The sequence below is a fragment of the Ruegeria denitrificans genome, from assembly GCF_001458295.1.
In the GTDB taxonomy this organism is placed as follows: domain Bacteria; phylum Pseudomonadota; class Alphaproteobacteria; order Rhodobacterales; family Rhodobacteraceae; genus Ruegeria; species Ruegeria denitrificans.
In genome coordinates, this window is the sequence record NZ_CYUD01000012.1 from 1 (window position 1) to 57,671 (window position 57,671).

Genomic DNA, 57,671 nt, shown 5'->3' on the forward strand with positions numbered 1-57,671 from the left:
CGGCTTCTTGTTCGCCTCACGGGCGATTTCAATGTCGGATTTGTAGCTCATTGGGCAGGGTCCCTGATTGAATGCCATGCAAAACCGACGCGATGCGTCGGTGCTGTTTAATCCATACCGTTGTGTACAATGCGGATGGCTATAGATTCCGACATATTTATGCCGCGAAACGGCGTTGGTGTATTCTGTCGTATCGAATTAGAAACTGAGGTGGCTTATGGTGCCCAGTCCGGTTGATCCGGCACAAACAATGTCACCTGGTCACCGAGCTTAAGCACGCCCGGTCTCTCGACCCAGGCGGTGACACCACGCCGGCCCTTCGCAGCTGGTTTGAACGCCGCGCCATAGCCAGGCAAATCCGCTTCAATCTCGCGCCCAGGAAGCACACAGGGGCGGTTCTCCATATCTACCGTCATGGTGACGCCGCTCGGGGCCTGCAGGCGTGAAGACGGCGGGATATGGGTGAAATCCGGGATGCCGCGAAGCACAATGCTGGCTCCCAGAAAAGACGGGTCCAGCCGGTCCAGACCCATCTCTTGTGCAGTCGCTTCGATCTCTTCGGCGGACAGCACTGACAATTGCCGGACATTGCGGATTTCCGTGCCCTCCGGGTAAAGGTTCTTGACCCGTATGCATGAATTTCGGTTCACGCCTTCATGCCGTGCGCCCTGCTCACCCGAAAACCCCAGATCAAGCGTTTCGACAGCATTGCCTCGAATGGTGGCGGCAGCAGGAACATGGCCCAGCCAGACCACCCTGCCCTTGTATTCAGTTTCGCGCAGGACGGGCATTTCCGTTCCTCTTCAATGCTAGTCAACGGGTCGGACTAAAAAGTAGTTCACTCTGATTGAACAGACAAAAAAGACCCGGGACAATGCCCGGGCCTGGTATTCTTATGCCGAAGGTTCCGGCTCCATCCCGCCATCGGGCGGGGATTTCTTGACCTTGGTCTTCGGAATGGCAGTCACGCTGGGCGCGCTGCCTTCGTCGGGCTTGTCGCCATCGTCATCACCTTCAGTAGGCGATTCACCGTTCATGACACGCTTGATCTCGTCCCCGGTCAGGGTCTCATACTCCAGAAGCCCCTGCGCCAGACGCTCCCATTCCTCGTTTTTCTCGGTCAGGATGCTGTGCGCGCGCTCATAACCCTGCTGGATCAAGCGCTTGACTTCTTCCTCGATCATTTCCTTGGTATTGGCCGAAACCGAGAAACCGGCGGTGTTGCCCGAATACCCCTCATGCGCCTCGGCATAGTCGATATTGCCGACCTTGTCTGACATACCCCAGCGCATCACCATGGCGCGCGCCAGTTGGCTGGCCTGCATGATGTCACCGGCGGGACCGTTCGAGACGTGATCCTCACCATACTTGATGACCTCGGCCGCCTTGCCCGCCATTGTCATGGCCAGCTTCTGCTCACACTCGTCCCGGTGATAATTCAGCTGATCCATCTCTGGCAGACTGACAACCATACCCAACGCACCACCGCGCGGAATGATTGTCGCCTTGTAGACCGGATCGCACAGCGGCAGGGTCATGCCAACAACGGCGTGGCCCGACTCGTGATAGGCAGTTTTTTCCTTCTGGTCTTGCGTCAACACCATCGAGCGGCGCTCGGCCCCCATCATCACCTTGTCTTTGGCGTTCTCAAAGTCTTCCATGGTGACAAACCGGCGACCCACACGGGCCGCCATCAAGGCGGCCTCGTTCACAAGGTTTGCCAGATCAGCACCCGAGAAACCCGGCGTACCTCGTGCAATGATGCGCAGATCGACATCCGGGCCCAGAGGTGTTTTGCGCGCGTGTACGCCCAGAATCTTTTCGCGACCTTTGATGTCGGGGTTGCCAACGGTCACGTTGCGATCGAAGCGGCCCGGACGCAGCAGCGCGGGGTCCAGAACGTCTTTACGGTTGGTCGCCGCCAAAATGATCACGCCTTCGTTGGCCTCGAACCCGTCCATCTCGACCAGCAACTGGTTGAGGGTCTGTTCGCGCTCGTCGTTGCCGCCGCCGTAACCGGCACCGCGATGACGGCCCACAGCGTCAATCTCGTCGATAAAGACGATACAGGGCGCGTTTTTCTTGGCCTGTTCGAACATGTCGCGCACACGGGATGCACCAACACCAACGAACATCTCGACAAAGTCGGAACCTGAAATGGTAAAGAACGGCACACCCGCCTCACCCGCGATGGCACGGGCCAGCAGCGTTTTACCGGTACCCGGAGGGCCAACCAACAGCGCGCCTTTCGGAATCTTGCCGCCCAGACGGCTGAATTTCTGCGGGTTACGCAGGAATTCCACGATCTCTTCCAGCTCTTCCTTGGCCTCATCGATGCCCGCGACGTCGTCAAAGGTCACACGGCCATGCTTTTCGGTAAGCATCTTGGCCTTGGACTTGCCAAAGCCCATGGCACCGCCTTTGCCACCACCCTGCATCCGGTTCATGAAATAGATCCAGACACCGATCAGCAACAGGAAGGGCAGCAGCGTGATCAGGAAGGACTGAAATCCGGATTGCTGCTGTTTCACGGCTTGAACGGGAATGTTTTCGTCGATCAGCAGCTTGGTGACTTCGGCGTCGGCGGGTTTGATGGTGACATAGGTCGCGCCGCTTTGCGTGGAATAGCGAATCTGTTCACCGTCCAGTGTCACGTTTTTGACTTCGCCGCTTTCAACTGCACTGACAAAATCGGAATAGGTTCTTTCATTGCTCTGAAGCGTTCCGCCCTGACCACTGAAGAAATTGAACAGTGCAAGGATCAGCAGAAACAGAACGACCCAGAAGGCGATGTTACGAGCGTTGCCCAAGGAATATCTCCCAAAAGATTTCGGCAGGTGGGGGTCTGCCGGTTTGTCCTATAAAATAGAGATGATTCAAGCAGGTTCAATGCGATAAAAGCGAAGAGTAAAACTCGGGCCTTTGTGGGGCAATTTTGGCCGTCCAACCATTGGAATAGTCAACCAGGGGAGCGGCAAGCAGGTTTTCCCCGTTCCAAACGGCAGGCGAGGCCAAAAGCGCCTTGCGGGGTTTGCCCAAAACCCGCCAGTCTGGCACCTGCGGCAAACCAGCCTCACCCAGCGCACGTACTTCGGCGTCCGGGGTCCGGGGACCAGACAGAATCCAGCGGTTGTCCCAGATTTCTTGCGGCGCTGCGATTTCCGTCGCTACTGCGTTTAGCTCCCTGCAAAACCACATTTTATCGCCTTGCGGGATTAACAGGCAGCCCGCCAGCGTCAAGGTCTGCCCATCCTGAATGGTCGTCACGGCCTGATCCACCGATGACGCGCGCGGCGGATAGCCCGGCCCCGCAATCCACGCGATGATTCCAACAACCAACCGCCTTTGGATTTCCGCCGGAAGCAGTTCAAAGCCGTTGCAGTCAACGCAAATGTCCCCGCCATACACCGCGGCGACTCGGCGTGCGGATTCCTGCGTATAGCGCGCCAGAGCTTCACGCGCTTGTGCTAGATTTTCGGCGACACGCGACAGCGATCGCACGGAAATCCCCAACGGTTCCAGCCCCGACAGTGCTTCACGCGCCCTGATCCGGTCGAATTTCAGGTCGTGATTCGACGGGTCCTCGATCCAACTTGCGCCAATCGCCGACAAATAATCCCGCAGAGTTTGCCGAGTGATTCCCAGCATCGGACGTAGCAGCGCCACACCGTCGTGTTCCCGCGCGTAGGACATGCCCGACAGGCCGGTTACCCCTGCCGCCCTGCCCAGCCGCATCAACACAGTCTCAGCCTGATCGTCCGCAGTGTGACCCAAAGCGATAGCCGGAATGTCATTGCGATTCGCCCAGTCAACCAACAACCGGTATCGCGCCTGACGGGCCTGATCCTGTAAGTTGCCAGTACCATCCCAACCCTGCCACAGCAGCGTTTCATGGGGGATACCCAGACCTGCCGCCTGCTCGGCCACGCGAACGGCCTCAGCCGCCGACTCGCGGCGCAATCCGTGATCCACGGTCGCCACGAACAGATCGACCTGCACTGCCTGCGCGATTTCATGCAACAAATGCATCAGCGCAACAGAATCCCCGCCGCCGGACGCGGCTATACCCAAACGCGGCGGCAGCTTGTCTGGCAGCCGCGTGCGGAGTATGGATCGAAGCGTATCGGCCTGGTCGGTCAAGAACAGCCCAGCGACGCCATTTCTTGTGTCGCGGCGGAAACTGTGGCCGAGGCCGGAAAGCGCACGCCAACTTCTAGTAGAGTAATACAAGCCTGTTCAGTCTGGCCCAGACGGCCCAGTGCAGCTCCCAACTCAAAGAGGGCCTCGGGGGCAAACGCGCCTTCGGAATCGCCGGTAAAGCTGGCCAGAAACGCTCGCGCGGCCTCACGCGTGTCGCCTAAGCCTTCCAACGCCTGCCCACGTTTCAAATGCGCTTCGGGGGCGAGCGGGCTGCCGGGATACGAAGTATCGAACTGCGCGAACTGGTCGGCGGCGGCCTGAAAATCCCCCTCTGACAGCGCCAGTGAGGCAGCTTCGAAGTCGGATTGTTCACCGATTGCCAGTTCCCCCTGCTCAATAACCGAAGGGGTCGCTGGCGATATGGGCGCCACAGGTCCGGCCGTAGCGCCTGTATCACCACCCAGGGTCGAGGTTTCACCAAGCGTGCTCAGATCACCACCTTCCAGTTCGACCAGGCGGAACTCTAAGTCGCCGATCCGATTGGTGCCGTCGGTCACGATGTTCTGTACCCGCTGATTTAGCTGCTCGGTCTGGCGCGTCAGGCGCTGAAGTTCAGCCTCGATCGCATCGACTCGTTCCAGAATAGAACTGCCGGACAGATTCGGAGCCGGAGAGCCAGTCGTCGAAAACTCACGCTTCAGGCGTTGAATTTCCACATGTAGCACCGTCAGTTCCTGCCGGATATCCGCCAGAGTCTGCTGATCCTGCGCTTGTGCCACACCGGCGGTCGCCATGACCGCGGCCAGAACCCATCCTGCAAATCTCATCATTTTACCCCAAGGTTGAACCGGTCAGCACCGTAACCGCGCGGCGGTTTTTGGAATAGCAATCCTCGGTGCTGCAAATCTCAATCGGGCGTTCCTTGCCATAGCTGACGGTCGTCAGGCGGTTGCCTGCCACCCCGCGCGAGATCAGGTATTCGCGGGCCGCATTCGCCCGGCGCGCGCCCAAAGCAAGGTTATACTCGCGCGTGCCCTGTTCATCCGCGTGACCTTCGATGGTGGCCACGAAATCCGGGTTGGCCAGCAGCCAATCGGCTTGCCCTTGCAGAACCGCTTGTGCCTGCGGTGTCAGAGTGGATTGATCCACTGAAAACAACACCCGGTCGCCGACCGTTTGCTGGAAATAAGCGGGCGAACGGGGATCGCTGGGTGAACCCGGCGCAATGGCACTATTCGCGCCACTTCCGAAACCGCCACCCAGTGCTGATGGATCGTTGTTGGTACAGGCGGCGATTACACTCAGCGCGCCCAAAGCCAGAACTTTGCCCAATACGTTCATTTCAAGTGCCTCGTTGTTTTATAGGTTTATTGCCGTCTCTGTATCACAGTGCAGGATTTTTGTGAACTTTTCCAACCGCCTGCCCTGATCAATTCTGCAATGGCCCCCAGGACGGATCGCTGCCACCGTCCGGAGTGCGTACCGGCCGCAAGTTTCGGCCCGAGATATCCACCGAATATAGCGTCGCCCGGCCGCTGGCACCCTGCGTTTCGCGGGTGAACATGATGACCCGCCCATTGGGCGACCATGTCGGCCCTTCATCAAGGAAGGACGACGTAAGCAGGCGTTCCTCGCTTCCATCCGTGCGCATGACACCGATATGGAAGCGGCCCTTGTTTTGCTTGGTGAACGCGATCAGATCGCCACGCGGCGACCAGACCGGGGTGCCATAGCGGCCCTGGCCAAAGCTGATCCGGGTCGCCTCACCTCCATTTGCGGGCATGATATACAGCTGCGGCGTACCCGAGCGGTCGCTTTCAAACACGATCTGCGAACCATCAGGCGAATAGCTGGGCGCGGTTTCAATCGCAGGCGTGTTGGTCAAACGTACGCTTTGACCCGAAGCCAGATCCATCTTCCACAGATCGGTATTGCCACCTTGAATCAGCGAATACACAATCGACCGTCCATCGGGTGAGAAGCGCGGCGAAAAGCTCATCGTGCCGCCCGGAGTGTTCAGTTCGGTTCGTCTGACGCGGTCGACATCTAGAACATAGATGCGCGGCTGGCCGGTTTCATAGCTGGTATAGAGCAACCGGTCGCCCGTGGGTGAAAACCGCGGGGCCAGAACAATGGCGGCGCTGTCGGTCAGATACTGCACATTGGCACCGTCGTAATCCATGATCGCCAGTCGTTTCAGACGCTGATCCTTGGGCCCGCTTTCCGAAACAAAGGCCACGCGGCTGTCGAAATAACCACCTTCGCCCGTAATCCGGCTGTAAACCTGATCGGACACTTTATGCGCCATGCGCCGCCAGCCCTCGGTGGTACCCGCAAACTGCAGGCCATTACCTAATTCCTGGCCCGAGAACACATCCCACACTCGGAACCGTACAGTCAGACGATTGCCCGAAACATTTACCGCGCCGGTCACGAGCGCATCGGCGTTGATGGCTTTCCAGTCTGCAAACTGGACCGGTGCGTCAAAACTGCTGACCCGGCTGATGAAAGCGTCTGATGAGATTTCACGAAACAGCCCGGTGCCTGTTAAGTCAGCAGCGACAACACGAGAGATGTCGTTGGCATATTGCGCCGCCGCTGCGCTGTCGGGCACAAAATTCGGTACCGCGAAGGGCAAGGGTTCGATGATACCCTGATCCAGTTCCAGACGCAGCGGTCCGTCCTGAGCGTTCACCGGCGCCGTCAAAATCGTCAGGCCAAGTAACAGGCTGGTCAGAAATCTCATCATTTGATCCGCATCCTCTCGGGATTGAATGTAATCTCAATATCTTTCCACTGCGCGTATTTGTCAGCAGGCAGGGTGTATCCTTTGGCGCCGCAGCGTAAAATTGCCCGCCGGGCAGCCTCATAGGCTTGTTTTGCAGACGCATCCGTTCCGCCAGAGCTGTCAATCATGCGTAGGGTGCCGCCAACAACCTTGCCGTCCGGGGTAAGCGAAAACCCCACCACCACGACTGTTTGCAGCGCATCCGTGGACAAAGACCCCACATTCCAACACTGCGACACGGCCAGGCGCATTGCATCTTTCTCACCGCTTGTCAGTGGAGGACCAGAGGGCTCGCTGCTCTCTTGCAAAGCCTCGGCCAAAGCATCTTCAACCGCGCTTTCGTCAACTTGTGTTGGTGGCGTCGACTCCTGCTCCTCGGCCACTTCTGTTTGTGCCGGAGGCGCGGGTCGGTTGGGCCGCTCCCTTGGGCGCGGAGACGTACGCGGTGCGTTCTCTTTGGTTTCCTCGGCCTCGGTCACGATCTCATCCGTAGCCTCGTCCGGGGCGGTCTGATCTTGTTGTTCCTGCTGCGTCTCGGCACCTTCATCCAGCGACACGGCAGGTGTTTCAACTTCGTTCGGCTCTGCCTCGGGTGGCGGTGGTGCGATGGGTTCCGGCGCGACCTTGTCGGCGGGACGTGGCTGTGCTTCGGGGCCCGGAGCTACAGGCAACACTTCAGTCACAGGTTCGGGCGGATCCAGCGTTGGTGCTTCGTCGACCACTTCGGGTTCGGGCGGGGCCTCGACCGGATCGGGCACAAGATCGGGCTCGGGCTCGGGCGGGGTTACAACCTCGGGTGGGGTCTGTTCTTCCTCAACCGGTGCGGGCGGGGTCACTTCTTCGGTTGGCACTTCGGGGGGTTGCAGGGCAACAGGCGTCGGCACTTCGGGCGCCGTGCGCTGTGCGGTCATTGCGTCGAACTGATCAACTGAAACCACCGACACCTCCTGCACTGCCATAGGCAGGGGTTCGGACCGGAACGTACCGCCGAGCAAGGCCCATCCAATCAAGGAAACGTGGGCAATAGCCGAGATCTTGGTGCCGGTATCCACCGCGCGGCCTCACTCTCCACCTTCGTCCAGGGCTGGCCCACCGCTATCGGTCACAAGGCCCACATTGGAAAACCCACCCGCATTCAGCGCGCCCATGATCTGCATGACCTGCGCATAGGGAATTGCCCCATCAGCCCGCAGAAACACACGGTCACTGCTGCGTTCTGACGCAATGGCGCGCAGTTTACCAATCAACTCTTCGCGCGCCACGTCGGTCGTCTGAATCTGCACCCGCCCATCGGCTGTCAGCGTCACGGTCAGGGGTTCTTCGTTATCGCCAGGCAAGGCGCTGGCAGCGGTCTTGGGCAAGTCTACAGGCACCCCCACGGTCAACAACGGGGCCGCGACCATGAAAATGATCAGCAACACCAGCATGACGTCGACAAAGGGCGTCACGTTGATTTCGGCCATCGGCTGCGCCCGACCGCGGCGTCGTCCGCGTCTGCGTCCGTTCCCACCCCCGTTTTGTTGAACCGCCGCGCCCATCGTCAGCTGTCCAATTGCCGCGACAGGATGGTGGCAAACTCGTCGGCAAAGGCTTCGTAGCCGCCGACGATGCGGTCACTATCCGCGCTGAGCTTGTTGTAGAAAATCACCGCCGGAATCGCCGCCAGCAGGCCCAGACCTGTGGCCAGCAACGCCTCGGCAATACCCGGTGCCACAACGGCAAGGTTGGTGTTCTGTTGCTCGGCAATCTCGATAAAGGCGTTCATGATGCCCCAGACGGTGCCGAACAGACCGATAAAAGGCGCGGTCGAACCAACTGTGGCCAGAATCGGCAGGCCCTTTTGCAGCGTCTCAGCCTCTTTCGCGATGGCAACGTCCATGGATCGGTCGATCCGCGCCGTGGCCCCCGCAATCAGCCCGCCATCGGTGCGATGAGAGCGCCGCCATTCGATCATACCAGAGGCAAATATCTTTTCCGAACTGCCATCCGGCTGCGTTCCGATCTGTTCGAACAATTCATCCAGAGGGTTCCCCGACCAGAAGCTTTCATCAAACACCTGCGCTTCGCGTCGGGCCGCGCGGTAGTTGATCAGCTTTTGAATGATAATGCCCCAAGACCAAACAGATGCGCCAATCAGCATCAGCATCACCAATTTGACGATAAAGGTCGCGCGGGCATACAGCCCCCACATGGAGAAATCGATCTCCTGCGCCAGCGCCAGCGTTTCAGCTTCCATGAACCTGCTCTTTGTTTTGCCTGTTGGCCGTTCGTTTGGCCTTGTTTTGCCAAACGCTAACCCAGATGGTCCTCAAAAGCCAACAGAACCACCCCGGCGCAGCAATTTATTACAGCAATGCGCGAATCTCTGCCGGAAGCCGCACTGGTTTGCCCTGCGCATTCATGCAAACGGCGGTGACGGTGGCACGGAAAATCTCGGTCTCGCCGCGTTTTACCAACTGCCCCATCGTAAGCCGAACGCCCGAACGTGAAATGAAATGAGTTTCAATGGTCAACTCATCGTCGAACCTCGCTGGCGCCAGATAATCAGCTTCAATCCGACGGATCACCCAGACAATCCCGTCGTCACGCATAGCATTTTGGTCGTTCCCCAACCCGCGCACATAGTCAGACCGAGCACGCTCGATGAATTTCAAGTAATTCGCGTGATAAACCACGCCGCCCATATCGGTGTCTTCATAATAGACCCGTACCGAATAAATGTGTTTTGGCTGTTCGGCGTTGGGGTCGGTCATACGTGCATTCAATCCTGTTTAAATCTTTTGGCAGGGGCAAGATATGCCTCACACAGATACAGGTCATCGTGCAATCCCCGCAGGACCACATAATTCTGACCACCTGACTGGGCCGCCATCGGGCTATTGATCAAATGCGCTCAACAGCAGGTTTCCTACTGCGGAGCTTGCAACCGTGCAAACAGCCGCAGCGCGTGCGATGCATCTTGCGCCGCGCCGGGCAAGACCGGATCATAGGCACCCCGGATCAATTCGGCGATGTCCGGGCGCAGAACGGTTGTTTCCCCGGCCATGGCCAAGGGAGATTTTTCCCGAAAAGCGGTGTCCGACCACAACAAGATAGTCTGCACCACCTGGCTGAGCGCCAAAGCTTCCGCCGGAACTTTCAACAACTCTTTATCCATCCTCAGAAAAACAAAGGCGGCGCGGATTGCCCCGTCTTCTTCAAACCGGAAAATCCGGTATTGGTTGGCATCCGCCGTGACCAGCCGATCCACCAAAGGCGCCAGATCGGGGATCAAACGACCCAGATCAGGTACCTCCAACAACTCCTGCCAGTCGCGGAAAAAGAATACCATGCAATTGGCACCCAGTTCCGGATCGGTTTCGGCCATCTTATGCCCGGCCAATGTCACCACGGCTTCGAATGCGCCTTTGACGGTGGACAGAGTCTCGTCCTCAACGCCGAAGACGATGGGCACAATTGGTCGCCCCCAGCGGGCAAACAGAAACTCACCACTTTCGCGCGTAAACAGCGCCTCGATCTGATCGGGTGTCACGCCCAGCCCCTTTCTGAGTCAAATACGGACGCCAGTGGCATAAAATCTAATAGCGAGTACTTCAACCGAACAGATCGCTCTGTCCTTTCGGCGCAGCCATGCCCAGATGCGTCCACGCCTTTTGCGCCAACATCCGGCCGCGCGGGGTGCGTTGGATCAGACCTTGTTGCAACAAGAAGGGCTCGATCACTTCTTCCAGCGAGTCCCGACTTTCCGACAGTGCCGCCGACAGAGTCTCAATCCCTACCGGACCGCCAGCGTAATTCTCGGCAATCAGCTTCAGATAGCGCCGGTCCGCGCCGTCTAGCCCTAGATGATCCACACCCAGTCGCGTCAAGGCCCCGTCGGCCAGTTCGCGCGTGATCCGACCGTCGCCTTCGACAATGGCGAAATCGACGACCCGCCGCAGCAGCCGCCCAGCAATCCGTGGTGTCCCGCGTGAGCGGCGCGCAATTTCGCGCGCACCATCGTCATCCGCAGGTGCCCCCAGCTTGCGTGCATTGCGGGTGACGATCTCATGCAATTCGTCAACCGTGTAGAACTGCAGTCGTGTTGGTATCCCAAACCGGTCGCGTAGGGGGGTGGTCAGCAGACCCATCCGCGTGGTTGCGCCGACCAGAGTAAACGGCTGCAACTCGATCCGAACAGTCCGGGCAGCGGGGCCTTCGCCGATCACCAGATCCAGTTCGAAATCCTCCATCGCCGGATACAGCACTTCTTCGACCGCCGGGTTCAGCCGGTGGATTTCGTCAATAAACAGCACGTCCCGCGATTCCAGATTTGTCAGGATCGCAGCCAGATCCCCCGCCTTGGCCAGCACCGGCCCCGAGGTCATGCGAAAGTTCACCCCAAGCTCACGCGCCATGATCTGCGCCAGCGTGGTTTTCCCTAGGCCGGGCGGACCATGAAACAGCGTGTGATCCATCGCCTCGCCTCGCTGACGGGCTGATTGGATAAAGATACGCAGGTTCGCGCGCGCCTCGGCCTGACCGATGAATTCGTCCAGACCCTGTGGACGCAGGGCGCGGTCATTGTCCTCGGGCATGGGCTCGGGCCGCAGGGTGGGGTCAGCGTCTACCATTCAATCACCCCTTCGGAGCAAGCAGTTTCAGCGCCGCGCGGATCAGATCAGCCTCGCCCGCATCAGGCAGGCTGACCGCCGCCTCGGCCACGGCGGATGCCGCGTCAGATGGCCCATATCCCAGATTGGACAACGCCGACAACGCCCCCGCCGAGGCCGCTGCCGACCCCGAAGACTGTTTCACCGCCCGCTTTGGCATGGGCACCGGTTCAGCCGGTTCGACAACCTCTAACTCGGGGCCGTCCATTGCTTCGGTTATGGTTCCACCCATAGCCATCACGCTCGGTGCTTTGTCCTTAAGGTCCAGCACAATCCGCTGCGCGGTCTTGGGACCAACCCCCTTAGCCGCCTTGACTGCGCCCCAGTCGCCCAGAGCAATCGCGCGGCTCACTCCATCCGGCCCCAGCGCCGACAGAATGGCCAGTGAGACCTTTGCCCCAACCCCCTGAACCGAACACAGCAGGCGATGCCATTCCTTCTCGACCAGCGACAAGAAACCGTAAAGCTGCATCAAATCTTCGCGCACGACCATGTCAGTGTAGATCGAGATCGCCTCGCCCACACCCGGAAGTGCCGCCATTGTCCGGTCCGAGCAATAGACGATGTAGCCAACACCACCCACATCGATCAGCACGTGATCTAACGCGCGATAATCCAACCGCCCTGTTAGTTTTCCAATCATGCCCGTACCTCTTTCATCCGCGCCTGTGGCGCAGCGCCGTAAAACGAGTGACAGATGGCAATCGCCAGCGCATCCGCCGCATCCGCCCCTTTGGGCTGACAGCCCGGCAATTGCAGTTTGACCATATGAAGGACTTGCTCTTTCTCGGCGTGACCTACACCCACAACCGTTTTCTTGACCCGGTTAGGTGCATACTCCCCCACCGGCAACCCGGCCTGCGCCAGTGTTAGCAGGGCCACCCCACGCGCTTGACCCAGTTTCAGTGTCCCGGCCCCGTCCTTGTTGACAAAGGTCTGTTCGATAGCGGCCTGATTGGGCTGATATTCGGCGATGACTTCGACGATTTGGTTGTGCAGTGACAACAACCGTTCCCCCAGATCGTCCCCGTCCGACTTGCACAAGCCGTTGGCAACATGGCTCAACCGGCTGCCATTCGATTCGATGACGCCCCATCCCAGGGTCCTAAGCCCCGGATCAATGCCCAGAATTCGCATGTCTTGCCTCGGCCTGCTCGGGTTTTTTGTGATCTTTGTTTCGGATTAGCACGAAGCGTGAACATTTTCCAAGCGAATTGACACGAAGCCTGAAAACGACACACCTGCTTCACCGGCGACAGAACGGCCTGTTTGCGACAGCGAAATGCCTGAATTCGACACGTTTCATGACCATCAAATGGTCAATAAATTAAGGGTTTTTTAGAGAATTCGACCCTTGCAAAAATTGCATAGGACACATGCAATTTCTGCTCTTGCACGGCCAAATAGCCGTCACTAGATGCCCGCTTAGTAACAAAACAGTAACACCAACCAGAAGGAAACAGGATATGGCTGCATTGGACACCACCCGCACCACCACTGGCTCATTCGGCCTCGTCGGCCGTATCGGCGCAACTTTCGCATCGGTCGTGAACACCGTTGCGGAATGGAATGACGCCCGTGTAACCCGCAACACGCTGAGCGGTCTGACAGATCGCGAACTGGAAGATATCGGCCTGTGCCGCGGCGATATTGACGTCGTGGTGGAAGGTCGTCGGTAAGGCACAACCATCACTCACTCGCCCCGTTCTTCCTCAGGGGCATAAAAGAACGCCGTGCATCTCGCGATGCGCGGCGTTTTCTGTTACGGCGGGCTAATCTCAGTGGATGAGGTTGTTGATATAACTTGCCAGGAACTCTGACACCGGGTCGATCTGCATAAGCCATGCTCCGGCCTGTTCGACCGACGTCCCCTGCGCCAGGCTGTCAACGCGGTACTGATAGGCCGATGCGCCGAGGCTGGTCAGCAAAAATACCTTGAACGCGAACAAACCGGCAAGGCATATCAACAGCAATTTGGCCGGAACCGCAGATTTGACCCGCTGCGGTTTCATTACCACAAGCCCATCCTTGCGCATCGTAGCGCGATAGCCCCGGCTAAGTTTAGCGTGTTTCTTGTTCAGGCGATGAACGCGCTGATCAAATTCCAATTGTTTTCCCGTCATGGCAGCCTCCTCAAGAACCGCCCCCGTAACCACGTACTGACGGTAGTTACAGATTGCGACAAAAAAGAGGCGAGAATCCATGAAACTCCTGCAAATGGTCTAAATTACGCCCTGTTTGCTTAAGATTAGCGTACTCCACTCACCAATCTCGTCTCTTTTCATAAGATTGAACCCATTCTGGCGATAAACTGAAATCACATCGTCGGCCTGTTCGTTGAGGATTCCCGACAGGATCGCATAACCTCCGGTTCGCAGATTCGCTCCGATTTCAGGGGACAGAGCGACCAGCGGGCCTTTGAGAATATTGGCAAAAATCAGATCGTATGGGGCGTGTGACTTCAGGTCCGGGTGATCAAACCCGGCGGCCTCGACACAGTGAACCCGACCGCCCATTTCGTTGGCTTTCAGGTTGGCGTCGGCCACGTCCACCGCAACCTGATCAATATCGCTGGCGATGATATCGCCATCCCAGACCCGCGCGGCAGCCATAGCCAGAACCGCAGTGCCGCATCCTATGTCGGCCACTTTGGACGCCGAAAACCCGTCGTCCAGCAGGTGATCCAGCGCCTTGAGGCAGCCCAAGGTCGTGCCATGGTGACCGGTGCCAAAGGCCATCGCGGCCTCGATCAGCAACGGAATGCGCCCTTCGGGCAGCTTGTCGGCATCGTGGCTGCCATAGACAAAGAACCGCCCTGCCTCGACCGGGGCGAGTTCGCGGCGCACATGGGCGACCCAGTCGGTTTCGGGCAGTTCCGAGACCACAAACGGCTTGGCCTCGAAGGCTGCGGCCAAAACAGCCAATGCGGTTTCATCGGGGGCCTCGGTGAAGTAACCGCCGACTTCCCACAGGCCCGAGCCGTCCTCGACCTCGAACACGCCGACGCCGGTGGGCTCCGGGTCCAGGCGCTCCATCGCTTCGCCCAGACCTTCGGCGGCCTTTTTGCCGGTCAGAGTGGTAAGCGCGGTGAATGTGGGCATGGGGGCCTCCTGTCTCGGTTGAGACAGCGCCTAGGGTGTGGGCCCGCCAAGGTCAAGCAATTGCGCCTATTCGGCGGCGGCCGGGGCGTATTTCGACAGAATAGTTTCGTTGCCCGCTTCCGGGTGACGCGGGATCAGCAGCGACAGGCCAAGTGACACCATTGCCATCGCAGCGGCCAGTCCAAAGACCGCACCGGGCGAAACCACCCAGAGCAGACCCAACAGCGCGGGCAGGAACACGGCCGCGATGTGGTTGATGGTAAAAGCCACGGCTGCAGTGGGCGCGATGTCGGCCGGATCAGCGATCTTTTGGAAATAGGTCTTCAGCGCCAGTGCCAACGCGAAAAGCACATGGTCGATCACATACAGGATCGCGGCAAGAAGGACGCCCCAGCCGAACCAGTAGATGCCGCCATATGCAGCGAACACGATGGCCAGGCCGGTATATTCAAAGATCAGGGTGCGCCGTTCACCAAACCGTGCCACCGCCTTGCCCAGCAAGGGGGCGGCCATCATGTTGATCATCAGATTGATCAGATAGAGGCTGGTCAGTTCATGTACTTCAAAACCAAACTTCTCCACCATCATAAAGCCCGCGAAGACGACGAAAATCTGCCGCCGAGCGCCGGCCATGAACTGCAAGGCATAATACAACCAATACCTACGACGCAGGACGAGTTTCTTAGTCTGCGGCGTGGGTGCATCAAATTGCGGGAAGGCGAACAAGCAAAACAGCGCCAACAGGGCTGTTGCTCCACCTGCCGCCATGAACACGAAGTTATAGGACAGATCGAACCGTTCCCAGGTCAACACGATCAGGCCATACACAACAGCCGTAGCTGCCGAACCCATCGCAACCAGCCAGCCCAGCACCTGCGGTGCGCGGTCCTTGGGCAACCATTGCAGTTGTAGCGACTGGTTGACGGTTTCGTAGTAGTGAAAACCTATCGAGCTGAACAGTGTTACGAACAGCAGCCCACCCAAACTTGGGAACCACGCGGTCACCGCCGTTGCAACACCCAGCATCATCAGCGATATCATCGCCAGCACCTGTTCGCGGATGAAGATGATCACCGCGATCACACCGATGGCCAGAAAGCCCGGAATCTCACGCACCGTGTGCAAGAGGCCGATATCGGCACCATCGAAATTGGCAACCTCGATCACGAAGTTGTTCAACAATGCGCTCCATGCGTTGAAGGCGATGGGCATGGTCAGCGCCATCACGAACAAGAGCGTGATAGGGCGGCGCCAGAACGGCAGGCTCTGCGCCTCGGAAAGCGGCATGGGTTTCAGCATCGGACTTCCTCTACGCCCATTCTCTTGGTTTGGCGAGGGCCAAGAACGCCGCGCACAATGGCTCTGCGCTGGCGCAGGGTCAGTAAAAATTTTGCGGGTCAATATCAACGGTCAGGCGGAGGTCACCTTTCAGACGCAAGGGGGCGATCCAGCGGGCGATTGCGTCTTGAATAGGTGCACCTTTTGGGGCCTTGACCAGCAAACGCACGCGGTGCCTGCCCCGGATACGCGCGATTGGCGCGGGGGCCGGACCGAACACCTGCGCTCCGATCTCGCGCAGCGGCGCATCGTTGCGGGCCATGGCATTGCCGATATCAAAGACAGGGCCGACCTCCGGCCCGGACAAAACAATCCCGGCCATCCGCCCGTAAGGCGGCACGCCAGCCGCCTGCCGCCCGGCGGCTTCGGCCTTCCAGAAACCTTCCTCGTCCCCCGACAAGATCGCACGGATCACCGGATGTTCCGGCTGAAAGGTCTGCAACAACGCCTGCCCCGGCTTGTCCGCCCGTCCAGCCCGCCCTGCAACCTGCCGCATCAACTGGAACGTGCGCTCAGCGGCACGCAGGTCCGCGCCATGCAGGCTGAGATCGGCGTCAATCACGCCCACTAGCGTCAGCTTTGGAAAGTTGTGCCCTTTGGCCACCAACTGCGTGCCGATGACGATATCGGCATCCCCGTCCGCGATCTCTTCGATCTTGGCCTTCAGGGCGCGCGCCGAGCCGAATAGATCAGAGCTGAGCATCGCAATCTTTGCCTCAGGGAATGTCGCCTCGGCCTCTTCCGCCAGCCGTTCAATCCCCGGCCCGACCGGGGCCAGCTTGCCTTCGACACCGCACGAGGGGCAGGTATCAGGCATCGGTTTGGTCTCACCGCATTGGTGGCACATCAGACGTTTGAGGAACCTGTGCTCAACCATCCGCGCGTCGCAGTGATCGCAGGCGATTTGTTGCCCGCATGCCCGACACAACGTGACCGGCGCATAGCCGCGGCGGTTTATGAACAGCAATGATTGCTCACCCCGTTCGATCCGCTGCCGCACCGCCTGCCGCAGGGACGGGGAAATCCACGTCCCCGGCTGCATTTGCTCGGCTCGCATGTCGATGGGCTTCATCTCTGGCAGAACCGCCGCGCCGAACCGCGAGGTCAGGTCAAGCCGCTCGTACTTACCCGCCTCGGCATTGGCCCAGCTTTCTAGCGACGGCGTGGCGCTGGCCAGAATCACGCGTGCGCCACAAATGGCCGAGCGCAGAACCGCCATGTCACGGGCGCTGTAATGCACACCGTCTTCCTGTTTGTACGAGGTGTCGTGCTCCTCATCGACCACAACCAGCCCAAGGTCCCGAAACGGCAGGAACAAAGCAGACCGTGCCCCCACAACCAATTGCGCATCCCCCTGCCCGACCATCCGCCAGACCCGGCGGCGTTCTGTCATCGTCGCGCCCGAGTGCCACTCGGCCGGACACGCGCCAAACCGCGCCTCGACCCGCGTCAGGAATTCGGCTGTCAGGGCAATCTCGGGCAGCAAGACCAGCGCCTGCCGCCCCATTCGCAGTGCCTCGGCCACAGCTTCCAGGTACACTTCAGTCTTGCCCGAGCCAGTCACTCCTTTCAGCAACGTCGTACCATAGTCGCCGGTTCGCTGACCGGCCTGCAGCTTGGAAACGGCTGCCGCCTGATCTTCGGTCAGGGTCTTGCCCGGCAGATCCGGGTCCAGATGCGGATAGGGCAAATCGCGCGGGCTGTCCTCTTCTCGCACGGCACCTTGTTTCACCAAGCCTTTGACAACAGACGATGTCACACCCGCCTGTTCTGCCAATTCCTTCAGCGTAAATGCCAACCCGCCATAATCCCGTAAAACCTCCAAGACACGGGTCCGCGCATCGGTCATCCGGTCTGGCTCACCTTTCCCAAGGCGGTAAATCTTGCGCATAGACGGAGAGTCACCCAATCCCGGTGCTCGCGTCGCCAGCCGCAACATCGCAGGCGTCGGCGTCAGCGTGTAATCGGCAACCCGCCCTAGAAACACGCGCATCTCTTCACGCATCGGCGCGACCTCAAGCACGCGGATCACCGATCGGGCTTTGCTCAGATCAAAGCCCCCCTGCCCCGGCCCCCAGACAACGCCCAATACTTTGCGCGGGCCCAACGGCACCTCGACAAACGCGCCCAGAAAACACCCCCCCTCAGGCGCCTTATAATCCAGCGTCCGGTCCAGCGGTTGTGCGGTCAGTACCGCCACCAGCTCACCTTGGTCGAAATACTCCTGAGTGCTCACCGCATATCCTTGGGTCGGGGGGGTTTCAGCATGGGTCTCTTTGAGGTAAAGGCATCCGCGACCAAGGCCAACCCATCAAAGGACTGCCCTCATGAAATTCTTCGTAGACACAGCCGAGATCGACGCAATTGCCGAACTGAACGATCTGGGCATGGTGGACGGCGTGACCACCAACCCCTCGCTGATCCTGAAATCGGGCCGCGACATTCTGGAAGTAACCAAAGAGATCTGCGATCTCGTCGACGGCCCCGTATCTGCCGAAGTGGTCGCGACCGAAGCCGCCGACATGATCGCCGAAGGCCGCAAGCTGGCCAAGATCGCCCCCAATATCGCAGTTAAGGTGCCGCTGACCTGGGATGGCCTGAAAACTTGTAAAACACTTTCTGACGAAGGCCAGATGGTCAACGTCACCCTTTGCTTTTCCACCAACCAAGCGATTTTGGCTGCCAAAGCAGGCGCGACCTTCATCTCGCCCTTCATTGGTCGTCTGGATGACATCAACCTCGACGGCATGGACCTAATCGCCGACATCCGCCAGGTCTATGACAACTATGGGTTCGAGACAGAGATTCTGGCCGCTTCGATCCGCACCGTGAACCACGTGACCGACAGCGCCCGCATTGGCGCCGACGTGATCACCGCGCCGCCTGCCGTGATCAAAAAGCTGGCCGACCACCCACTGACGGACAAGGGTCTTGAAACCTTCCTGGCCGACTGGGCCAAGACCGGTCAGAAAATCCTCTGATCCTGTAACGCACCCGCGCGGCGCCGTCAGGCGCCGCGCCCGGCCCAACTGCAAAAACTGATCACCTGATCAGTGCGTTGCAGGCGGGAGCCTTTCCGACACATTCCAAGCTTAATTCTACCTTTGCCTGCATTTTTCCCAAGGCAAATGCACCAACCCGTGTTATAAGCCGCTCAACAAAAAAAGACCGGACAGGACATGAGCAGCAACACCATACTCAAGGATAATCTCCGCGCCGCGATTCTGGCCGAACCAGACGCCGTGCTGGACGACAAGGATTTGATGCAGGCGCTGGTCGCCGCCGATGAACAGGCGCGTGGGGACAATGTCATCGACCTGCGTGGCATCGCCATGCAACGGCTCGAGGCGCGGTTGGACCGGCTTGAGGACACCCACCGCTCGGTCATCGCAGCGGCTTACGAAAATCTGGCAGGCACAAATCAGGTGCACCGCGCCATTCTCCGTCTGCTGGAACCTGTCAAGTTCGAGGATTTCCTGCGTACGCTTGGCGGCGAAGTGGCCGATATCCTGCGGGTCGATCACATCACGCTGGTTCTGGAAACAACCGTGATGCAAGAAGATCAGGCAATCGAAAAGCTGGGCGGTGTGCTGACCGTGGTCGAACCGGGTGCGATCAACGCCTATCTCAGTCAGGATCGCGGCGGCCCTGCGCGCGAAGTTGTCTTGCGTCAAACACCAAACCCAAGCCCCCGGATTTTCGGCGCCACGGCTAGCCAGTTCCGATCCGAGGCCTGCCTGAAACTGAACCTGGGTGAAGGGCGCTTGCCCGGCATGATCGTCATGGGTTCCAAGGACGCCAACCATTTCACCCCGCAACTGGGCACCGATCTGCTGTCCTTCTTTGCCGGTGTTTTCGAACGGTCGATGCGCCACTGGCTGTCGTGAGCCTGATCTCTCCAGCCTGCCGTGATGCGCTGCAGCATTGGCTGAACAGTCTGGGGGCATTGGCCGGGCGATCTGAAAACACACAAACCGCTTATCGCGGGGATGTCACTGAATTTCTATCCTTCATGACCCTGCATCATAGCGAGAGTCAGGGTATGGCGGCACTGGCCAGGATCACCGTATCCGACATGCGCGCCTGGATGGCCGATCAGCGCGCATCAGGCGTGGGCGCGCGGTCGCTTGCCCGTAAACTTTCGGCGGTCAAAAGCTTTTATCGCTGGCTGTCCGAGCGTGAGGGTTTCGAACCCACCGCTGTCCTGTCAACCCGCGCCCCGAAGTTTACCAAGAAACTGCCCCGTCCGTTGGACGAAGACGCCGCCCGGACCGTGATCGAAACGGTCGAGCTGCAATCGACCAGCGACTGGGTCTCGGCCCGTGACGTGGCTGTGGTTACACTGCTCTACGGCTGCGGGCTGCGTATTTCCGAGGCGCTCTCTCTGACCGGCGCCGATGCACCCTTACCAGAAACACTGCGCATCATCGGCAAAGGCGACAAAGAGCGGATCGTTCCTGTTTTACCCGCCGCCCGTGCAGCCGTTGACCACTACCTACGGCTTTGTCCGCACCCGCACGCCAAGGACCAAGCCCTATTTCGGGGCGTGCGCGGCGGCCCTCTGAACCCGCGCGCCATCCAGGGGGTAATGGCCAAAGCCCGGATGCAACTTGGCCTACCGGCAACAGCCACGCCGCATGCGCTGCGGCACAGCTTTGCCACACACCTTCTATCCGCCGGAGGAGACCTGCGTTCAATTCAGGAACTGCTTGGGCACGCATCGCTTTCAACCACACAGACCTACACAGCCGTCGATACCGCGCGGTTGATGGAAGTCTACAACCGCGCCCACCCCAAAGCGTGATGTCTCTGCATCGTGACGTTGGGCGCTCATTCTAATCTTGCTTTTGGTTTGCATCTGCCGAATGCATCGTACATGAACCCTGCATGACACTTAGATTCAAAGCCCTTTCCGTCCACCTATTCACCGCCACCGGTGCCGTTTTCGCAATGTTGGCCATGCTGGCGGCCGTCGAAGAAAAATGGAGCCTGATGTATCTGTGGCTGGTGGTCTCGTTCATCGTGGACGGTATGGATGGCCCGCTGGCGCGACACTACCATGTCAAAAAGAACGCGCCCGAGTTCGACGGGGTGCTGTTGGATCTGATCATCGACTATCTGACCTATGTATTCATTCCGGCATTCGCGCTGTTCAAATCCGGGCTGATGGACGGATGGACCGGCTGGTTCGCCATCATCGTCATCACCTTTGCCAGCGCGATGTATTTTGCCGACACCCGGATGAAAACAAAGGACAATTCCTTTTCCGGATTCCCCGGTTGCTGGAACATGTTCGTGATCGTCATCTTCGCGCTAGAGCCCAATTTCTGGGTCATCTTGCTGCTGGTGTCGTTGCTGTCGCTGGCAATGTTCCTGCCTCTGAAATTCATCCACCCGGTGCGGACCGAGCGCTGGCGCACGGTGTCGCTGCCAATGGCGTTTGCCTGGACCTTCTTTGCAGGTTGGGCGGCATGGGTTGATTTCCACCCAGAGAGTTGGGCGCATTGGGGTCTGGTGATAACCAGCCTGTATCTGGTCTTCGCAGGCATTGCGCAGCAGATCGTTCCACAGCGCAAAAGCGCAGGCTACAAGACTTCCTGAACCTCGAACTCGGTGCCGTTATGGGTGAACACATCGCCCTCTTGCAGGCCTACCATAGCCAGATAGATGGGGCTTTGGGTTGAAATACCCATATAGGTTTTGTGGTCCACATCAAACCGTGTGGTTGAAACGCAGACCACGAAACGGCGATTGTTGAATTTGACCACCGCCCCGGGCTGCACCGTGTCCGTAATGCTGAAATCGGTGTTTTCGATCACGTCGATCTTGGCGTGATGGGCATGCACGGGGGCATCAAAGGCCGCGGCCAGATCCGCATTCTCGCGTGAGGCGGCAATGTCGTCCTTGTCATGCCCTTCCCGGTCATCCAGTTGAGAATCCTTCAGGAAAGCGTCGTAATGGGCCTGTGCCGTCGCTAATTCTTGCTCTTCCAGCGACATCAGTCGGTCAATTATGGCCTTTTTCCGGATGGCCGGGTCTGTTGAGGCAGTCATGCAATGCGATCCTTTGAATTCTCTATCTGATACAAGTTGAGCCTCAACCAGCCGGATTGCAACAGATTTCCGTGTATCAGATCAGCAGCCCCGCCGCCCGTTCGTGGCGTAACAGGGCGACTTTAGTCTCAATCCCGCCATCTCCAGAAAAGCCACCCAGACTGTTAGCAGCCAGTACCCGGTGGCAGGGAATAATAACCGGAATTGGATTGGCCCCGCAGGCCTGACCCACCGGCTGAGGCGGTTGGCCCAGTTCCTTCGCGAGATCGCCATAGGTCCGGGTTTCACCCAGCGGGATGGCGTACATCAGATCGCAAACCTGTTGCTGAAAATCGGAACCGGCGACGCGATAAGGCAGGTCAAACCGATCAAGTTTCCCTTGATCATAGGCCCTCAGTTGCGAGGCGGCCTCTTGCAGCAAGGGAGTCTCGGGCCCCTCATCCCGCCCATTCCAAACAAGGCGTGTAAGGGCGCCGTCGCTCTCTTCGACGCCAAGGCGACCAAACTGGGTATCAACGGCAATCATCGGCATGAGAGCAGCGTTTCAGATCGCCAGGCTCAGCGCAAGAAAAGAAAAACCCCCGGCGAGTGGACCGGGGGTTTGATAGTTAACTCAGCGCTTCGTCGCAGCGTCCGCAGACGCCCTCATGGGCGTGGCGGCCCACATCGGGCAGGATTTTCCAGCAACGCTGACATTTGTTGCCCTCGGCCTTTTCGAACAGCACCGCAACGCCTTCGATTTCGGGCACGCGGAACGCCTCGGCCGGGGCCGGGTCGCCGGTCACAGTCAATCCGGAAGTGATGCACATGTCATCAACGTCGAAAGTTGCCAGCAGATCGCGGGTGTCGCCATCCTCGACATGAACAATCGGGGCCGCTTCTAGGCTGGATCCGATCACCTTGTCCTGACGCTGAATTTCCAGCGCAGCAGTTACGGCCCGGCGCACGCGGCGAACCTTGGCCATGTTGGCTTCCAGATCTGCATCGCGCCAGTCGGCAGGCGTATCCGGGAAATCCACCAGATGAACCGAGCTGTCATCGCCCGGGAAGCGCTCCAGCCAGACCTCTTCCATGGTAAAGACCAAAACCGGGGCCAGCCATGTGGTCAGGCGGTGGAACAGGAGGTCCAATACGGTACGCGCGGCGCGACGGCGCAGATTGTCGCCATCGCAGTACAGCGCATCCTTGCGGACGTCGAAATAGAACGATGACAGGTCGACGGTGGCAAAGGTGAACACGGCGCTGAACACACCCTGGAAATCGAAGGACGCATAGCCCTTGCGCACCTGCTCATCCAGATCAGCAAGACGGCTGAGCACCCAACGCTCCAGACGCGGCATATCTTCAGGCGCGACACGGTCGGCTTCGGTGAAGTCGGCCAGCGAGCCCAGCATGAAACGCATGGTGTTGCGCAGACGGCGATAGCTGTCGGCAGTTCCTTTCAGGATTTCGGGCCCGATCCGCTGGTCGGCGGTGTAATCGGTCTGGGCCACCCACAGACGCAGGATATCCGCGCCGTATTGCTTGACGACTTCCTCGGGCACGATGGTGTTGCCCAGCGATTTGGACATCTTGTTGCCCTTGGCGTCCAGCGTGAACCCATGGGTCACAACGTTACGATAGGGCGCGCGACCTTTGGTGCCACAAGCCTGCAGCATCGAAGAATGGAACCACCCGCGGTGCTGGTCGGTGCCTTCCATGTAGACATCAGCGATGCCGTCCTCGGTTCCGTCCCCGCGGTCGCGCAGAACGAAGGCGTGGGTTGAACCCGAGTCGAACCATACATCCAGCACGTCGAACACCTGATCGTAGTCATCAGGGTTGGCGATCCCTTCGAGGATCTTCTCTTTGAACCCGTCGGTGTACCAGACATCCGCGCCGTCTTTCTCGAACGTCGCCTTGATGCGTGCGTTCAGCTCTGCGTTGCGCAGCAGGTAATCCGCGTCGGTGGGCAGAGCACCTCTCTTGGTGAAGCAGGTCAGAGGAACGCCCCAGGCGCGCTGGCGAGACAGAACCCAATCCGGGCGTGCTTCGATCATCGAATACAGACGATTGCGGCCGGTCTGCGGCGTCCACTTCACTAGCTCATCGATGGACCGCAGGGCACGTTCGCGGATGGTGTCGCCCATCTCACCCATGCCGTCATCCAGCTTGCGGTCGACGGACGCAAACCACTGCGGCGTGTTGCGATAAATGATCGGAGCCTTCGAGCGCCACGAATGCGGATAGCTGTGCTTGATCTTGCCGCGCGCCAGCAGCCCGTCGACCTCGACTAGCTTGTCGATCACGGCCTTATTGGCGTCACCTTCGCCACCCTTGCGGGACAGGATGTACTTGCCACCAAAGAACGGCAGATCAGCACGGAACGAGCCGTCATCCATCACGTTGTAGGTGATGACTTGTTCCAACATGCCCAGATCGCGGTAGAGTTCGAATTCTTCCATACCGTGCGACGGCGCACAATGGACGAAGCCGGTTCCTTCGGTGTCGGTTACGAACTCAGCAGCGCGGAAATCTCGGATATCGTCCCATTCACCATTGCCACCCTCGGCGCGGGCCAGCGGATGGGTCAGTTGGACATTGGCCAACTCATCAGTGGTCACGTCACGCACACGGGTCCACTGATCGTCGTTCAGACGCGCGCGGCCCAGCACGTCGGCAGCCAGATTGTCTGCCAGAAGGAATTTGTCGCCAACACTGGCCCAGCATTTGTCTGGCGCACCAGTAACTTCGTACAGACCGTACGAGATGTCTTTGCCGTACACGACCGCCTTGTTCGATGGCATGGTCCATGGCGTCGTGGTCCAGATCACAACAAAAGCGTCATCCAGATCGCCTGCATTCACGACCTTGAACTTCACCCAGATAGTGAAGCTTTCCTTGTCGTGGTACTCGACTTCGGCCTCGGCCAGAGCGGTTTTTTCGATGGGCGACCACATCACGGGCTTGGAACCCTGATACAGCGTGCCATTCATCAGGAACTTCATGAACTCGTCGGCGATCACAGCCTCGGCGTGGTAATCCATGGTGATGTAGGGATCGGGCCAGTTGCCAGTGATGCCCAGACGCTTGAACTCTTCGCGCTGGATGTCGATCCAGCCTTCGGCGAACTTGCGGCATTCCTGACGGAAATCGACGATGTTCACCTCGTCCTTGTTCTTGCCCTTCTTGCGGTACTGCTCCTCGATCTTCCATTCGATGGGCAGGCCGTGACAGTCCCAGCCCGGCACATAGCGCGCGTCATGTCCCATCATCTGATGCGAGCGTACGATCATGTCCTTGATCGTCTTGTTCAGCGCGTGGCCGATATGCAGGTGACCGTTCGCATAGGGGGGGCCGTCGTGCAGCGTAAAGGGCGTGCGGCCCTCTTTTTCACGCAGGCGGTCATAGACGCCGATGGTTTCCCACCGTTCCAGCCATGCGGGCTCGCGCTTGGGCAAGCCAGCGCGCATGGGGAATTCGGTTTTGGGCAGGTTCAGCGTGTCTTTGTAGTCAGGTGTCTGGATCGTGTCGGCGCACATTGGGGGCGTCCTTTGGATGATCTGGTCGTCTTATGGCTCGAAGCGGTCGGTGCGAAGTCTCAAACACCTTTGCCCGGCGTCTCAATGGGTCAGAGCGCCGGGGATATAATTCGAATAATGATGGCCATCCGGTCATACATGGCCGCGCTTATAGGACGCCCGCTCTCAATGGTCCAGAGGTTCCGGGTCCTGTGGCGAGTGGTGCAGCTTGGCCCAGCGGTTCAGCCAGGCCAGACCGGCCAGCGCCAGCCCAAGTGCAAGCAGCGAGAACACCCGGATCAACCCGCCCAAGCCCGCGATGTCGATCAGAAAGACCTTGGCCACGGCCAGCCCGATCACCGCCAAACCCGCCTTGCGCATCAGTTCGGATCGCCGCGCCAGCGACTGGTAGAACAGCACTGCGCCAATCGCTAACAGGGCCATGGTGTAGGTGTACAGTTCGGGCTGGGTCACGCCGTTGCCCTCATACATCCCCGCAGCTCCCTGCCAGACATGGCGGATCATCAGCCCCAGCCAGATGGCCGTCAAACTTCCGGCAAGTCCCCAGCTGGCGTGTCTTAGCCAAGGCGGGGTTGCGTGAATGCGCCAGACTGAGAAGCCAATAATCAGTGCGGGCAGCAGATAGGCCACCGCAAGTGTGTTCAGCACCGGCAGCCCCAGAACCGGTGGCACGCCAATGCTGAGCAGCGGGTTCGCCTCGACCACCGCCTGCGCCAACCGCAGCAACCCATGGCCGGCAAAGAACGCCGCCAGCAGGTAGCGGACGTAGTTCAGCTTGCCCCCCAGTTCCAATCGCTGGACTTGCGCGAAGGCCAGCAGCAACCAGATGATCGCCAACAGGCCCAGACCCCAGTGACTGTTGGTTGCGTTACCTTCGCCAAAGCTCTGCAGCCAGCGTTCCAACAGCAGGGATAGCAGGATGCCCCCGGTTGCCCAGGCTGCGCTTTCCAGCAGCAGGCCCGCCACCGGACGATGCAACGATCGCAACAGCAGCCACCCGATTACAAATCCCGCAGTGGCCCCGCCATAGACCAGAACCATCTCGACCACCGGCGCAGAGCTGGCCCATACAAGGCCCGGGGTAAGGACCAGCCGCACAGTAACGGTGAACACGCCCGCCCAAATAAACCAGCTCATCGGGGGCAGCGTGAATTTGCGGTCCAGCGCTGCTGCCACGACGACCATCACAACCAGCGCAATGGTCAGTGCGGCCGAGCTAAGAACGATGACGCAGGCAAAGCTCAGACAGGACAGGGCCGATATCGTCGCCAGAGCCGGGCGCATCCGGTCCTCTCCGTCCACGCGTGCGAAGCGTTCCGCCAGCACGACCATCAGCACGCCCAGCGCAATCGCATGCAGGGCCCAGGGGTACGCTCCGATAACTTCGGCCGGATGCCAGCCGATCTCAAGCGCGATGGCCAAAGCGGGGGCAAGAACCGCCGCTGCCCCGGCCCAGATTGCCGCGTATTTCTGAGCCTGCATCGACCGCCATGCCGCCGTGATCGAAATCATCGCTCCAAGGGCCGTCAGAATGGTTACCACCCACGGAAAATCTGCCTCGGGCGTTTCTGCATAGGTCTCGACAAACTGACGCAATACGACCCCGTTGTCCCAACCATGTATCAGGACAAACCAGATGAGACCAAGCGCAGGCAGTGCCGTGGCATCCTGCAACGCTTCCGCCCGCTGTGCCCACAGCATCAATCCAAAGGTCATCCCCGACAGCAGAACAACGCCCAGCCAGAACTCATCGACGCTGTCCGCCCAATGCAGTGACACAATTGCTGTACTAACAGCGACTGCACCAAAACCCAGCCGGGTCGGGAATTCCGGCCATGCATCACCCTTTTTACGCCTAATGATTTCGCTGATCATCGACCCGCCATGATTGGGCCAAATGCGCCGGACCGGTATTGCGATGGCGATCACAGCCAACGCCGTCACGCACATCAAGTATGCGGCCTCGGTCAGGGGCGAAGACAGCACCAGCAGCAGGCAAGTCGTGTAGGCCCCAAACAATGTCAGAACCGAAATCCATGCCCAACGCCGCACCGTGTCGATCCCCAAACCCAGAACAGCGATGGCAAGGAAATAGGCATACAACCAACTTGGATTCTCGGATGTGCCACCAACGACAAAGGGGGCGGAAAACGCTCCGATCAATCCGACAGCGGCCAGCAATGGACCGTGAAACCAACCCAACACAAGCCCCACCAAGGCGACGACAACCATTGCTGTCAGTGCAACCTCGGGGCCGATCAAGTCATAAAGCTGCCGCGCGGACAGAACACCTCCGAACAGCGTGACCAGCCCTGCACCGGAAAAGACCGAGGGCAGATAGGCCGTCGCCGCGGCTTCGTCATCCCCGTATTTGCGGCGGATGACCTCACCTGCAACAATCAGAACCGCGCCGAAAAGCAACGCCGCGACCACTCTTGCAGCTGGTGGCAACAACCCGTTTTCAACGCCGTATTGAACCAGAAAGATCCCCGCGAGCGCCAGTGACAGGGCCGAGACCGCATAGAACCAGTTCTCGCGTAGCCAGTTTGTCAAAGCGGCCAGCCGATCCTCGCGAAAGACAACGGCTGCGGGTGGTGTATTTTCGGTAGATTGCTGGACCGGTTTCGCCTTGGCGGCAGACCACAGGGCGGGCTTTGACGGCTTGTCCGGCTTCTTGGTCGGCTTGCGCACCTCGGCCCGCCGCGGCTCCGGTGCATCACTGCCAAGCGTCCGAATTTGCCGCTCTAACTGCTCCACCCTGCGGCGCAGGCGCGTCTGGCTCACCAACAGCACGATAATTGTGACCGGGATAGCCAAGACGACCAATCCAACTAGTACAAGAAGGGATTCCAATGATATCTCCGAGTGGTTTAAGCGTCAGGCTACCCGAGGCGCGCGGCCTGTAACAGTCAGGAATCCCAATGAATTGCTTATGGGGCGCTTGGGCTACACCCAACCAATAGACGGGCGCGCAATCATCAGCCAGATGATGATTAGAACCGCCGCAAAAGCCGGGAACCCGCAAACGAACCATATTCGGAACAGATGGTGATAGGCACGAGGCAGCGGCGCGTTCGCAACCGCCGCGGCTTGCGCCATCCCGCGAAGCCGCACCTGTATCCACACCACCGGCAACCAGAACACGCCCGCCACCACGTAAAGTACCAGCGAGGCCAAAATCCAGCCTTCGGTCAGAGGCCACCCCAGCCGCCATGCCAGCAGCTCGCCTGTCACTGGCTGCAGTACAACTGCACTGACCGTGAACACCAGGTCAGCCAGTACAACGGTTCCGGCAGTTTGAGCTATGAACCGGGCATCACCGGTGCGATGCGCCACCAGCATGAAAAACGCGATCCCTGCCCCGGTGCCCAGCAGAACGCAGGCTCCGATAACGTGCAACCATCGCAGGATCAGATCAGGGTCCATCAGCGGCTCTGTAGTAAGGGCCAGGCGACAAGCGATAAGGTCATCGCCGGCAAGGTTTTGATCAACGGGCCAAGCGGATCCAACCAAAGGCCGGACACAGTGAAACTGGCCGCAGGCAGGTAAAATATGGCGACCGCGACCTGCGCCAGACAAGCACGCGCGGCCCAAGGGCGCCACAGGATGGCAAGCCCCAGCGCAATGTCTACAAATGACCAGAACAGAACGCTGGCGACGGCCATTCCCGTGCTCCACCCTACTCCGGTCAGAACCGAAGTGGCCTTGGGCAGACCAACAAGCCCGAATAGGCCAGACAGCAGCCAGAACAGGCTGAGCACGGCGACGACCAAAGGCATCAGCAGCGACATCCGCGCAGCCAGCCGATGTTCGCGGGAACAGATCAGGCCCGCATAGATCTGAGGCAATGGCGCCAGTTTCTGACCCGTAGCGGCGCGATAGGGTTCCGGATCACCAACCACTCCGTCGCCCATCACGGTCATTGCGTTGCTGCGCAGGGGTGAGCGCCATCCCAAATGGCCCAGCGCGTCCGCACCGCGCGCAACCAGACGCGTGATCACGGGTGGCACAATTATGGAGAACTGCGCCTCGGGGAAGCCCAACCAACTGCGTGTCGCGGCCAGCACATCGCTCAACACGGCAGGCATATCTTCGACCAGATCGTAGGTGCCCTGCGGTATCTCATCGACCAAGGCTCCGGTCACGGCGTGGCACAGGTCCGGCATACCCACGCATTGAACAGGCGCTTGTGGATACGCGATGGGTTGCACAAAAGGAACTGCCGCCAGCATCCGCAGCAGCGCTGTTCCGCCATAATCGGATTGCCCGATCACCAGCCCGGGTTTGAATATCCAAAGCGGTACGTCACAAGCCCGCAGCGCCGCGTCCCCCGTCGCTTTGGTGCGCATGAAATCCGTTTCCGCATCGGTATCGGCACCAATGGCCGAGATCTGGACCACCGCAATGCTGCGTTGTGCGCAAGCTTGCCCCAGGGCGGCGATAGCGTTGTGGTGAACGGTCTCGAGATCATCAGCGGGGCCATCCTGCAACGCGCCCGCACAATTCACGACACAGTCAACGCGTTCCAGATGCGCCGCCCAATCCTCGGGCCGCAGACAGGTCCGCAAATCGCCTTGCACCTGCGTGACATCCGGCAATACCTTCGCCCCGGTTTTCAAGTTGCGCACAAAGGCCGCCACATGCGCGCCCTCGGCTTGCAGAGACCGTGTCACCGCCGCGCCAATAAATCCATAAGCCCCTAAAACCAGAACGTTTTTATTCGAAAGCCGCAATACTTGCTCGATCTATAAATCCTGTTTGCGGCAGCGTAGCCATTCGCCGGAATTTGAACAGCCCAATGCGGCACCCTGCGACAATCTTGGCCGTCAGGGGTGAAACAGCGAGCCCACAAGGTACGCGATCAACGCCGCTGCCCCGCCAATCAAAAAAGTCTCGAGTCCAGACCTCCACCACGGAGACAACGACCAGTGGGCTTTGAAAGCTCCGATGGCAAAGAAAACACCCATGGTCATGCAAGCCGAAACCGTAAAAGCCTGATCAACCGACAATAGAAACGGCAGCAGTGGCACCGTTCCAGCGACTAGAAAAGCGATGAAGGTCGCCATTGCGGCCTTGAACGGATGAGGGTCAACGCTGCCTAATCCATATTCGCCTTCGACCATCAGATTTATCCAGTTGTCATGGTTGGCGGTGATTGCATCGGTTGCCTCGTCCAGAACATCGCCCGACAAGCCCTTTTGCGCCAAAATCTCGCGCACTTCGCGGCGTTCGCCGTCCGGATATAGGCTGATATGGCGTTCCTCGATGACGCGGATTCGTCGGATGTTGTCCAGTTCGGCCTTGGTGCCCGAGTAATTCCCCGCGGCCATGGAAAACCCGTCGGCCAGAACATTGGCCAACCCCAACGCCACGATGATGAACGGCGACAACCCCGCCCCGGCGACCCCGGCCACGATGGCAAAGGTGGTGACCGAACCGTCAATGCCGCCATACACAACGTCCCGCAACACCCCCCGTCCCGGGGGCGCATTGATCCGCGCAGTAATTTCCTGCTGGCTGTGTCCGTGATCGGTCATGGCTGGCTCCGGCTTTGTTATGCACGCCAGCCGGCCACAGGACTTTGCGTCAGGTCAAGTTTTGGAAAACAACCCGCTGAGCGCGCGTTTGATCATCCCGCGCGTTGACGGTTTGTGCCGGTCGGAAAATGGCAGCGGTCGGCAGACCTCCATCGCGGCAACGCCAACCCGCGCGCTGAGCGCACCGTTTACCAACCCCTCACCAAACCGGCGCGAGAGTTTGCTGAGGACCGACCCGCCCAGAATAGGTTCCAACAGATCGTCACCCACAGCCACGGCCCCGGTCGCCACCAGATGCACGAACACGGCACGGGTCAGACGCCAGCTGCCCAGAAACCCAGCACGCCCGCCATATATCTCGGCCACCCGGCGGATCATCCGCAACGAGGCCGCAAGCGCCGTCACCACATCGGCCAACGCCAAGGGCACCAGAGCGGTCACCGTGGCAACCTGACGGGCGGCCGCCTCGACCTCGCGGCTGGCGGAGGCGTCCAGAGGGGCCAGCAATTCATCTTCAGCCAGGGTTAGCAGGGTCGAGGCGTCAAATTGCTCTCCAATCCGTTCAGCCAGACGGTCGCGGCCCCACCGGGTTTCCTCACGCCCTTTGTAAAACGCGATCAGGCGGTTGGTGACTGCGCGGGCCTGCGCCAAATCACTCTCGGCCAGTGCGGCATCTGCGGCGCGGCGCATCCCATCCACGCGAGACAAGCGTCCGATGGCTGCCAGTTCCCGCAGCGCTATGATCAGAGCAACCAAGACCAGCGCACCAATCAGACCAGTTACAACCCAGCCCAATATCGGCGACCGCAACAGCAGTGAGGTGGCGAAATCCCATGCGGCAACAGAAACCACCGCGCTAATCACAGCCAGCGACAGGCCCCAGAACCACCGCGACAAGACCGAGGGTTTTCGAGCCGCCAACCGGGCTGCCGCTTGCATCGCCTGACCCTGCGGCGGCTCAAAATCCGGCACTGGCGGGGCCTGTGCCACATCGGCGGCAGGTTCTTCCGTATCAAGATCTATCAGTACCGGGCCCTTAGCCATCCGCCGTCCCTTTCCGCCGCCAGACATATTTGATGTCGGGCAGGTTTTCATCATTGTCGGCCCCGTCACTGCGGGCAACTTCGGCAAAACCATTGCGTTCATAGAACCGGCATGCGCCGTGGTTTGCCTGAAATGCAAATAGAGACAGCTCTGCCCGTTTGGATTTGGCGTGATCCAACAGGCGCTGCCCAACCCCCTGCCCGCATTCTGGCGGCGTCAGATACAGCGAGTGGATTTCCGTCTCGTTAAGCGCCAAAAATCCCACAACGCCCGTGTCAGTTTCAGCAACCGTGACCCAATCCTGATCGATCATCAAACCGCAAAAGGCGATGGTTTCAGCGCAGGTATGTAGCTCGGGCATCCAGTCGTTTTGCCGCGAAAAACCGTGCAGAATTTCTCCGATCTTTCCGGCATCCGTAGTTCGGGCGGGGCGAAGAGTTACGGTCACAGGCGGTCTCCGATCAGGAACTGCGCGGCGCGGTCCAAGCGGATATGGGGTGGACCATCGCCCGGTCGCAAGGTCAGATGTGTGGGCGCAAAGGCCATGAAACCGAAATCCTCATCCAACCAGCTTTCAGCTCCGTTTCGGGCCGGGCCCAACAGGTGGGCCGGATCATCAGGCAGATCACCGGGGTAAAAGGCGGCTTGTTTGCCGTTCAGCAATGTCCCACGCACGCAGGGCAGATCCGCCCCGTTATGCGTTCGGATTTCTTCGGTCGTGGCACGCAGGGCAGCCAGCGACAGCGCCGCTGTCTCGGCCCCGGCAAAGCTGGCCCGGTCGCGGGCATCGCGGGTCAGGGCTTCCATGATATGGGTCAGGCTGGGGTGCTGTGTATGGTGCAGGTGATCGGCCTTGGTGGCCGCGAACAGGATACGTTCAACCCGCTTTCCCAACAGCAACTGACTGAGCCACGCATTGCGCCCCGGTCGAAAGGCCGACAGGATATCAGCCATCGCGCGGCGCATATCCTCAACCGCTTGCGGCCCTTTATGGATCGCGCCCAGCGCATCGACCAGAACCACCTGACGGTCGATCCGTGAGAAGTGATCCCGAAAAAACGGTTTCACCACTTGCGACTTGTACGCTTCATACCGTCGCGCCATTTCACGGTGCAGGCTGCGGCGCGGCGCGTGGCCCTCCACCGGCAACGGCGCAAAGGTCAGGACCGGAGAACCCGCCAGATCGCCCGGCAACAGGAACCGCCCCGGCGTGCAGTCATAAAAGCCTGAATCCCGTGCGGCGTTCAAATACGCTGCAAAGGCTTTCGCCAACGCCTGCGCCGTGGGCTCATCATGCGCATCAGCGGGGTCTGCTGCCCGGGCCTGCGCAAGAAACGTCGCCGCCTCGGTCCGTATATCGATGCGGTTCAGGGTTTCCGCTGACCAGACCTCGTAGGATTTGTCCAGAAGGGCCAAGTCCAACAACCACTCGCCCGGATAATCCACGATATCGAGATGAATCTTGCGCGGCCCCTGCAGACCCGCAAGCAACCCTGCCGGACGGGCCTTGAAGGAAAGGCGCAGCTCGGACACGGCGCGGGTGCTATCTGGCCAATGAGGCTGCGGCCCGGTCAGCGCAGCCAAGTGGTTTTCATAATCAAAGCGCGGCACCGTATCGTCCGGCTGGGGTTGTAAGTAGACCGAATTGATGCGGCCCTCCTGCTGCGCGACCAATCCTGGCATACGCCCCCGGTCCAGCAGATTCGCAACCAGGGATGTGATGAACACCGTCTTTCCCGACCGCGCCAACCCGGTAACGCCCAGACGGATGACCGGTTCAAACAGAGTTTCAGACACACGGTCGCCCACGGATTCGACACCGCGCACAAGACTGTCTGCCAGGGATGAGATGACCAAACTGTCGCCCCGCTTTTATCGTTTCGCTCAAGATAGGTAGAGGGCGCCGTACATACCAGCGCTTTCCCACTCTTGCCCGTTCCCGCGCGGCGCGCTACGAGCAGCCCATGCCTAGATACGCGCTGAAATTCGAATACCAAGGGGAACCGTTTGCCGGATGGCAGCGGCAAAAGGAATTGCCGTCTGTGCAGGGAGCAATCGAACAGGCCTTGTCGCGAATTCAACCTGGTGATCACACCATTGCTGCAGCGGGCCGCACCGATGCGGGCGTTCATGCGCTGGGTCAAGTCGCCCATTGCGATCTGGTCAAGGATTGGGACCCTTTCCGCCTGTCTGAGGCGCTGAACTATCACCTCAAGCCGCAGCCGGTGGCCATCGTCAAAGCCGCACAGGTTGACGATAACTGGCACGCCCGGTTTTCCGCGTTAGAGAGGCAGTACCTGTTCCGCATCCTGATGCGTCGTGCGCCCGCGACCCATGACGCCGGGCAGGTCTGGCAGATCAATCACCAGCTGGATGTCGATGCCATGCAAGCCGGGGCGGATATGTTGATCGGGCAGCATGATTTCACCACCTTCCGCTCATCCATCTGTCAGGCCGCCAGCCCGGTCAAAACGCTCGATGAGCTGCGGGTTGAACAGGTTGAGGGCTTTTCCGGACCCGAGATACATTTCCACGTGCGCGCCAGGTCGTTCCTACACAATCAAGTGCGCAGCTTCGTCGGAACGCTGGAGCGTGTCGGGGCAGGCGCGTGGACGTCCGAGGATGTGCGCGAAGCGCTACAAGCCGCTGATCGCGCCGCCTGTGGGCCAGTTTGCCCGCCGCAGGGCTTGTACCTGGCGCGGGTCGGGTATCCCGAACCGGTCTTCGATTAGATCGCGCGCAGCAGCAATCCGCTGGCAATCACCGCAATCGTCAGCCCCGCCACCAATTCGATGGTCGGGGCCAGCACGGATGCAAACCGCGTGGCCGAGGCTGACGCCAGCAATCCCCCCCGCAACCCGAACGACGTCCACCCGACCAGAGTCGTTACTGTTGCCGTGCCCAGCGCCATGGCAAAAGCCCCCGCGACGCCAACTATTGCGATGCCCATCTGCCATGTCAGGATCAGCACAAACAGCGCCCCGGTACAGGGTCGGGCCGCGATACCGGCAATCAGCAGCAACGCCTCGCGCAGACTACCGACCTGCGCAACTTCTTCCGCTGAGGGGCCGTGACGATGGCCGCAATCTGAGCAGACATCGTGGTCGTGATGATGGTCGTGACCATGATGGTGATCGTGGTCGTGATGCGCTTGTGCCGTGTTACTGCGGTGTCTACGGGCAAAGCTGCGAATGGCGCGAAACACCAGCCACAGACCTATCGCCGCGATGGCAGCATAGCTGATCGGGGCCATGACCTGTTCGGTCGTTCCCACAAGGCTTTCGCGAGACATCTGAAACACCAGAACGCCAGCGTAAACCAGCACAACCGCTGTCACCGCCTGCCCCAGGCTGGATAGCACGCTGATCGCAGACAATCGCCAGAAAGCGACCCGGCGACCAAGCCCATACCCGCCGATCAGCACCTTGCCATGACCCGGGCCGATTGCGTGAAAGAACCCATAGGCGAAACAGACCATCAGCAGGGTGGCGACGGCCTCGGGCTGTTCTGCCCGTGCGGCGCGTAGGGATCGGGCGATCTGGTTCTGAAACTCCCGCTGCTCGCCCGCTGCCCATGCGGCCAGACTGTCAAACCCACCACTGCCCCAGAACCACAGAAGCAACGCAGTGACGATGGCAACTGGAACAATCAGGTATTTGGACATGAAATGAATATCTCGGTCGCAAAGTTTTCCCCGACCAGCGGGATATCGTTTTCCTCAAGGTCGTAATCGGCATCCAGCGTCAGCAGAAAGGCCTGCATCTGCGCCAGCTGCCCATCTATATCGGGGTCGACCCGGTCCACCTGACATGACACGGGCCCGGTCACTGTGACGGGGCGAGTCATTTCGTAGGCGGTGTAATAGGTCTCATCAAAGGCCTTTGCCGTCAGCGCGGCGGCCGATACCGCGCCGCCCTCGACCTCGCGCAAATGACTTGTGACGATGCGCCCGTCTTCGGTGGTGGCGGTGGGTTCAAACGGGCCCGACAAAGTCACAGGTGCACCATCCGCCGCCACAAGCAGATCGCCATTATACCCTTCGACCCATTGCGCATCGAAACCGGCCAACCGGTGCTTTTCACCGTCGTTCAGAACGCCATCAGCATCCTGATCCAGTTTCATGTCTTCCAATACCAACAGCGAATAAAACTCGTCATAGGCCCAAGTCACCCGCACATGGGTTAACTGGCCAGCGTCGTCCACAATGAACTCCAACCCGGTGTCGATAAAAACATGCGGGTGCGCCATGGCCGGGATCGGCAGGCAGAAGGTCAAAAGGGTTACAAGCCAGCGCATGTGCGAAAGATAGAGCCACGGCCCACACGCGGCAATACGATTCACGCACTGCCTGCGAAATCCGGCCAAGGAATCACGCAGGTGGAAACAGAACCAGCGTTTGCAGGGCAGTGCCGACCGGGCCTTGCGTGTCATACAATACGGACTGAGACATCCCGATCCCGGATGACTGCCAATGACACACCGAGTCAGATGCCAGCCAATCCGAGACGGGCTCGCGATGGATTTGCACAGTCAGATCGGTATTCATGAACCCCATCTCGGTTGTCGGTGCATTCCACGAAATACCATTGCCGCAATCGGCAAACGGGCACAGCGCCTGAATCGGCGATGGCACCTCGCCCTCAAGCAAGGCGGGGGTGCGCATCCAGATCGTCTTGGGCCCAGCCCCCTGATTACCGTCCTTAGGGTACAGCACCTCGGAATGGTTTGCGAAGCCCGGCAGGTCGTGGCGTATTTCACCGATCGGAAACGGCCCGGGCACTGCGTCTTCCAGCCGGGGCGGAGGCATCGTGACATTCGGAACCGGCCCAAGATCGCGGCGCGCCAGGTGCATCGTCGTTGCTGTGGCGCAGAGTGTGTCGTCCAGATCGTGTACCGTAACTCGCGTGGTCGCCAGCGTCTTGGTGTGGCGCGTGGTCTCGGCCGCCACACGCAGCCCGGCCAAGGGTTGCGGACGCAACAGATCGACCGTCAGACGGGTCAGCATCTTCTCAGGGCCCACCTCGGTTTCTGCGGCGCGCACGATCAGACCGCTAACTGGCCCCGCGTGACAGTGATCCGCTGACCATGGCCCACGCGCGGGGTCATTGCCCACAAAAGCGCCATCCGGGCGCAGATGGAAATAGGCCTGCTGGCTCAGGTCTTGGGTCCCGTTCATTCGCTGCCTCAAGTGTTTTCTGTACGCACCCGCTCGCTCGAACCTGCGAACAGGCTTTACCTTCGGTCCAAGAATGACTTAGCTGCGGCAGCAATGTCCAGTTCGGTGACGGGACGTCATCACAGGCAAAATGAAGCAGAGGGAGCGTGATATGGCGTTGTTGATCGAAACCGGGTTGTCCGACTGGATAAGCGACACCGACATTGCCGGCGACATTCGGCGGCTGCTCCCGGACGCGGATGTGCGGACGCCGGATACCTTGGGCAATCCGGCCGACATCACCATGGTCGCCGTCGTTGCCCTGAACAACGACCACCCCAAGCGGCTGCCCAACCTGAAACTGGTGCAAAAGCTGGGCGCCGGGGTCGAGACCATCGTAAGCAATCCCAACCTGCCTGCGCATGTGCGTATTGCACGGCTGAAACCGGACGCCCCCGCACAAGGCATTGCCGAGTGGTTCGTCGCGTATGTTCTTCGTCACCAGCGGCACATGGTTTTTCATGAAAAGGCGCAAAGCCGCGCAGAATGGACCCCCAGGGCACCGCTCTATTCGCCAAACACTGTGGTCGGTGTGCTGGGGCTGGGCCATATCGGTGCCCGCAGCGCCAAAATGCTACGCGCCGTCGGGTTTCAGGTCAAGGGCTGGAGTCGCTCGGCCAAGCAGATTGAAGGCGTCACCTGCCTGCACGGCGACGCGGCCCTGCCCGAGATGTTGGGCCAGTGTGACCATGTTTGCGCAATTCTACCTTCGACCCCGCAGACGATTGGGCTGTTTGATGCCGATATGATGGGTGCGATGAAACCGGGCAGCCAGTTGCTGAACGCAGGTCGCGGCGATCTGATCGACGAGACCGCCCTGATCACAGCACTGGATCACGGCATACCAGGTCACGCCGTACTGGACGTGGTCTCGACCGAGCCGCTTCCCTCCGACAGCCCGCTTTGGACACATCCCGGCGTCACCATCACGCCACATGTCTCGGGCTGGCATCTGGGCGAAGCGCTGACTGATGTAGGCGAGAATTTCCGCCGACTGACTACCGGCAAGCCCCTGCTGCACGAAGTCGACAGGGCTCGTGGCTACTAGGCCCCTGTTACGGAGTCAGAATCCAGTTTCCGTTCGCGTCACGGCACCGGCGGGTTCTGACTTCGCGCGTTTGATCCGCTCCTTCAGGCCGAATGAAATGCTGCAGGTGCACGCAATTGTCGCGCACATCGCGCACGCGGATCGTGCCTTTCGATCCGGTTTCGTCGTTTACCCAATTGCTTTCTGCACCGACCCGAGGCGCACCGCCTGCCAGCATCGCGTCCGAAGTCGCACTCAAGATCTCAAAGTCTGCCGGGCTCAGGCCCATATCTGCGATGATTCGGGAAATAGTTTGGGCCTGCACACCCAAGGACGTTCCCAGTATCGTGATTGCTACAACTGTAGAAGAAATCCAGGCTTTCATGATCGCCTCGCCTTGCTGAAATAGATTTGCATTCAAGACTATACTGGCAAAGAACGGGGGCCAAGCCCTGTCGGGCCATTGCTGGTGATTTCCAAAAAGCTTCATTCAATACCGTAGAGCCCAAACTGGTATGGTCTTCTTTGCGTAACGCCCGCGATGAAACTGAGACACCCAAGCTAATCCCGCGCGTAGTGCGCGGGCGGAGCGAAACAACTATTGCCTTCCACACCATGACGGGTACCGGAATATATCGCCCCTAACCATTTACGTTGATTCAGTTTTTCCGACACGGGGGTTCACATAAGCGCATGAATCTGGTGAAATAACCCTGACTTTAAGCACTGGAGATTGTTCAATGGTACTGCGCGGATCGCTGCTGGCACTGGCAGCTGTAGTTGGCCTGACGGCCCTGGAGGCAACGCCAGTTGCCGCCAAAGAGGAAGCCAAATCGGTCTTCGTCATGAGCCGCACTTGGGCTGTTACACAGGTCTCGGATGCTCCGGTTGTGTACCGCGCCACACGCGACAACAACAACCTGAATCCGTTTGGCCCGCCACCACGTTTGCGCACATTACAGGCCATGGCGGCCATTCAGGCGGCGACTGGGTGCAAACCGATCCGCACCAGCATGTATCAGAACATTTCGGGCCAGTTCTTTTCACAGGTCAGCTGCAATTGATCCTGCGGCGAAACGGGCATTGAGGTCAGCGCAACCCGCTGCCATAGCTTGCGCATGAAACTCGCAATCAACGGATTCGGCCGTATTGGCCGCACGATCCTGCGGCAGCTGCTGGCGTTGCCGTGGGGCAAGGATATTGAGCTGGTGCTGATCAACGATATCGCGCCACTGGAAACCTGTGCCTATCTGTTCAAATACGACAGCACGTTCGGTCCCTATCCCGGACCTGTCGAGACGGGGGATGAGGCCCTTGTCATTGACGGCCACACCATTCCGGTGACACACAGCCCGGACCTTTCCCGCGTTGATTTGAGCAGGGTGGATGTCCTGATGGATTGCACCGGGGTCGCACGCACCTCGGACGTGGCCAGCCAGGGGCTGACTGCGGGGGCGGGCAAAGTGCTGATCTCGGGCCCCTCGCCCGCAACCGAAGTGACGATCGTTCTGGGCGCTAACGAGGCTAAGCTGGGCAATGCCCGGATTGTGTCGAACGCGTCCTGCACTACCAACGGGCTGGCCCCTCTGGTCAAAGTACTGGATGGGATCGGGGGCATCGCATCGGCCCATATGACGACCATCCACTGCTATACAAACAGCCAGCCCATGGTCGACGCCCCACGCGGCGATCTGGCGCGGTCACGCGCCGGGGCGCTGTCCATGGTTCCCACCACCAGCAGCGCCACGCATCTGATTGATGAGGTCATGCCCCACCTCGCAGGGCGTATCTCGGGTGCAGCAGTGCGTGTCCCCACGGCCAGCGTCTCTGCGGTGGATCTGGTCGCGACACTGGAACACGGCATGTCCGCCACAGATTTTGAGACAGAACTGCGAAACGCAGTCACGCACTCTACCGTTCTGGGCTGGACCGATCACCCGCTGGTATCGTCAGATTTGCGGACAAGACCGGAATCGCTGGTGATCGCGGGCCCCGAGACACGGATGATCGGCGACCGGCAGGTGCGCATATTCGGTTGGTACGACAATGAATGGGGCTTTTCAGCACGCATGCTCGATGTTGCCCGACTGATGGCGCAATCCTGACCTTGCAGGACTGCAGCGTACAGGCTTGCCTGTACGCTGCCCGGCCCAACGGGCCCCAAGCATCTTGGATGCGAAGAGGCCGGGCGGGAGCGGCCCCGAACCGCCACCAATTGCTGACGCTTAATAATAGCCGCTGCAACAGGGACCTGACGGGCACACAAACCGGTATTTTGGCACCGTTTTCGATAAGTCCTTTCCCTGCGTGGAAACTGATGCTCTAACATGAACGTTATCAGCCGTTGTATTAAACAAGACGGCCAAATTGATTTCGACTTGGGGCAGTTGGAGCCATTCGATGCAGGGAAGCAGGCCACAGGCCTTCGTGAAATACTGTCTGCTTGGCGCGATTGCGGCCGCCCTGCCCTCGTCTCTGGCCGCGCTGGAAATAACCCTGTCCGCGCCCGGTGCGCCAAAGTCCGTAGTTGAACGTATCGAAGAAACCTCTTCGGTCGTAACGGCTGACAATCGCGGGTTGGACACACCGCTTGAGGTCCTGTCCGCCGCCCTGTCGGATTACCGCACAATTGTTCAGATTTTGTATGATGAAGGGTATTTCAGCCCTGTCGTCAGCATCAAATTGGATGGTCAGGAAGCGGCTGAAATAAGTTCGCTGACTGTGCCCAACACAATTACTCGCGCGGTGATTACGGTGAATACCGGGCCGACCTTTACCTTTGGTACGGCCGTCGTCGAACCGATAACGCCCGAGACCACTCTGCCCGAGGAGTTCGCCTCTGGCAAATTGGCGACGACCGGGGCCATTCAACAGGCGGCCTCGGCCGGTGTGCAGGGGTGGCGGGATGCCGGATATGCAAAGGCCCAGCTTGAAGATCAAACTGTCATCGCCCGCCACGCGCAGAAAAAGCTGGACGCTGAAATCGACCTTGACCCCGGGCCGCGCCTGACCTTTGGCAAGATGTTCATCAAAGGCGATACAGATGTACGCCCCCACTCAATCAACAAGATCGCCGGTTTTCCCTCGGGCGAGGTCTACTCGCCAGCGGAAATTCAGAAAGTCGGCACCCGGCTGCGCCGTACCGGCACATTCAGCATCGTTTCGATTGAAGAACATGAAACCCCAAACCCCGACGGCACGCTGGATTTCGACGCTACCTTCGAAGACATGCCCAGACGACGCCTGACCTTCGGGGTCGAGCTGGCCTCGAACGCCGGGTTGGACGTCACCGCGACCTGGACCCATCGCAACGTCTTTCGCCGCGCGGAACGGCTGCGGTTCGAAGCCGCGCTGCGCAACATCGGCGGCAGCGAGGATCTGGACGGCCGCATCGGTCTGCGTCTGGATCAGCCCGACCGGCTGGGCCCGGACGACAACACCTTCTGGAGCGCCCTGTTAGAGCGCCGAAACACTGACAATTACAACGTCGCAATCGCATCGCTGGCATACGGTGCAAGGCGTACCTTCTCCGACCGGCTATATGCCGAAGCCTCGGCCGGATTTCAGTGGTCGGATGCGGATGACGCCTATGGCAGTGGCCGCAAGTTCCGCTATTTCATCATCCCAACCCGGTCGGAATGGGACGAACGAGACAGCAAGGTCAGCGCGACACGAGGCTTTTATCTGGATGCCCAGATCATGCCCTTCGTTGGGTTTTCCGGTACGGACACCGGCATTCGCCTATTCGCTGATACGCGCGCCTATACCAGCCTTGGCACAGGCGGGCGGCTCGTACTGGCTGGTCGCGCGCAGATAGGATCTATCATCGGACCTTCACCCAGCAATGTGACACCGGATTTCCTGTTCTTCTCGGGCGGGGCTGGAACCGTGCGCGGGCAACCTTTCGAAAGCCTCGGCATTCCGGTCAATGGCGGCGTGGCGGGCGGTAAATCTTTCCTTGGGCTGTCGGGTGAGGTCCGTGGCAAGATCACCGACACGATATCCCTTGTCGGGTTTTATGATTTCGGTACCGTGGACACGTCCTCATTCATCGGCACCGATGCGGAATTCCATTCCGGCGCCGGGCTTGGTTTCAGGTATGATCTGGGTGGATTTGGCCCGCTGCGCCTTGATCTGGCGGTGCCGGTTCAGGGTGACACGGGCAGCGGCCTGCAATTCTATATCGGGATCGGACAAGCGTTTTGATACGGCAGTATTCATACCCGGTTGTGACAACGGTACTGATCCTGGCAGCGCCGCCCCTGTTCGCGCAGGAGGATGACGGCGGCGGCAGCATGTTGGAGCGTTTCCTGCAGGACACCTTGTCAGGGGATGATCAGAACGTCACCGTCAAAGGGTTGCAAGGCGCGCTGAGCGCCCGCGCCACGATTGAAGAAATCACCGTATCGGACGACGAAGGCGTTTGGCTGACCATCAAGGACGCCCAACTGGATTGGAACAGACTGGCCCTGATCCGGGGTCGGTTTTCCGTCAATGCCCTGACCGCGCAGGAAATCGACATCGCCCGTGCGCCCGGTACGACCACCAAGGACACTCCAGCGCCGACGGCCGAAACCAAACCGTTCGAACTGCCGGAACTACCCGTTTCCATTGAGATCGGTGAAATCAAGATAGATGAACTGTCACTGGGTAAGCCTTTGATCGGCGTCGCCGCCGATCTGTCGGTGACGGGAAACCTGTCGTTGGCCGATGGCGCGTTGGACACCAATCTGGATATCACACGCCTGGACCGTGCGGGGGATGAGGTAACGCTGACCGCCGGGTTCCAGAACACCTCGCGCGAGATCAACCTGGATCTGCAGGTGAAAGAGGCGGCAGGCGGGGTGATCTCAACGGCGCTAAACATCCCTGACAGCCCGCCGATTGGCTTTTCGGTCAAAGGTGCGGGTCCGGTCACCGATTTCACCGCCGATATCGCCCTGAGTAGTGACAACCAACAGCAAGTCACAGGACAGGTTCAGCTGCGCGCTGCTGAAACCGGCGCGGCGGACGGGATCGCCTTTACCGCCGATTTGGGCGGTGACCTGACGCCTTTCGTGACCGAGGATCTGGACCCGTTCTTTGGCCCCAAAACGCGCCTGTACGTAGAAGGGCAAACCAAACCACAGGGCGCGCTGGACATCTCCGATTTGGAATTGACCACGCAGGCTCTAAACTTGAAGGGTGAGTTGCAGTTGGCCGAGGGCGGCACATTGCAACTGGCGGCGCTGCAAGGCCGGATCACCCCACCCGACGGGAAAACGGTGGTGTTGCCGGTCAAGGGTGGCGACACCTCGATTGAAGCGGCGCAGATTTCCGCGTTGTTCGATCAGAAAAACGGCAACCTGTGGGATTTGAGCCTGACAGCGAATGCGTTTCAATCGCCACAGGCGAAACTGGACACGGCCCGCATCACGGCGCAAGGCACTTTGGAACAGGGCACCGCATTCAGCGTCACGGGCGACCTTCAGGCCATCGTTGACGGGATCGACCTGAATGATCAGGCCCTGAACACGGCACTGGGCGAAAGCATAACGCTGGACGGGCAGTTCGATTACGGCAGCAATAAATCCCTGGACCTGTCGGGATTCGAGCTGGTGGGAACCGACTATACCTTGGCGCTGGATGCTTTGATCGACGGGCTGAACAGCGGTCTGACGGTTGACGGGTCAGCCACGCTTGAGGCGTCGGACCTGTCGCGGTTCTCAGATCTGGCACAGCTTGATCTGGGCGGGAAGGCCTCGGCGCGGGTCGAGGGCAAAGGCTCACCGCTGGAGCGCAGCTTTGACGGCAACCTGGTGGTTGAGGGCAACAATCTGGTCACCGGACGCGACGACATCGACCCGGTCATCAAAGGCGAAACCACCATCACCGTAGATGGCAGCCGGGGCAGCGACGGCATCACCATTCGCGAGTTTGACCTGAACAGCGAGGCCGCGCAGGCGCAGGCCAGTGGCGAAGTCACCACATCGGACGGCAACCTGACAATTGATGGCAAGGCCAGTGTGAATGCGTCAGACCTGTCGGTCTTTTCTGGTTTGGCCAAGCGTGAACTCGGCGGTGCCCTGCAGGCAGATGTGGACGGCAAAGGCACCATACAAACATTGGAATTCGACGGCACCGCCAGCGTAACCGGGCAGGACATCCAGACCGGCATGTCCGACATTGATCCGTTACTCACCGGCAAAACCGCTATCACCTGGGACGGTGCGTATACTTCAGATCGAATCGAAATCCGCGAAGCGACGATCAACGGTACCGCCCTGACCGCGCAGGTCGCCGCAACAGTGGATGACCCCAGCGGAGACCTTTCGGTCGACGGAAATGCCCGCTTGAACGCTCCCGATTTGTCGCTGTTCTCGGGGCTGGCGAAACGCGATCTGGCCGGATCGGTCGCTGCGAATATGCAGGGCAACGGAAATCTCGCGAACCGAGTCTTCGACGTTCAAGGCAACGTGGACGCTGATGACATTCAGACTGGGATCGAACTGGTCGACAAATTGATCCAGGGCCGCACGACCCTGAGCATTGATGCTGACAAGGGCGAAGAAGGCATAGAGGTCCGCACTTTCAGCCTGAAGGGTTCCGCCCTCTCTGCAACCGCGTCGGGCAAGCTGGATCGAGAGGCAGGAGGTCTGACCTTCTCAGCACAGCTTGACGATCTGTCACGCATCATTGCGTCGATGTCCGGCCCACTGACGTTGGACGGAAATGTTGCCCCAACTAATTCGGGACTTGAAGGGGATGTGCGGTTGAACGGGCCGGATAGTTCTTATGCAGCCCTGACCGGAACAGTAGACACCGATGGTTCGGCCGATCTGGACTTCGACGCCAAATTGAACAAGATCGAACGTTTCGCGCCCGAATTCCCTGGCACCGTGGCAGCAACCGGCAATGCCAAGCGCGACAACGGCGTCTGGACCATCGACGGATCTGCCAATGGCCCGGCCGAGATCAACAGCACAATCGCGGGCACCTTCGATGAAAACAGCGGCGAGGCCGATCTGCGGGCGCAGGGCGGCGTCAACCTGGGTGTCGCCAACATCTTTATCTCACCCAACAAGATCGAGGGAACCGCCCGCCACAATCTAAGGCTTAAAGGGAAGCCCGAGCTTGGTTCGCTTAGTGGCTCCGTCACCACCTCGGGGACGTCGCTGGCGATTCCTGCCATCGGGCAGACTGTCACTGGCATCAGCGGTTCGGTCGAACTGGCGCAGAGCCGCGCCAATATCTCGGTGAATGGCGGTATGCGGGCCGGTGGGACCTTTACCATCTCGGGGCCGGTGGACCTGACACCGCCGCTGAACGCGAACATTGTCACGCGGCTCAATCAACTCGTGATCACCGACAAGCTGTTGTACGAGACGACGCTGAACGGCGAGATTGCCTTGACCGGGGCTTTGGCAGGCAACAGTGCCATATCCGGGCAGATCACCTTTGAGGAAACCAATATTAACCTCGCGGCCGCTGCCGGGGCCGTTGGGGCCGCACCGATCCCCGAGATCAGGCATGTGAATGAAAACGCGGCTGGTTACCTCACGCGTGAACGCGCGCGACTGGTTGTCCAGGAGGATGCCCAGAAAAGCGACTCCCGTATCGCGCTGGATGTCAGCCTTCTGGCACCCAAGGCGGTATTCGTGCGTGGCCGGGGTGTAAACGCCGAACTGGGCGGGCGGCTGAATATCGGCGGCACGACCACCGCAGTTATCCCATCCGGCCAGATCGAACTGATCCGGGGGAATTTTGACATTCTGGGCCGCAGACTGGCCCTGACAAAAGGGATTGTGACACTGCAAGGCGATCTGAAGCCGTATATCGAATTCGCTTCGTCCACCAGCACGTCCGATGGCACCGCGACAATCGAGATTGCAGGCCCACTGGATGCGCCCGAAGTCGATGTCTATTCCGACCCTGAACGCCCGGCGGAAGAGGCGCTGGCTATGCTTTTGTTCGGCAATCGATTTTCGGAAATTTCGCCCTTTGTTATCGCCCAGATGGCGGCGTCACTGGCGCAACTCAGCGGTGCCGGGGGGGACGCAACCAAGGGGCTTCGCGACTCGACTGGCGTTGACACGGTGGATATCGGCGCGTCCGAAGGCGGCGCAGGCCGTTTGGGGGCGGGAGCATACTTGAGCGACAATCTTTACACCGATTTCACGGTCAACACCGAAGGGGACACCGAGGTGAACCTGAACCTTGATGTTTCGGATAATTTCACCGTCCGTGGCTCGGTCGATGGGCGTGGTGAAACCGGTATTGGCGTATTTTTCGAACGGGATTATTGATCGCGCCGACGGATACCAATCGCGAGCCCAACCTGCGGTGCGGGGTCCAGATTGGCGTGATCCCGAACCATCCGGGCCAATCGCGCGACCGCCCAGTCCGGGTAAGGAGCTGAACGCCCCGTCGAGTGACTGACATTCATGAACAACGCCTCTTGCGTCGCACAGAGTTCGCCATCATCAGTCAGCATCTGCGCAAAATAGTGCCCTCGTTTTTGATCGGAATCCAACATGCGAAAGCGAAACCAGAACAGTGCGTCCTGATGTATTTCGCGTAGAAAATTCATGTGCGATTGCAGGATGTAAGGCCCCTGCCCCAATGCGCTGACCTGCGCCTCGCCCAGCCCCAGATGGTCATCCATCAGGTGATCCAGCGCACGATCAAAGGCCACGCCATAATACCCCACATTCATGTGGCCATTATAGTCGATCCATTCCGGCGGTACTGAAAACCCCCGTATTTCAATCGGCGCATCATAAGACCCGTCATGGCCACTGAGAGGGTTAGTCATCCAAGCCCTCCTCGAATATCGCGACAGCGCGGACAAATCCCGCCGAGGCACCTTTGATCTTGAACGGAAAACACGATATTTCGAACCCAGTGGGCGGCAGGTTTTCCAGATTGGTAAGTTTTTCCATGTGGCAATACCCGATGTCCATTGATGCCCGATGACCTTCCCAGATGATCGACGGGTCGCGGGTTTCAGCATATTCCTGTTCCGTCAGCGCAAAGGGCGCGTCCCAGCTCCAGGCATCCGTGCCGGTGACCCGCACGCCGCGCTGGGTTAAGTACAGCGTCGCCTCGCGCCCCATTCCGCAGCCTTTCATCAGGTAATCATGCTGTCCGTATTGCGTACCCGCCGAGGTATTCACGATCACGATGTCCAGTGGCTGCAGGCTATGCCCAATCCGTTTCAGCTCAGCCTCGACATCGGCGGCGGATACCACGTAACCGTCGTCGAAATGGCGAAAGTCCAGCTTGACGCCGGGGTTCATGCACCATTCCAGGGGTACCTCATCGATGGTGATCGCCCTTTCGCCATTATTCATGGTCGAGTGGTGATGATAAGGCGCGTCCAGATGGGTGCCGTTATGCGTTGCGATCTGCAGCCGCTCGATGGCCCAGCCTTCGCCGCCAGGCAGGTCTTCCTTTTTCAGGCCAGGAAAGAAGGACATGACCTGTTCGGCGGTCTGATCGTGGGTCATGTATTCGATTTCGGGCAGCATGATCGGCGGGTCCGAAACGATCCCGGTTTCCAACGGAACGGAAAGATCAACGAAACGGCGAGCCATGTGAAACTCCTGCACCAATGATGACGACAGGGTTGGCCGCAAGTAACGTGCTGTCAAGGAAAGAAAAAGGCGGCCAAATAGGCCGCCTTTCATGCTGCGTGTGCGATGGGGTTATTCTGCCGCGACAGCGTCTTCGATTTTTTCGACCCGGATTGCCGAGAACTTGAACTCGGGGATTTTGCCAAACGGGTCGATAGCCGAGTTGGTCAGGATGTTCGCCGCCGCCTCGACATAGGCGAAGGGGATGAACACCATGTCCTCGGCAATGGCGCGGTCCGCGCGCGCCATGATCTCGATCGAACCACGCCGTGTGGTCAGACGGATCATTTCGCCCGGTTCGATCCCCATCAGCTTGAGCGTTCGGGGGTTCAAGGAACAGTTCGCTTCCGGTTCTACCGCATCCAGAACCTTGGCGCGGCGGGTCATGGACCCGGTGTGCCAGTGCTCCAGCTGACGGCCTGTGGTGGCGATCATCGGGTATTCGTCATCCGGCGCTTCGTCCGGTGGGATGACGCTGGCAGGGGTAAACCGCGCACGGCCATCGGCACGCGGGAAACCATCGCCAAACACAATCGCCTGCCCCGGATCGGTTTCGCTGAGCGATGGGTAGGTGATCGTCTCGGTTTCCAGACGCTCCCACGTAATGTTGTCGAGCGATGCCATGGTCAGCTTCATCTCGGCAAAGACCTGAGACACATCCGTGTAATCCCAGTTCAGACCGATACGCTGCGCCAGCTCCACCGTAATCTTCCAATCCTCGCGCGCCTCACCCGGAGGCGTCACAGCGGGGCGCACCCGCTGCACCTGACGGTTGGTGTTCGACACGGTGCCGTTTTTCTCGTATAGCGCCGAGGCCGGCAGGATGATGTCAGCATAGTTCGCCGTTTCGGTCAGGAAGATATCCTGCACGATCATCAGATCCAGTTTCGCCAATGCCGCACGGGCGTGGTTCACATCCGGGTCGGACATGGCCGGGTTTTCACCCTGAATGTACATGCCCTTGATGTTGCCAGCATATGCCTGATCGATGATCTCGGTCACGGTCAGGCCCTTCTCGTTCGAGAAGTCCTCGGAGTTCCAGACATTGTTGAACTTGGCGCGGATGTCATCGTCCATAACCGACTGATAATCCGGCAGGAACATCGGGATCAGACCCGCGTCCGACGCGCCCTGCACGTTGTTCTGGCCGCGCAACGGGTGTAGGCCTGCGCCCGGTTTGCCGACATTGCCGGTCATCAGGGCTAGCGAGATCAGGCAGCGCGAGTTATCCGTGCCGTGGATATGCTGGCTGACGCCCATACCCCAGAAAATCAGACCGGCCTTGGCTTGCGCAAAGGTCCGCGCCACACGGCGCAGCTGATCCGGCTCGATGCCACAGATCGGGGCCATCGCCTCGGGTGTGAATTGGCTCAGATGTTCCTTCTCAGCTGCCCAATTCTCGGTCCAGGTGTGGATGTATTGGCTGTCATACAGCTCTTCCTCGACGATCACGTTCATGATCGCGTTCAGCATCGAGACATCCGCACCCGGACGGAATTGCAGCATCTCGGTCGCGAACTTGCGCATGCCAACACCGCGCGGGTCCATTACGATCAGCTTGCCACCACGCTTGGTGAACTGCTTGAAGTAGGTCGCCGCAACCGGGTGGTTTTCAATCGGGTTGGCCCCTATGATGATGACGACGTCCGAGTTCTCGACCTCATTGAATGTTGCGGTCACAGCACCAGAACCGACGTTCTCGATCAAGGCAGCCACAGACGACGCGTGACACAGACGTGTACAGTGGTCGACGTTGTTGTGCTTGAACCCCTGTCGGATGAACTTCTGGAACAGATAGGCTTCTTCGTTGGTGCATTTGGCAGAGCCGAAACCTGCAACGTTACGCGGATCATCTTCGCGCAGTGCCATCAGCCTCGTGGCGGCCAGATCCATCGCCTCTTCCCATGTCGCTTCGCGGAAATGGGTGTCCAAATTTCCCGGGTCGACGTTCAGCCCCTTCGCCGGGGCATCGTCGCGTCGGATCAGCGGTTTGGTCAGGCGGTGAGGGTGGTGGATGTAGTCAAAACCAAAGCGACCTTTGACACACAGACGGCCTTCGTTTGCCGGGCCGTTGATGCCCTCGACATACTTCACCTTGCCGTCCTTGACCTTCAACGAGACCTTGCAGCCCACGCCGCAGAACGGACAGACGCTTTCGGTTTCGCTGTCATAGTCCTTGCTATCGCCCTGTTGCTGATCGTCCAGCACTGTGGCGGGCATCAAAGCGCCAGTTGGGCAAGCCTGAACGCATTCGCCACAGGCAACACAGCTCGACGCGCCCATCGGGTCGTTCTGGTCAAACACCACCTGCGCGGTATGTCCGCGACCGGCCATCCCGATCACGTCATTCACCTGCACGTCACGGCAGGCGCGGACGCAAAGGTTGCAGTTGATGCATGCGTCCAGATTGACGCGCATTGCAATGTGGCTGTCATCCAGCAGGGGGATTTTCTCGGCCTCCTTCGCCGGGAAACGGCTATCGCTGACATCGTTCAGCTTGGCCATATCCCAGAAATGGCTGGACACGTCATGCGGTTGCTCAGGTTGGTCTGCGACCAGTAGTTCCATCACCATGGCACGCGATTTTTCGGCGCGGTCGGTGTCGGTCTTGACCACCATACCTTCCGACGCGGGGCGGATGCACGAGGCGACCAGAGTGCGCTCGCCTTCCACCTCGACCATACATGCGCGGCAGTTGCCGTCGGGATTGTAGCCCGGCGCCGGTTTGTGGCAAAGGTGCGGAATTACCAGTCCACGACCGTTAGCCGCTTCCCAGATCGTGGTGCCCTCGGGCACGGTGACGTCATCGCCGTTCAGGTTGAAGGTGACGGTCTTGGTTGGGCTTGTATCAAGCATGGCTCTGTCTCCCTCAGATTTCGTCAGCGAAATGTTTCATGACCAGGCGGATTGGGTTCGGAGCCGCCTGCCCCAGACCGCAGATGGACGCGTCGCCCATGACCTGACACAGGTCCTCCAGCAGGTCCTGATCCCACTTGTCGGCCTGCATCAGCTTGACCGCCTTTTCACAGCCCGCCCGGCAGGGCGTACACTGGCCGCAGCTTTCATCCTCGAAGAAGCGCAGCATGTTCAGGGCCGCATCGCGGGCGGTGTCCTGATCGGACAGAACCACCACGGCCGCCGAACCGATGAAGGTGCCATGTGGTTGCAGCGTGTCGAAATCCAGCGGGATATCGTCCATCGACGCCGGCAACAGACCCGACGAAGGACCACCGGGCTGATACGCCTTGAAGGTCTGGCCCTCGGCCATACCGCCGGCAGCCTCGATCACATCCAGGATGGTCGATCCGGCGGGCAACAGATAAACCCCCGGCTTCGCCACCCGACCCGAGACCGAATAGCTGCGCAGACCCGTGCGGCCATTTTTTTCAGTGCTGTTCAGGCATTCCGGCCCCTCGCGGCAAATCTTCGAAACCCAATACAGCGTCTCGACGTTGTGGACCAAGGTCGGACGGTTAAAGACGCCAACCTGCGCCACGAACGGCGGACGGTGACGCGGCAGGCCCTTTTTGCCCTCGATCGACTCGATCATCGCGGATTCTTCACCGCAGATATAGGCCCCCGCACCCCGGCGCAGGTCGATATAACCCGGCTCGACAATCCCGGCTTCTTCTATCGCCGCAATCTCACGACGCAGAATTTCCAGAACCGCCGGGTATTCGTCACGCATGTAGATAAAGCAGGTTTCCGCCTCGACCGCCCACGCGGCGATCAACATGCCTTCAAGAAAGACATGCGGCGTAGTTTCCAGATAGTAGCGGTCCTTGAACGTGCCGGGTTCGCCTTCGTCGCCGTTCACGGCCAGATAGCGCGGCCCGTCGTTCATGCGAACAAAGCCCCATTTCTTGCCCGAGGGGAAGCCAGCGCCGCCCAGACCACGCAGGCCCGAGGCCAAGACATCTTCCTGCACCTTCTCCCAATCGCCACCATCACGTAGCTCAGCCAGCTTGGCATAGCCGCCATTTTCGGCATAGGCGGCAAAGGTTTCATAATCGGACAGATGGGCATGAGTATCGCCCGCCGCGATTGCGGCATGCACCTTTTCCGGCGTCGCATTGTCAATGTGGTTGTGGCCGATCTCAAGCACGGGGGCGGTATCGCACCGCCCCATGCAGGGCGCGCGCAGGACACGAACCTGTGATGCATCCACCCCGTCTTCCAGTGCCTTTTGCAACTGCTGGGCCCCTGCCATTTCGCAGGACAGGGAATCGCAAACCCGGATGGTCAGCGCCGGAGGAGGTGCTTCATCCTCTTTCACTACATCGAAATGGGCATAGAAGGTCGCCGTTTCGTAAATCTCGGCCTGCCCAACCCGCATTTCCACGGCCAGCGCAGCAATATGATCGGCGCTGATATGGCCATGTTCATCCTGAATCAAATGCAGAAATTCGATCAACAGATCGCGGCGGCGTGGGCGGTCGCCCAGCAGGCGTGTGATTTCAGCCTGCGCCTCATCCGTGAACTGACGGCCTTTGGGCGTGTGCCGCCCTTTGCCTTTACCTGACTTCCAAACGCCCTTTGGTGCGCCTGATGGCTTGGTATCTAATGGTGCCATGATGCCCTCCGATTGAGGTTCCGTCTCTCATCAGAATAGCATATCGTCAAATCGCTTATCGCAATCGTACGATAACGACACCTTATCACCGCAAAGAGGTCACCACAGCTCGTAAAGCTTCGACTGTGGGCAATTCTGGATCGCGGGTCAGGGTCGCCAGACAAATTGGCTTGCTGACTACGGGATCGACCAGCGGCAGAACCTTCGTGTCCTCCAAGTCACCCAGCGCGCGCACCAAAACGCGGGGGACAACGGTGGCAGCCAGCCCTTCGCGCGCCATGACCATCGAGGCGGTAAAACCGCTGGTTTCGGCAACAACATCCGGATGCAGGCCCTGTTCGGCAAAAATACGGTCAAGAATGCGCCGGTTCTGCATCTGAGGCTCAAGCAGGCTGAGCGGAAACTCCGCCACACGCGCCCAAGGGATCGGACCACTTTGATCAATCATGTGAGACGGAACCAGCAGAACATAGGTCTCTTCGTATAAGGGCTGCACCTGACGCAAATCGGTTCCGATGCTGTCCCCATAGGTGATGCCCGCATCGAGGCTGCCTTCATCCAGCCGGTGTTGAATAGCGGTGGCCGACATCGTTTCAATCCGGGTGACAATGCGGGGGTGCGCATCGCGCAAACGTTTGGTCAGGCGCCCGGTGAAAGCAATCGCAGTAGGGATCACGCCCAGGATCAGCGTACCAGTAATCTCTCCCTTTGCGGCCAGCACCTGCTGTTCCAGCGCCTTGGTGTCATCAAGGATACGCCGTGCCCGCTGGACGATCATCTCACCCTCTTCGGTCAGGCCTTGAAACCGGTTGGCCCGGCGGACGATCGAGACGCCCAAACGATCTTCGAGGTTGCGGATACGCATGGAGAATGCAGGCTGCGATATCCCGCATTCCTCGGCCGCTTTGGCAAAATGACGGTGCCGCGCCAAAGCGCTGAGCAGTTGCAGGTCGCGGATTTCGATCATGCCGTTTTTCTTCTTAAGATCAGAAGCGCAGAGTAGCGTGTTTGCCGCCCGGTGAAAGCACTAGTTGCGATCCGGCGACCCGCAGAGGGCACTTTCCCCTATAGCAAGACGCGCGCTATCGTGAATTGGTGTCGACATGACTGACGGAGGAAGCCAATGACCAGACAACTCACCGGCTTGGCAGCGCGTATTTTGACATTAACACTACTACTGACAATTGCGGCAGGAGGAAACGCGATGGCTCAACAGAATGATAACTCCGCAACAAAAAATCTGTCACGACAGGCCGTGGAAATGTGGGCCGCAGATTCCACTATTGACCAATCAATTTTCGCTGACGGATATCAAAACCATCAGGCACCTTTGGCAACTGGTGGCACCGGAAGCGTCGATTTGGCAACTTGGGTTGATATTGTCGAGGGAAACCACAAAGCCTTTCCCGATTTGAAGGTCGAGATTTTTGGGCAGATCGCCGAAGGCGACCGCGTGTCCACCCATTGGCGCTTTTTCGGAACCCAGAAAGGGTCGTACCTTGGTGTACCCGCCTCTAACCGGCCCGTAAATTGGACCGGCGTTCAGATCGACCGGATCGCCGATGGAAAGATTGCGGAAAGCTGGGTTGTTTGGGACTATTTTACCTTACGGCAGGAACTGGAACCCTGAAACTAACCCCAGCGTCTAAAATGCGCCCGGCCCCTGATAGACCGGGCACACAGAGATCGCTTAGGTGTTGAACAAGAAGTGCATTACGTCGCCGTCCTTGACGATGTAACCCTTGCCCTCGGCCCGCATCTTGCCGGCCTCTTTCGCGCCCTGCTCGCCATTGGCCGAGATAAAGTCGTCATAAGCGATGGTCTCGGCGCGGATGAAACCTTTTTCAAAATCACCATGGATTACACCAGCGGCCTGCGGTGCAGCAGTGCCGGTGCGGATGGTCCAGGCGCGGGCCTCTTTCGGGCCGACGGTGAAATAAGTCTCAAGCTTCAACAGGTCGTAACCAGCTTTGATCAGACGGTCGAGGCCGGGTTCTTCCAAACCCATCTCTTCCAGGAACATCTGCGCCTCGTCCGTTTCCAGCAGGCTGATCTCTTCTTCGATCTTGGCGCTGATGATGACATGTGAATTGCCCTGCGCCGCCGCCATCTCGGCGACCTTGGCAGAATATTCATTGCCTTCAGCTGCTTCTTCTTCGGACACGTTGCAAACGTACAAAACAGGCTTGGTGGTAAGCAGCTGCAACATCTTCCAAGCTTTGGAATCCTCGTCCGACACCTCGACCAGACGCGCAGGTTTGCCATTTTCCAGCATGGCTTGAGCCTCGGCCAGCAGACGATCCTGCTGTTGCGCTTCCTTGTCATTGCCTTTCAGCTTGCGCACCAGATTGGCGCGGCGCTTTTCGATGCTTTCCAGATCGGCCAGCATCAGTTCGGTCTCAATGGTGTCTGCATCGGCCACGGGGTCAACGCGACCGTCCACATGGGTCACGTCGCCATCTTCGAAACAGCGCAGCACATGGGCGATGGCGTCGGTTTCGCGGATATTGGCCAGAAACTGGTTGCCCAGCCCCTCACCTTTGGACGCGCCTTTAACCAGACCGGCGATGTCCACGAAGGTCATCCGTGTCGGAATGATCTGTTTCGAGCTGGCAATCGCTGCCAGCTTATCCAACCGGTCATCAGGTACGGCCACATCGCCCACATTGGGTTCAATGGTGCAGAACGGGAAATTCGCCGCCTGAGCGGCTGCGGTTTTGGTCAACGCATTAAAGAGGGTCGACTTGCCTACATTCGGCAGACCCACGATTCCCATTTTAAAGCCCATAGCGGCCTCCTGATGCCATTCGAGACGTGCTTCTATGCAGGTCCGGATCAATGCGCAAGCCAGACTGCGGAAAGGAAGAAAAGATCAATTTACAACATCACGAAATCGTTCGTCGTTCGTGAACTTGCCCGGATTGAAATTGGCACACTAAGATCACCACGTAAGGTGTTGCAAACAAACATATAGTGAAAGCGTAATATGAAGTTTACCTCTGCAATTTTTGCGCTGCTTTTGGCCGCACCAGCAGCGCAAGCTCAATCCCTTGTATTTGGCGCAGGATTTTCAGATTTCTCGGATAGTCAATCTGAGGACGAGGCTGTGTTCTCACTCGAGTATCAGCACAGCCCCTTTCACGAGGCCTCCCGTTTTTCCGCCACATGGGGCAGCGCCCTGACCGTGGATACCGCGGGTGATATTCATATCGGTATTGGCCTGATCGGAACTTACGGGTTTGCCGACCGATGGTTCGTCGAAGGCAGTGTCATGCCAGGGTACTTCTCTGAGGGCGAAGGCCGAAACGATCTTGGGGGTGAGTTCCAGATTCGCACTCTGTTGGGTCTCGGTTACACCTTGGACAGTGGTAACAAAGTGTCCGTGGCAATCACCCACAAATCCAACGCCAGCACACAGGATGACAACCCGGGTGTTAACTCGGCACTGCTGCGTTATCATTTCGCATTCTGAAGGTATCCCGCAGGACCGGGATTGATTTTCGGCAAAAGTTTCTGCACATCAGGTCGAAACCTGACTGCAAGGACATCCGATGACCCGTATCGACGCCAAGTTCGCCGCCCTGAAGGCCGAAGGGAAAAAGGCTTTTGTCGCCTATATCATGGCCGGGGATCCCGACTATGAAACCTCGCTTGAGGTGGTCAAGGGCTTGCCGGGCGCTGGCGTGGACGTGATTGAGCTGGGTTTGCCGTTCACCGATCCCATGGCGGATGGCCCGACCATTCAGGCCGCCGGACAGCGGGCATTAGACGGCGGCATGACCTTGCAGCGGACACTGGATCTGGCGCGGGCTTTCCGTGAAACCGACGACACCACCCCGATTGTTTTGATGGGCTATTTCAACCCAATCTACAGCCGTGGCGTCGAAACCTTTCTAGCCGATGCGCAGGCTGCTGGAATTGATGGGCTGATTGTCGTCGACCTTCCGCCGGAAGAAGATGAAGAACTGTGCCTGCCAGCCCAGGCCGCCGGGCTGAACTTTATTCGCCTGGCCACGCCGACCACCGATGACAAACGCTTGCCCCGCGTTTTGCAGAACACATCGGGCTTCGTTTATTATGTCTCGATCACCGGTATCACTGGCGCGGCTGAGGCACAGGCTACGAATGTCGGCCCCGAAGTGGCACGGATCAAATCGGCAACTGATCTGCCCGTGATCGTAGGATTTGGCATCAACACACCGGAAAAATCCAAAGCCATCGCCAGCGTTGCCGACGGCGCGGTTGTCGGCTCGGCCATCGTCAGCCAGATCGGAGCGGGTAAACCCGTGGCCGAGATTCTGGATTTCGTGAAAACACTGGCCGACGGCGCTCATTCCGCCTGATCCGTCAACCACCAGCCTATCCGTCAACACCGTAGCAGGCCGCCCGCTTGCTGCGGTGTTTTGGTGTCTGGACCTCCGTGGCGGACATGTTAGAAATTGGCTTGAAAATCTGACCAAAATAGCGAAAGCGTCCGAACATGGCTGTTATTACAACAATCGAAGACCTCCGCCGCATCTATGAACGACGCGTACCACGGATGTTTTACGACTACGCCGAAAGCGGCAGTTGGACCGAGCAGACGTTTCATGACAATAGCTCAGACTTCGCGGATATTCGGTTACGTCAGCGCGTTGCCGTGGACATGGCGGGGCGGTCAACCGCGTCGCAGATGATCGGCGAGGAAGTTGCGATGCCCGTCGCGCTGGCGCCGGTTGGATTGACGGGTATGCAGCACGCGGACGGCGAAATGAAAGCCGCCAAGGCTGCCGAAGAATTCGGCGTGCCCTTTACGCTATCAACCATGTCGATCAATTCGATCGAAGACGTAGCCGAATACACGTCAAAACCATTCTGGTTTCAACTGTATACGATGAAGGATCAGGATTATGTCAGCCGCCTGATCCAGCGCGCCAAAGACGCGAAATGTTCGGCGCTGGTCATTACGTTGGATTTGCAGATTCTCGGGCAACGGCACAAGGATCTGAAAAACGGCCTGTCTGCACCGCCGAAACTGACCGCAAAGACAATTGCGAACCTGATGACCAAATGGTCATGGGGCATCGAG

General features: G+C 59.2%; 53 protein-coding genes (1 of these 53 running past the window's edge). 15 read left to right on the plus strand and 38 right to left on the minus strand.

The features are described 5' to 3' along the window. Window positions 1-215 precede the first annotated feature (215 nt). From RUE5091_RS17070 to ruvC, 14 genes are all read right to left on the minus strand, one after another. Window positions 216-791 (minus strand): MOSC domain-containing protein, encoded by a 576-nt coding sequence (locus RUE5091_RS17070; protein ID WP_058283161.1) that lies wholly within the window; start codon window positions 789-791, stop codon window positions 216-218. A gap of 102 nt (window positions 792-893) precedes the next feature. Further along, complete coding sequence (gene ftsH, locus RUE5091_RS17075; RefSeq protein ID WP_058283162.1) at window positions 894-2,810, minus strand: ATP-dependent zinc metalloprotease FtsH; 1,917 nt, start codon at window positions 2,808-2,810, stop codon at window positions 894-896. Window positions 2,811-2,886: 76 nt separating this feature from the next. Beyond that, window positions 2,887-4,140 (minus strand): tRNA lysidine(34) synthetase TilS, encoded by a 1,254-nt coding sequence (gene tilS, locus RUE5091_RS17080; protein ID WP_082643699.1) that lies wholly within the window; start codon window positions 4,138-4,140, stop codon window positions 2,887-2,889. Continuing rightward, window positions 4,137-4,967 carry a tol-pal system protein YbgF gene (ybgF, locus tag RUE5091_RS17085; RefSeq protein WP_058283277.1) on the minus strand — a complete coding sequence of 277 codons (831 nt, stop codon included), beginning with the start codon at window positions 4,965-4,967 and terminating at the stop codon, window positions 4,137-4,139. The genes tilS and ybgF overlap by 4 nt, the downstream gene beginning before the upstream one ends. 4 nt (window positions 4,968-4,971) lie before the next feature. After that, window positions 4,972-5,481, minus strand: coding sequence for a peptidoglycan-associated lipoprotein Pal (pal, locus tag RUE5091_RS17090; protein ID WP_058283163.1), 510 nt, complete (start codon window positions 5,479-5,481; stop codon window positions 4,972-4,974). Between the two features lie 88 nt (window positions 5,482-5,569). Next, window positions 5,570-6,889 carry a Tol-Pal system beta propeller repeat protein TolB gene (gene tolB, locus RUE5091_RS17095; protein WP_058283164.1) on the minus strand — a complete coding sequence of 440 codons (1,320 nt, stop codon included), beginning with the start codon at window positions 6,887-6,889 and terminating at the stop codon, window positions 5,570-5,572. Beyond that, the gene (tolA, locus tag RUE5091_RS17100) at window positions 6,886-7,980 is read right to left on the minus strand and encodes a cell envelope integrity protein TolA (RefSeq protein ID WP_058283165.1); all 1,095 of its coding nucleotides are present in this window, start codon (window positions 7,978-7,980) and stop codon (window positions 6,886-6,888) included. Before tolA ends, tolB begins: the two co-directional genes overlap by 4 nt. A 9-nt stretch (window positions 7,981-7,989) precedes the next feature. Then, on the minus strand, window positions 7,990-8,466 hold the full coding sequence (gene tolR / locus RUE5091_RS17105; protein ID WP_058283166.1) for a protein TolR: 477 nt from the start codon (window positions 8,464-8,466) through the stop codon (window positions 7,990-7,992). A gap of 2 nt (window positions 8,467-8,468) precedes the next feature. Continuing rightward, window positions 8,469-9,164 carry a protein TolQ gene (gene tolQ, locus RUE5091_RS17110; protein ID WP_058283167.1) on the minus strand — a complete coding sequence of 232 codons (696 nt, stop codon included), beginning with the start codon at window positions 9,162-9,164 and terminating at the stop codon, window positions 8,469-8,471. 109 nt (window positions 9,165-9,273) lie between these two features. Further along, window positions 9,274-9,681, minus strand: a complete 408-nt coding sequence (gene ybgC / locus RUE5091_RS17115) for a tol-pal system-associated acyl-CoA thioesterase (RefSeq protein ID WP_058283168.1) — start codon at window positions 9,679-9,681, stop codon at window positions 9,274-9,276. A 155-nt stretch (window positions 9,682-9,836) separates the two neighbouring features. Then, window positions 9,837-10,460 (minus strand): hypothetical protein, encoded by a 624-nt coding sequence (locus RUE5091_RS17120; protein ID WP_058283169.1) that lies wholly within the window; start codon window positions 10,458-10,460, stop codon window positions 9,837-9,839. A 61-nt stretch (window positions 10,461-10,521) separates the two neighbouring features. Further along, window positions 10,522-11,541 carry a Holliday junction branch migration DNA helicase RuvB gene (gene ruvB / locus RUE5091_RS17125; RefSeq protein ID WP_058283170.1) on the minus strand — a complete coding sequence of 340 codons (1,020 nt, stop codon included), beginning with the start codon at window positions 11,539-11,541 and terminating at the stop codon, window positions 10,522-10,524. A 4-nt stretch (window positions 11,542-11,545) separates the two neighbouring features. After that, window positions 11,546-12,223 (minus strand): Holliday junction branch migration protein RuvA, encoded by a 678-nt coding sequence (gene ruvA, locus RUE5091_RS17130; protein ID WP_058283171.1) that lies wholly within the window; start codon window positions 12,221-12,223, stop codon window positions 11,546-11,548. Next, window positions 12,220-12,717, minus strand: a complete 498-nt coding sequence (gene ruvC, locus RUE5091_RS17135) for a crossover junction endodeoxyribonuclease RuvC (protein ID WP_058283172.1) — start codon at window positions 12,715-12,717, stop codon at window positions 12,220-12,222. Before ruvC ends, ruvA begins: the two co-directional genes overlap by 4 nt. A 329-nt stretch (window positions 12,718-13,046) precedes the next feature. On the opposite strand from ruvC, the gene RUE5091_RS17140 reads away from it, so the two are divergent. Further along, window positions 13,047-13,259 carry a DUF1127 domain-containing protein gene (locus RUE5091_RS17140; RefSeq protein WP_058283173.1) on the plus strand — a complete coding sequence of 71 codons (213 nt, stop codon included), beginning with the start codon at window positions 13,047-13,049 and terminating at the stop codon, window positions 13,257-13,259. Window positions 13,260-13,358: 99 nt separating this feature from the next. Here RUE5091_RS17140 and RUE5091_RS17145 read toward each other — a convergent pair whose 3' ends face one another. The 4 genes from RUE5091_RS17145 to RUE5091_RS17160 all read right to left on the minus strand — a co-directional run bounded on the left by RUE5091_RS17145 (window position 13,359) and on the right by RUE5091_RS17160 (window position 18,255). After that, a complete protein-coding gene (locus RUE5091_RS17145; RefSeq protein ID WP_058283278.1) occupies window positions 13,359-13,703 on the minus strand; it encodes a hypothetical protein in 345 nt (114 codons plus the stop codon). Between the two features lie 99 nt (window positions 13,704-13,802). Next, the gene (locus RUE5091_RS17150) at window positions 13,803-14,681 is read right to left on the minus strand and encodes a 50S ribosomal protein L11 methyltransferase (protein ID WP_058283174.1); all 879 of its coding nucleotides are present in this window, start codon (window positions 14,679-14,681) and stop codon (window positions 13,803-13,805) included. A gap of 66 nt (window positions 14,682-14,747) precedes the next feature. Continuing rightward, window positions 14,748-15,980 (minus strand): MFS transporter, encoded by a 1,233-nt coding sequence (locus RUE5091_RS17155; protein WP_058283175.1) that lies wholly within the window; start codon window positions 15,978-15,980, stop codon window positions 14,748-14,750. Between the two features lie 79 nt (window positions 15,981-16,059). Continuing rightward, entirely contained in the window at window positions 16,060-18,255 is a 2,196-nt protein-coding gene (locus RUE5091_RS17160) for a primosomal protein N' (RefSeq protein ID WP_058283176.1), read from the minus strand. Between the two features lie 91 nt (window positions 18,256-18,346). Between RUE5091_RS17160 and fsa the strand changes: the two genes are divergently transcribed. The 4 genes from fsa to RUE5091_RS17180 all read left to right on the plus strand — a co-directional run bounded on the left by fsa (window position 18,347) and on the right by RUE5091_RS17180 (window position 21,620). After that, on the plus strand, window positions 18,347-19,000 hold the full coding sequence (fsa, locus tag RUE5091_RS17165; RefSeq protein ID WP_058283177.1) for a fructose-6-phosphate aldolase: 654 nt from the start codon (window positions 18,347-18,349) through the stop codon (window positions 18,998-19,000). Window positions 19,001-19,198: 198 nt separating this feature from the next. Beyond that, the gene (locus RUE5091_RS17170) at window positions 19,199-19,906 is read left to right on the plus strand and encodes a DUF484 family protein (protein WP_058283178.1); all 708 of its coding nucleotides are present in this window, start codon (window positions 19,199-19,201) and stop codon (window positions 19,904-19,906) included. Next, a complete protein-coding gene (locus RUE5091_RS17175) occupies window positions 19,903-20,823 on the plus strand; it encodes a tyrosine recombinase XerC (protein ID WP_058283179.1) in 921 nt (306 codons plus the stop codon). The genes RUE5091_RS17170 and RUE5091_RS17175 overlap by 4 nt, the downstream gene beginning before the upstream one ends. 83 nt (window positions 20,824-20,906) lie before the next feature. Beyond that, a complete protein-coding gene (locus RUE5091_RS17180; RefSeq protein ID WP_058283180.1) occupies window positions 20,907-21,620 on the plus strand; it encodes a CDP-alcohol phosphatidyltransferase family protein in 714 nt (237 codons plus the stop codon). Here the strand turns inward: RUE5091_RS17180 and RUE5091_RS17185 are convergent. From RUE5091_RS17185 to RUE5091_RS17230, 10 genes are all read right to left on the minus strand, one after another. Continuing rightward, window positions 21,605-22,072, minus strand: a complete 468-nt coding sequence (locus RUE5091_RS17185; RefSeq protein WP_058283181.1) for a hypothetical protein — start codon at window positions 22,070-22,072, stop codon at window positions 21,605-21,607. The two genes, RUE5091_RS17180 and RUE5091_RS17185, sit on opposite strands and share 16 nt — an antisense overlap. A 76-nt stretch (window positions 22,073-22,148) precedes the next feature. After that, a complete protein-coding gene (locus tag RUE5091_RS17190; protein ID WP_058283182.1) occupies window positions 22,149-22,604 on the minus strand; it encodes a methylated-DNA--[protein]-cysteine S-methyltransferase in 456 nt (151 codons plus the stop codon). A gap of 76 nt (window positions 22,605-22,680) precedes the next feature. Next, window positions 22,681-25,593 (minus strand): isoleucine--tRNA ligase, encoded by a 2,913-nt coding sequence (gene ileS / locus RUE5091_RS17195; RefSeq protein WP_058283183.1) that lies wholly within the window; start codon window positions 25,591-25,593, stop codon window positions 22,681-22,683. 165 nt (window positions 25,594-25,758) lie between these two features. After that, window positions 25,759-28,446, minus strand: a complete 2,688-nt coding sequence (locus RUE5091_RS17200) for a DUF2339 domain-containing protein (protein ID WP_058283184.1) — start codon at window positions 28,444-28,446, stop codon at window positions 25,759-25,761. A gap of 93 nt (window positions 28,447-28,539) precedes the next feature. Continuing rightward, window positions 28,540-29,019, minus strand: a complete 480-nt coding sequence (locus tag RUE5091_RS17205) for a DUF2269 family protein (RefSeq protein WP_058283185.1) — start codon at window positions 29,017-29,019, stop codon at window positions 28,540-28,542. Beyond that, window positions 29,019-30,326 (minus strand): SDR family oxidoreductase, encoded by a 1,308-nt coding sequence (locus RUE5091_RS17210; RefSeq protein WP_279385383.1) that lies wholly within the window; start codon window positions 30,324-30,326, stop codon window positions 29,019-29,021. Before RUE5091_RS17210 ends, RUE5091_RS17205 begins: the two co-directional genes overlap by 1 nt. Before the next feature lie 93 nt (window positions 30,327-30,419). After that, a complete protein-coding gene (locus RUE5091_RS17215) occupies window positions 30,420-31,130 on the minus strand; it encodes a VIT1/CCC1 transporter family protein (protein ID WP_058283186.1) in 711 nt (236 codons plus the stop codon). Window positions 31,131-31,184: 54 nt separating this feature from the next. Next, complete coding sequence (locus tag RUE5091_RS17220; protein ID WP_058283187.1) at window positions 31,185-32,174, minus strand: YcjF family protein; 990 nt, start codon at window positions 32,172-32,174, stop codon at window positions 31,185-31,187. Then, on the minus strand, window positions 32,167-32,622 hold the full coding sequence (locus tag RUE5091_RS17225; RefSeq protein ID WP_058283188.1) for a GNAT family N-acetyltransferase: 456 nt from the start codon (window positions 32,620-32,622) through the stop codon (window positions 32,167-32,169). The genes RUE5091_RS17220 and RUE5091_RS17225 overlap by 8 nt, the downstream gene beginning before the upstream one ends. Further along, window positions 32,619-34,031 carry a YcjX family GTP-binding protein gene (locus tag RUE5091_RS17230; protein ID WP_058283189.1) on the minus strand — a complete coding sequence of 471 codons (1,413 nt, stop codon included), beginning with the start codon at window positions 34,029-34,031 and terminating at the stop codon, window positions 32,619-32,621. The genes RUE5091_RS17225 and RUE5091_RS17230 overlap by 4 nt, the downstream gene beginning before the upstream one ends. A gap of 107 nt (window positions 34,032-34,138) precedes the next feature. On the opposite strand from RUE5091_RS17230, the gene truA reads away from it, so the two are divergent. Next, window positions 34,139-34,906: a tRNA pseudouridine(38-40) synthase TruA gene (gene truA, locus RUE5091_RS17235; protein WP_058283190.1), complete on the plus strand. Its 768-nt coding sequence runs from the start codon at window positions 34,139-34,141 to the stop codon at window positions 34,904-34,906. Here truA and RUE5091_RS17240 read toward each other — a convergent pair. The 3 genes from RUE5091_RS17240 to RUE5091_RS17250 are packed head-to-tail and all read right to left on the minus strand — an operon-like array spanning window position 34,903 to window position 37,350. Continuing rightward, complete coding sequence (locus RUE5091_RS17240) at window positions 34,903-35,838, minus strand: nickel/cobalt transporter (RefSeq protein ID WP_058283191.1); 936 nt, start codon at window positions 35,836-35,838, stop codon at window positions 34,903-34,905. The genes truA and RUE5091_RS17240 overlap by 4 nt on opposite strands. Continuing rightward, window positions 35,823-36,515 carry a DUF1007 family protein gene (locus RUE5091_RS17245; RefSeq protein ID WP_306347829.1) on the minus strand — a complete coding sequence of 231 codons (693 nt, stop codon included), beginning with the start codon at window positions 36,513-36,515 and terminating at the stop codon, window positions 35,823-35,825. The genes RUE5091_RS17240 and RUE5091_RS17245 overlap by 16 nt, the downstream gene beginning before the upstream one ends. A 28-nt stretch (window positions 36,516-36,543) precedes the next feature. Beyond that, the gene (locus RUE5091_RS17250) at window positions 36,544-37,350 is read right to left on the minus strand and encodes a thioesterase family protein (RefSeq protein ID WP_058283193.1); all 807 of its coding nucleotides are present in this window, start codon (window positions 37,348-37,350) and stop codon (window positions 36,544-36,546) included. Window positions 37,351-37,501: 151 nt separating this feature from the next. Here RUE5091_RS17250 and RUE5091_RS17255 point away from each other — a divergent pair, with 151 nt between their 5' ends. Beyond that, window positions 37,502-38,437, plus strand: coding sequence for a 2-hydroxyacid dehydrogenase (locus RUE5091_RS17255; RefSeq protein ID WP_058283194.1), 936 nt, complete (start codon window positions 37,502-37,504; stop codon window positions 38,435-38,437). Window positions 38,438-38,444: 7 nt separating this feature from the next. On the opposite strand, the gene RUE5091_RS17260 is transcribed toward RUE5091_RS17255, so the two are convergent. Further along, window positions 38,445-38,801, minus strand: a complete 357-nt coding sequence (locus tag RUE5091_RS17260) for a hypothetical protein (RefSeq protein WP_058283280.1) — start codon at window positions 38,799-38,801, stop codon at window positions 38,445-38,447. Window positions 38,802-39,156: 355 nt separating this feature from the next. On the opposite strand from RUE5091_RS17260, the gene RUE5091_RS17265 reads away from it, so the two are divergent. From RUE5091_RS17265 to RUE5091_RS17280, 4 genes are all read left to right on the plus strand, one after another. Next, window positions 39,157-39,480 (plus strand): hypothetical protein, encoded by a 324-nt coding sequence (locus RUE5091_RS17265; protein ID WP_058283195.1) that lies wholly within the window; start codon window positions 39,157-39,159, stop codon window positions 39,478-39,480. Between the two features lie 54 nt (window positions 39,481-39,534). Next, on the plus strand, window positions 39,535-40,521 hold the full coding sequence (locus RUE5091_RS17270; protein WP_082643700.1) for a type I glyceraldehyde-3-phosphate dehydrogenase: 987 nt from the start codon (window positions 39,535-39,537) through the stop codon (window positions 40,519-40,521). 295 nt (window positions 40,522-40,816) lie between these two features. Further along, window positions 40,817-42,622 carry an autotransporter assembly complex protein TamA gene (locus RUE5091_RS17275; RefSeq protein WP_058283197.1) on the plus strand — a complete coding sequence of 602 codons (1,806 nt, stop codon included), beginning with the start codon at window positions 40,817-40,819 and terminating at the stop codon, window positions 42,620-42,622. Then, the gene (locus RUE5091_RS17280) at window positions 42,619-46,701 is read left to right on the plus strand and encodes a translocation/assembly module TamB domain-containing protein (RefSeq protein WP_243470812.1); all 4,083 of its coding nucleotides are present in this window, start codon (window positions 42,619-42,621) and stop codon (window positions 46,699-46,701) included. The genes RUE5091_RS17275 and RUE5091_RS17280 overlap by 4 nt, the downstream gene beginning before the upstream one ends. Here the strand turns inward: RUE5091_RS17280 and RUE5091_RS17285 are convergent. The 5 genes from RUE5091_RS17285 to RUE5091_RS17305 form a co-directional block, all read right to left on the minus strand. Then, complete coding sequence (locus RUE5091_RS17285) at window positions 46,695-47,210, minus strand: thioesterase family protein (protein WP_058283198.1); 516 nt, start codon at window positions 47,208-47,210, stop codon at window positions 46,695-46,697. The two genes, RUE5091_RS17280 and RUE5091_RS17285, sit on opposite strands and share 7 nt — an antisense overlap. Next, window positions 47,203-47,991 (minus strand): cyclase family protein, encoded by a 789-nt coding sequence (locus RUE5091_RS17290; protein WP_058283199.1) that lies wholly within the window; start codon window positions 47,989-47,991, stop codon window positions 47,203-47,205. The genes RUE5091_RS17285 and RUE5091_RS17290 overlap by 8 nt, the downstream gene beginning before the upstream one ends. Window positions 47,992-48,102: 111 nt before the next feature. Continuing rightward, window positions 48,103-50,886 (minus strand): formate dehydrogenase subunit alpha, encoded by a 2,784-nt coding sequence (gene fdhF, locus RUE5091_RS17295; protein ID WP_058283200.1) that lies wholly within the window; start codon window positions 50,884-50,886, stop codon window positions 48,103-48,105. A 13-nt stretch (window positions 50,887-50,899) separates the two neighbouring features. After that, window positions 50,900-52,603 (minus strand): NAD(P)H-dependent oxidoreductase subunit E, encoded by a 1,704-nt coding sequence (locus RUE5091_RS17300; RefSeq protein WP_058283201.1) that lies wholly within the window; start codon window positions 52,601-52,603, stop codon window positions 50,900-50,902. An 85-nt stretch (window positions 52,604-52,688) separates the two neighbouring features. Next, window positions 52,689-53,570 carry a LysR family transcriptional regulator gene (locus RUE5091_RS17305; protein ID WP_058283202.1) on the minus strand — a complete coding sequence of 294 codons (882 nt, stop codon included), beginning with the start codon at window positions 53,568-53,570 and terminating at the stop codon, window positions 52,689-52,691. A gap of 237 nt (window positions 53,571-53,807) precedes the next feature. Between RUE5091_RS17305 and RUE5091_RS17310 the strand changes: the two genes are divergently transcribed. Next, window positions 53,808-54,233, plus strand: a complete 426-nt coding sequence (locus RUE5091_RS17310; protein WP_058283203.1) for an ester cyclase — start codon at window positions 53,808-53,810, stop codon at window positions 54,231-54,233. A 60-nt stretch (window positions 54,234-54,293) separates the two neighbouring features. Here the strand turns inward: RUE5091_RS17310 and ychF are convergent, their stop codons facing one another. After that, a complete protein-coding gene (ychF, locus tag RUE5091_RS17315; RefSeq protein ID WP_058283204.1) occupies window positions 54,294-55,391 on the minus strand; it encodes a redox-regulated ATPase YchF in 1,098 nt (365 codons plus the stop codon). Window positions 55,392-55,589: 198 nt separating this feature from the next. Here ychF and RUE5091_RS17320 point away from each other — a divergent pair, with 198 nt between their 5' ends. The 3 genes from RUE5091_RS17320 to RUE5091_RS17330 all read left to right on the plus strand — a co-directional run. After that, entirely contained in the window at window positions 55,590-56,075 is a 486-nt protein-coding gene (locus RUE5091_RS17320; RefSeq protein ID WP_058283205.1) for an acyloxyacyl hydrolase, read from the plus strand. Between the two features lie 79 nt (window positions 56,076-56,154). Continuing rightward, window positions 56,155-56,946 carry a tryptophan synthase subunit alpha gene (gene trpA, locus RUE5091_RS17325; RefSeq protein WP_058283206.1) on the plus strand — a complete coding sequence of 264 codons (792 nt, stop codon included), beginning with the start codon at window positions 56,155-56,157 and terminating at the stop codon, window positions 56,944-56,946. Window positions 56,947-57,083: 137 nt separating this feature from the next. Then, window positions 57,084-57,671: the 5' portion of an alpha-hydroxy acid oxidase gene (locus RUE5091_RS17330; RefSeq protein ID WP_058283207.1), read on the plus strand. The gene runs 594 nt beyond the window's last position; only the first 588 of its 1,182 coding nucleotides appear in the window; the start codon lies at window positions 57,084-57,086; the stop codon falls past the right edge of the window.

Bases quoted from the DNA above. Each gene is read 5' to 3' on its own strand.
- RUE5091_RS17070 (WP_058283161.1), bottom strand. From the start codon at position 791: ATGCCCGTCCTGCGCGAAACTGAATACAAGGGCAGGGTGGTCTGGCTG.
- ybgF (WP_058283277.1), bottom strand. From the start codon at position 4,967: ATGAGATTTGCAGGATGGGTTCTGGCCGCGGTCATGGCGACCGCCGGT.
- pal (WP_058283163.1), bottom strand. From the start codon at position 5,481: ATGAACGTATTGGGCAAAGTTCTGGCTTTGGGCGCGCTGAGTGTAATC.
- tolB (WP_058283164.1), bottom strand. From the start codon at position 6,889: ATGATGAGATTTCTGACCAGCCTGTTACTTGGCCTGACGATTTTGACG.
- tolR (WP_058283166.1), bottom strand. From the start codon at position 8,466: ATGGGCGCGGCGGTTCAACAAAACGGGGGTGGGAACGGACGCAGACGC.
- tolQ (WP_058283167.1), bottom strand. From the start codon at position 9,164: ATGGAAGCTGAAACGCTGGCGCTGGCGCAGGAGATCGATTTCTCCATG.
- ybgC (WP_058283168.1), bottom strand. From the start codon at position 9,681: ATGACCGACCCCAACGCCGAACAGCCAAAACACATTTATTCGGTACGG.
- ruvB (WP_058283170.1), bottom strand. From the start codon at position 11,541: ATGGTAGACGCTGACCCCACCCTGCGGCCCGAGCCCATGCCCGAGGAC.
- ruvA (WP_058283171.1), bottom strand. From the start codon at position 12,223: ATGATTGGAAAACTAACAGGGCGGTTGGATTATCGCGCGTTAGATCAC.
- ruvC (WP_058283172.1), bottom strand. From the start codon at position 12,717: ATGCGAATTCTGGGCATTGATCCGGGGCTTAGGACCCTGGGATGGGGC.
- RUE5091_RS17140 (WP_058283173.1), top strand. From the start codon at position 13,047: ATGGCTGCATTGGACACCACCCGCACCACCACTGGCTCATTCGGCCTC.
- RUE5091_RS17145 (WP_058283278.1), bottom strand. From the start codon at position 13,703: ATGACGGGAAAACAATTGGAATTTGATCAGCGCGTTCATCGCCTGAAC.
- RUE5091_RS17150 (WP_058283174.1), bottom strand. From the start codon at position 14,681: ATGCCCACATTCACCGCGCTTACCACTCTGACCGGCAAAAAGGCCGCC.
- RUE5091_RS17155 (WP_058283175.1), bottom strand. From the start codon at position 15,980: ATGCTGAAACCCATGCCGCTTTCCGAGGCGCAGAGCCTGCCGTTCTGG.
- fsa (WP_058283177.1), top strand. From the start codon at position 18,347: ATGAAATTCTTCGTAGACACAGCCGAGATCGACGCAATTGCCGAACTG.
- RUE5091_RS17170 (WP_058283178.1), top strand. From the start codon at position 19,199: ATGAGCAGCAACACCATACTCAAGGATAATCTCCGCGCCGCGATTCTG.
- RUE5091_RS17180 (WP_058283180.1), top strand. From the start codon at position 20,907: ATGACACTTAGATTCAAAGCCCTTTCCGTCCACCTATTCACCGCCACC.
- RUE5091_RS17185 (WP_058283181.1), bottom strand. From the start codon at position 22,072: ATGACTGCCTCAACAGACCCGGCCATCCGGAAAAAGGCCATAATTGAC.
- RUE5091_RS17190 (WP_058283182.1), bottom strand. From the start codon at position 22,604: ATGCCGATGATTGCCGTTGATACCCAGTTTGGTCGCCTTGGCGTCGAA.
- ileS (WP_058283183.1), bottom strand. From the start codon at position 25,593: ATGTGCGCCGACACGATCCAGACACCTGACTACAAAGACACGCTGAAC.
- RUE5091_RS17205 (WP_058283185.1), bottom strand. From the start codon at position 29,019: ATGGACCCTGATCTGATCCTGCGATGGTTGCACGTTATCGGAGCCTGC.
- RUE5091_RS17215 (WP_058283186.1), bottom strand. From the start codon at position 31,130: ATGACCGATCACGGACACAGCCAGCAGGAAATTACTGCGCGGATCAAT.
- RUE5091_RS17220 (WP_058283187.1), bottom strand. From the start codon at position 32,174: ATGGCTAAGGGCCCGGTACTGATAGATCTTGATACGGAAGAACCTGCC.
- truA (WP_058283190.1), top strand. From the start codon at position 34,139: ATGCCTAGATACGCGCTGAAATTCGAATACCAAGGGGAACCGTTTGCC.
- RUE5091_RS17240 (WP_058283191.1), bottom strand. From the start codon at position 35,838: ATGTCCAAATACCTGATTGTTCCAGTTGCCATCGTCACTGCGTTGCTT.
- RUE5091_RS17250 (WP_058283193.1), bottom strand. From the start codon at position 37,350: ATGAACGGGACCCAAGACCTGAGCCAGCAGGCCTATTTCCATCTGCGC.
- RUE5091_RS17255 (WP_058283194.1), top strand. From the start codon at position 37,502: ATGGCGTTGTTGATCGAAACCGGGTTGTCCGACTGGATAAGCGACACC.
- RUE5091_RS17260 (WP_058283280.1), bottom strand. From the start codon at position 38,801: ATGAAAGCCTGGATTTCTTCTACAGTTGTAGCAATCACGATACTGGGA.
- RUE5091_RS17265 (WP_058283195.1), top strand. From the start codon at position 39,157: ATGGTACTGCGCGGATCGCTGCTGGCACTGGCAGCTGTAGTTGGCCTG.
- RUE5091_RS17270 (WP_082643700.1), top strand. From the start codon at position 39,535: ATGAAACTCGCAATCAACGGATTCGGCCGTATTGGCCGCACGATCCTG.
- RUE5091_RS17275 (WP_058283197.1), top strand. From the start codon at position 40,817: ATGCAGGGAAGCAGGCCACAGGCCTTCGTGAAATACTGTCTGCTTGGC.
- RUE5091_RS17285 (WP_058283198.1), bottom strand. From the start codon at position 47,210: ATGACTAACCCTCTCAGTGGCCATGACGGGTCTTATGATGCGCCGATT.
- RUE5091_RS17290 (WP_058283199.1), bottom strand. From the start codon at position 47,991: ATGGCTCGCCGTTTCGTTGATCTTTCCGTTCCGTTGGAAACCGGGATC.
- fdhF (WP_058283200.1), bottom strand. From the start codon at position 50,886: ATGCTTGATACAAGCCCAACCAAGACCGTCACCTTCAACCTGAACGGC.
- RUE5091_RS17300 (WP_058283201.1), bottom strand. From the start codon at position 52,603: ATGGCACCATTAGATACCAAGCCATCAGGCGCACCAAAGGGCGTTTGG.
- RUE5091_RS17305 (WP_058283202.1), bottom strand. From the start codon at position 53,570: ATGATCGAAATCCGCGACCTGCAACTGCTCAGCGCTTTGGCGCGGCAC.
- RUE5091_RS17310 (WP_058283203.1), top strand. From the start codon at position 53,808: ATGGCTCAACAGAATGATAACTCCGCAACAAAAAATCTGTCACGACAG.
- ychF (WP_058283204.1), bottom strand. From the start codon at position 55,391: ATGGGCTTTAAAATGGGAATCGTGGGTCTGCCGAATGTAGGCAAGTCG.
- RUE5091_RS17320 (WP_058283205.1), top strand. From the start codon at position 55,590: ATGAAGTTTACCTCTGCAATTTTTGCGCTGCTTTTGGCCGCACCAGCA.
- trpA (WP_058283206.1), top strand. From the start codon at position 56,155: ATGACCCGTATCGACGCCAAGTTCGCCGCCCTGAAGGCCGAAGGGAAA.